We start from the raw sequence: 57671 nt of genomic DNA, 5'->3' as shown, positions 1-57671 counted from the left end.
AGATAAGTTTCCCTGACTATGTATACGTTCTGTTGCTACCGGACGCACCCCGGTACCTATCTGTAAACCAGAAGGTAAGCGGGTTTGTTCCGATGTCATCGCTCCTGGTTGACGAATGGTCTGGTAAAGCAGATCTTCAAAAACGGCACGCTGGCGTTTAAAACCATTGGTGCTGACGTTTGCCAGATTATTGGCAATCACATCCATATTGGTTTGCTGGGCATCCAACCCTGTTTTAGCAATCCATAATGATCGGATCATCGATTTTATCCTCTGTATCTAAATCAACTCATTGATAACAGTTGATTAGCACGTTGTGCATTTTCATCTGAGCTATGAATGACTTTCATCTGCATTTCAAAACGACGGGCGTTGGCAATCATACTCATCATACTTTCCATCGGGTTGACGTTACTTCCTTCAAGAGTACCGGGCATTAATTTCACCTCATCGCTGGCAGGTAAGACATCACCCTGTAACGCTTGTGCCTGTTCAGTCATATGGAAGAGACCATCATCACCACGGACAAGTTGATTGCTCTCTGGTTTTACCATTTTCAATCGACCAAGTTGCCCTAATAGTGTTGGCGGATCACCGGGAACCAGTGCAGATAGCGAACCATCAGCTGCCAGGGTTAATTCAGCGTGCGGAGGAACCTCTATCGGGCCATTATCACTCATCAACAAGTTACCTTGGACAGTTAACTGACCTTCCGCTGAAATCTGAATGCTGCCGTTACGCGTATAAGCCTCAGAACCATCTTCAAGCTGAACCGCCAGATATCCTCCTTGCCCAATCGCCACATCCAGCGGACGCGCGGTATAGCTCATCGGCCCCTGACGATGGTCAACGCCCGGTGTTGAAGCCACAACCAAAGTGCGGGTGTTATAGGCAGCCCCTTCAACAGGAACCGCTCGCAATGCAGCCAGTTGTGCCTTAAAACCCGGCGTTGATGCATTTGCCAGGTTATTTGCCGTCACCGCCTGATGTTCCAGAGTCTGACGAGCACCGCCCATTGCGGTATAGATGACATGATCCATAATGCTATCCTGAAACTATCAACGCAAACTGACCAGAGTTTGCAGGATCTGATCCTGAGTTTTAATGGTCTGGGCATTGGATTGATAGTTGCGCTGTGTCACGATCATATTGACCAGTTCCTGACTCATATCAACGTTGGATGATTCCAATGTATTACTGAGCAATTTACCAAAATTGCCTGAACCCGCAGTACCCACCACCGGGCTGCCAGAAGCGCCGGTTTCTGACCACACGTTGTCACCCTGTGCTGCCAGTCCTTCCGGGTTAGCAAAGTTAGTCATTACAATCTGCCCAAGCAATTGGGATTGCTGATTGGAATAGGTACCGACGACGCTACCATCGTTCTCAATACGGTAGCCACTAAACTGACCAGCAGCATAACCGTTCTGAGTAGGTTTGGTTACGCTGTCAGCATCAATTTTTTGTTGCCGGCTGTTATTAAAATTAATCGTAATATCCGAAGCCAAAGAACCATTCAGTGAAGGAACGTTAAACGTGAACTGGTTATCATTACCAATGACTTTACCGTTACCATCAAATTTCAGGGTTCCGAGTGAAGCTTCTTTAGCACCGGCAACATCCCCATCCCGCGCATAAACTTGCCATTCGTTATCATTTGTTTTTACAAAGAAAACACTAATACCATGCGGGTTGCCCAAACTGTCGAAAACGGTGATCGTGTTAGGGTAGTTATAAGAGTCCGGCTTATCTGGCGAGAAAGCCTCCGTTGGTACTTTATGCATCGAATTAAGGTTCGCTTGCATCGTCACCTCAGTTGTCGCTTTAGCCAGCAACATATCCTGAGATACCGTAATCGCTACCGGGTTAGCACCCTTCTGAACCTGCGGTACCCCCCCATTGATACTCACTGCCGGATAACCTGTCAGCTTCATGCCTTGCATGTTGATAATGTTACGGTTCTCGTCCATTTTGAACTGGCCGTTACGGGAATAGTAGATCCCACCATTACTGTCTTGCAGACGGAAAAAACCACTTTGCGTGATCGCCAGGTCGAGAGGACGATTGGTGGTAGTTGGCGTACCATCTTTAAAGTTCTGGTTAATACCCGACATTTTTACCCCCAGACCCACCTGAGAGCCAGCAAAGATGTCAGCAAAAGCAGCAGTACTGGATTTAAAGCCATATGTCGCTGCGTTAGCGATATTATTACCTATAACATCCAGATTAGCTGACGCTGCATTCAAGCCACTCACTGCTTGTGAAAAAGCCATATTACTCTCCGTTAAAATGCTTGTTTGTTAAAGAATCTGACGTACCTGATCCATAGTGACGGTACCAAACCGCCCTAAATCTAACTTAGCGCCGTCCGCATCACGGGTAACGCCTTTCACAACAGCGAACATCAGTGGCTGATACACTCTCTGCTCGCCTTTATAGCTGGCTGCGATGGTGATTTTATAAGCGCCATTCGCAACCGTAGTGCCAGTGCCATCTCCTTTTATGCCATCCCAGCCGAAGCTATGGGCCCCCGCTTCCAGCGCACCGAGATCAATTTGGCTTACAACAGCCCCTTGTTTATCCGTAATGGTCACGTTCACACTATCCGCCGGCCTTTCCAGCTCAATACCAAATGGCGTAATACTGGCCCCCCCGTCTTCGCTGGGACCAACCAGAATCGTATCGCCGGGGATCATAACGCCGCGCCCAATCAAAGCTGATGCCTGTAAAGACTGGCTATTATTAATCTGACCAACAATAGACCCCAGCGTGGTATTCAGCCTCTCGATCCCTTCTAGCGTGTTAATCTGCGCTAAATGGGAGGTCAACTCATTGTTCTTCATCGGGTTAGTTGGATCTTGGTTTTTAATCTGTGCAATCAGCAGTTGCATAAAGTTGCTGTTCAGCTCTTTGCTGTTCTTCTTTGTATCGCTAGACGATGCCATCTCCCCAATGATGGTGTTATCCATTGGTTCGTTCATTGCACTGGCAATTCCCATGAGTCGCTCCTGTTACTGACCTAACGTTAATGTTTTCAGCATTATCGACTTGGTTGTATTCAGTACCTCAACGTTGGCCTGATAGCTACGGGAAGCCGAAATGGTATTAATCATTTCCCCAACCACATCAACGTTTGGCATTCGTACATAACCCTTCTCATCGGCCAGCGGGTGCCCTGGCTGATACTCAAGGCGGAAAGGTGTTGGATCATCAACAATTTCACTGACCCGAACACCGCCTGTTTCTTGTCCTGCCGGTGCGGCGACACGGAAAACCACCTGTTTCGCCCGGTATGGCTGGCCATCAGGCCCTGAAACGCTATCGGCATTCGCCATATTGCTGGCACTGACATTTAATCGTTGGGATTGAGCTGATAATGCCGAACCGGCAATATCAAAAACACTGAGTAAAGACATGGCCTTTATCCTTGCTGTAAGACTGACATCATGCTTTTAACCTGGGAGCTGGTCGCCGTCAGTTCAGCCTGATATTTCAGGCTGTTATCCATAAAATTGCCGCGCTCCATATCCATATCCACCGTGTTGCCATCCATCGCCGCCTGATAAGGCACCCGATACAGCAAGTCCATCTCCATTCTCTTCTGAGGCTGAATTGGAATATGCCGAGCCGATGTCAGCGTCAGCCCGATCCCGTTTCCGGTGACCCGACCGTGCGCAATGGTTTTTTTCAGTTGTGTGGCGAAATCAATATCCCGCGCCTGATACCCTGGAGTATCCGCATTGGCGATATTCGCGGACAATATTTCCTGTCGCCGTGATCGCAATGACAAAGCTTCCTGCTGAAAATGAAAGGCTGCATCTAATTTATCGAGCATATTCCTCCCTCTTATGTGACTTACCTGTGTTATGAACCTTAATAGCGCAATTCGCGATCGCGAAATTCGCAGTAGACAGAATAAACGCAGAAAGAAAAGCCTATCGGATGAATAGACGCTAATTGAATTGCTATTTATCCCATTGACCGATATTCAATGCAGGTACACTGTGCGCCACCCAACAGCCGCGTTTATCTACTTTATTGACAGAATAATGAGAGCGAGAAAATGCAAGCTATAAAGATTATCGGGCTATTCACGTTTTTCTTTATGACTCCGATGGCATGGGGAAATAATCTGCCTCAGGCCATAACGCACTATTTTCAGCAGATACACAGGGATAATCATCAAAAAGTTTCTGTTGAAATCAGAACACCGGAACAGCAATGGCCTCAGTGTGAATCACCGGAAATTCACCCTCCTATTAGTAATCAAAACTGGGGAAATATCTCTTTACCTATCGTTTGTCATCAAAAACGCAAATTTATTCAGGTCGCTGTCAGCGTTACAGGACATTATTGGGTTACCCGCCGCGCCCTCTCCCGTAATGATGTTTTATCGGAGAAAGATTTTCAGGTCAGAAGCGGATTGCTGGAAAAATTACCGAACGATCTGATTATTAACAAAAATGAAATAAAAAACAGTGTTGCTATACGCAGCATTCCGGCAGGACAGGCAATCACCCGCAATATGTTACGCCGCCCGTGGGCTGTACGGGCAGGTCAAAATGTGGGGGTGATTGTACAAGGAAAGGGTTTTCAGATACGTAATGAAGGGAAAGCTATTAATAACGCTGTAACTTCTGATAAAGTCAGGGTTCGAATGAATTCAGGGCACGTTATAACCGGCCAAGCACTAGAAAACGGCAGTGTAAAAATCATGTTATAAGTTGCTAAAGTTTTCTTTTACTGTGCCGATATAACCAGCAGAGCATGATTTGCAGGTATGCAAATGGCATGTAACCTGCTCCGATCCATAGGTGAACCTATGCCTGGCCATAAAGGATAATGATTATGAGTATCGAACGCACTCAACCCTTATTAGCTATCGCTGCTGTTCAACAGCGACCAACTAATGAAAGCGCCCAGGGCACCCGAAAAACCTCCGGCGTTACGTTAAAAAGCACTGATGCACAAGTAAAACTGAGCGAAACACAAACAAAACTGGTTCAGCCGAGCAGCGAGGATATCAACATCCAAAAAGTGCAAAAACTGAAAGACGCTATCGCTCAGGGAACCTTAAAAATGAACAGCGGTAAAATCGCAGACGCTCTGTTCAGAGAAGCCGCCGAAAATTTTCCGTATTATAAAAAGTAATTAAACCCGTTATGGAAGAACTTCAACAATTACTCGAACAGCAAGTTACCTATTTAACCTCGCTGACCCAAACAATGGCGGAAGAACAGCGTATTCTGTGCGAGGGTTTTATTGAAGCACGAGATTTGCACCGGGTAACAGAACGAAAAAATTTTCTGTTATCCGCGTTTGGCCATTTAGAACAGCAACGTCTTAATTTAAGCAAAGAATTAAAGGCCATTGCCCCTTATGATAAACAGCCTATGCTTGCCAGATTGTGGCAACAGATCGACAAAGCAACTATCCAGGTTCGTGATTTAAACACCCATAATGGTTTGTTGTTAGCCCAGCATCTTGAGTTAAATAGTAAAGCTATCGCTTTTCTAAAAAGCCACCATAGCCCCTCTCTTTATGGTTCAGACGGTCAGGCTACTCGTCACTCCATGCTTTCCGGCCATAAAGTCCAGGTTTGATTCAGCGCATTACCGCCCGTCGCGGTAGTGCCGTTTTTTATTGATTAGCAAAAATCACCGTTTGTAAGCCAACGTAACAATTGCACAACGATAATGTTTTGCGTATTACGAAAATATATTGCAGAATAAGAATAAACGACAACGGGTATTGACAACATAATTTTTAACCTTCAACCGTGGTTGATGATTATCAAAAGTCAGGCTGGCTGATTAACAGCGAGAATATTCTTTTCCCATTGATCTATACTGGAAATAACATACTGATGCACAAGCAACTAAAAAAAAGAAAATCGAGCGGACAGCAGATACCAAAAACGCCTCAGCAACAATTCAAAGCTTACTGGAAGTCCATCGAAAAATACCAATTGAAGATCGCCAAGCTGCAACAGCAACAAGACGAATTTTTCATGCGCTTTCAACAGGAAGTTTTACCGGTAGAGCATCAATATATACAATCCAGATATGATAAAGTAGCACGGTTGCTTTCATTTGCCGATAAAAAATCGCTGGGGAAAAACCAACGGAGAGAATTATTTTTCTGGATAGAAGAAGAACTTGCTGAGTTATGTACTTACCCCTTTAACGAAAACCTTGATCTCAATAAGTTGACCGATCACTTTTCCAATCTTCATGCGTTGAAAGAAGAGGAAACTCCAACACCAGAACAGATGGCTGATATCCGGCAGACTCTGGATGAATATTTTGATTTTAATGAAGAAATATCTGATGAAGAATTACTTGATATGATGAAAAATCCTGAAAAAATGCGTGCCACCATAGAACAGCATTTTCAACGGGAATCAGAACATTTCTACGATGAATATGATGCAGAAGATACCGATGATTTCGATCCTGCGGAAGAAGACCAGAGAAAACTGGATGATTTATTTAAATCGCAGGAAGTGAGCCAAATGTATAGAAAAATAGCCAAGGTATTACATCCGGATCGTGAACAGGATTTGGATGAGAAAAAGAAAAAAAACCAGCTGATGATGCAGTTATCAAAAGCCAAGAAAGATAATGATGTCTGGACGATAATAAACATGTACTACAAGTACATTGATTCAACTTTCAGTTTTAACAGTCGGGATATATCCGACATCAATAAGTTGCTAAAAACACGTATAGATATACTAGCCAATGAGTTTAATCAGTTAAAAAAATCTGATTCGTTACCGGGCATGATTTGGCGCACACTGGGAGGTGAAACATCAAAGGTAATAGAAAATAACCTCCGCGAACACTGCAAAAAATTGCGGCAAAGTATAGAAAATGAAACCCAACTGCGAGAAAGCTTGCGTTCACTTACTGTACTAAAAAGCCACCTTGCGGAACGACGTGATTCCTTTGAATTTGAACAGGATATTATCGACTATCTTTTCAAACAATATTGAATCTACTGAGTTTGACAGAAATTTCAGCGGCTTACTTATATAGTTTACCGACCATTAGCCGCACACTGCGTCAGTACATTACCACCCATTGTGGTAGTCCCATTTCCTTGTAATATATACAAAAAATGGGGCTATCCTAGATTAGACCATCATTTGACATTCTCAAAAACATAGACTGCACCAGCTCTGGGCTTAGAATCGACACTCTCTACCATTGCACCAACAGCAAAACTCGTCCCCGCCTTATTCAGGCAGACAGCCTTACCAAAACCATTGAAATAGTCTGGAGGGCCTGAAGGGTCCAAAATCTCGCTAGGTGTTTCCATATTCCATTTATTATTCAGACAGGTATACACATACACCTTGGAAGCCGCCCACACTACCAGACGGTTTCCCACACCATTCAGCTTGATAGCGCAGCCAAAATACGCTCCACCCCTTTCAGGGGCCGAAAACTTAATGGGATTTTCTCTATCCCAGATCCCATTCGTGCGTGTATACAGATAAACCTTCAAATAATCATTCGCCCCCACCGCCAGACAATCTCCCTCTGTATTTAGGCTAAAAACCCTGCCAAAACTGGATGAGCTATCTTCAGGGACCTTGAACTTAACGGGGTTTTCTCTATCCCAAATTCCATTCGTGCGTGTATACACATAAATCGTGTTTGTGTAACCATCTTCACCAAACACCGCCAGACAGTTTCCCGCAGCACTCAGGAGAGCAACCCAACCAAACTCAGAAAGATTCCGAGGGACCGGAAACTCAATGGGATTTTCTCTATCCCAGATCCCGTTCGTGCGTGTAAACATATGGAACGTCGAGTAGTATTTGCCCCCAGCCACCAGACAGTCTCCTGCTGCACTCAAGCTGACATTCATACCAAATTCTTCACTGCGGGCCGGAGCCGGAAACCAAACGGGATTTCTTGCATCCCAGACGCCATTCGTGCGCGTATATACACCAACCATCATTCGAGCATCAGCGGGCGCTCTATTTCCCAACGCCAGGCAATCTCCCGCCGCATCCAGACTGACATTCCATACAGATCCAAGATAGTCATTTTGAAAAGGCTCAAGCACAATAGGCGTGCTTGTATTCCACTCACCACTCTTCCGACGCGTATATACACAAACTTTATTAATCATCCCAACCGCTAAACAGTTTCCCGCCGCGTTCAGGCTAACAGAGCTGCCAAAGTAATCACCTTTTTTGGGAGAGTGAGAAACAATTCGCGTCATCATAGTGCGTTTCAAACCCAATAACTGAGTGATCCCCATCCGCTCCCGCCGCGATAAACTGAAAAAATCCGCAAACTGAACCTGCCGACCAGCATCCAATTTCAGATACCCTCCCCCATCAAAAGAGAGTCCACCTTCTGGCTTCAATGATAACGCCAATGCCCCCTGATTAGGATTTAACCCGCCAGAATGGTGAGTGTTGAGGGCCAGTTTGCCTTTGCCATCTCGTTTCAGCCCTGTAGTTAGGCCATCACCCTGAGCGCCATCAATGATTTCATATACCTTATATGCCTCATCAATCAAATGGGAAAAGGCTTCAGGCATGAGCTGAACACCAGACTTAAAACTCGCTTTCAATGAGTCAACAGTATTAATTTCTTTATCAGTCATAATATGTCCTCAAAAGCCGTATTAGACAGTCACCGTCACCTGTTCTCTGTCTTCATTTGACATTATCAAAGATACAAACTGCACCAGCTTCAGGCGCAGAACCGACCTTGGTTAAAACCGCACCAACCGCCAAACTCGTTCCTAACTTATTCAAACTGACAGCCTTACCAAAGCCATTTACATTGTCTAAATTGCCTGAAGGGTCCAAAATCTCGATAGGTGTTTTCATATTCCACTTACCATTCAGATAGGTATACACATACACCCTGGAAGCCGCCCCCACTGCCAGACGATTTCCCGCATCATTCAGTTTGATAGCGCAGCCAAAATATGTTACGCCACTTGCAGGAGCCGAAAATTTAATGGGATTTTGTGTATCCCAGATCCCATTCGTGCGCGTATACAGATAAACCTTCCCATTAATAATGGGTGAATCATCATCCGCCCCCACCGCCAGACGATCTCCCTCTGCATTCAGGCTAAAAACCTTGCCAAAACCGGGTGAGCTATCTTCAGGGGGATTGAACCTAATGTAGCTTTCATCCCAGGTCCCATTCGTGCGTGTATATACATAAACCATGTTTATTGCGGGAGAAGAAGGATAATTAACTTCGGTACCATGCACCGCCAGACAGTTTCCCGAGGCACTCAGACAAATCATGGCAACCCCGTGACCAGAACTCGAAAAATAAAGCCGAATGGGGCTTTCTCTGTCCCAGATCCCATTCGTGCGTGTATACACATAGAACGTATAGACGCCCCCCCACACCACCAGACAGTCTCCTGCGGCGCTCAAACTGGCATACACACCACCAGCGTGTCTATATTCATCTTCCAACGGAAACACAATAGGACTTTTTGTATCCCAGACGCCATTTGTGCGCGTATACACACAAACCTCCATTTTTCGAAAATCAGTTAAGTATCCCACTGCCAAGTTATCTCCCTCCGCATCCAGACTGACATTCCATGAAGCACTGCGATATTTATCTCCATCAGCCTCAAACACAATGGGCGTGCTTGTATTCCACCACTCACCCCTCCGGCACATATACAAATAGAGCACTTTCCCCATCCCAACCACTAAACAATCTCCCGCCGCGTTCAGGCTAACAGAAGTGCCAAAGCGTTCATTCTCTTTAGGGGAAGGAGCAACAATACGCGTCATCGTGGTGCTGATACTGCGTTTCAAACCCAACAACTGTGCGATCTCCATCCGCTCCCGCCGCGATAAACTGAAAAAATCGGCAAACTGAACTTGCCGATTGGCATCCAATTTCAGACGCCTTCCTCCATCAAAAGAAAACCCACCGTCTGGCTTCAGTGACAGCGCCAAAGCCCTCTGTTCAAGGTTTAACCCGCCAGAATGGTGAGTGTTGAGGGCCAGTTTTCCTTTGTCATCTCGTTCCAAGCCTGCGGTCGGGCCATCACCCTTATCACCATCAATGATTTCATATGCCTTATATGCCTCATCAATCAAGAGGGAAAATGCTTCAGGCGTAGGCGGAACACCAGACTTAAAACTCGCTTTCAATGAGTCAACAGTACTAATTTCTTTATCAGTCATAATATTTCCTCAAAAGCCGTATTAGACAGTCACCGTCATCTGTTTTCTGTTCGCTGTTTTCTGCCTTCTGTCTCAGCATTCAATAACAACTTGGCAATTTGTTCCCTCGTCTCCTCAGGAAGCAATTTAAAAGCTTGTGCTGAAACCGCTACAGTACCATCCACTGACAACGCCCCAGATTTATCCAACATCAATCCCCCATTGGGCTGTAGCCTTAACGCAAGCCCCTTCGGTTCCAACGCAATGCCATCACCAGTCTTAACTGCCAAACGGTTGTCGATAACCTGCAACCCAATTCCCGGATGATAAGCTTGATCACCATCCTGCCAACCAAAAAGCTGTCGCCACAACGTGGCCCAATCAATCAGTGAATAAAATGCCGCCTCAGTCGGGATCTTTCCAGGGGCGAAGTGGGTACTAAGCTGGCTAACCGTTTCATCTGTTATCTCTTTCGCCATCGTTTTTTCCTCATTTAGCTAGTCGTAAAGGTAAACTTTCCCTTCTCCACTCTTCCAGCCACTGGCACCAATCGCCAACGTATTGCCATCACCACTGAGACAAACGCCGGCACCAAATTTATGGTTTAATTCCCCATCCAGCTCCAGTAATTTGCCCTGCATAATCCATTGTTCATCCTGATAGCTAAACCACCATACCGCACCGGTTTGCACACCTGTGTCATTTTTACCAACAGGTGTTGACACCACCAGTATCTGGCCGTCACTACTCAGAGACAACTCGCTGCCAAACCTTTCCCCGGCAGTCACCGCTTCTCTCAGTATCCCTATAACTTGCCATCCATTACGATGACGCTGGTACAAATAGACCGCACCAACATTGTTCTTCTCTCCCGGGCATCCCACCGCCAGAATATCGCCGCTATCGCTTAAGCTGAGACTGGCACCAAAGCCGTCATTGCTGTCGAGTGAAGGAGAAGTCAGCGAATTGAGTGGCGGTTGCGGCTGCCAGTATTCCCCGTGACGATGAAATATCGTCACTTCACCATTACCATTACGCCCCGTTGCCGCCACTGCCAAGGTTGAACCATCCGCACTCAAGCTCAGTTTGCCGCCAAACATATCGCCCTGTGCCGGAGAAGCTAAGGTCAGACGCTCACCAAGCTGTGACCATTTCTTCCCGTCATACTGATAAAGATACACTGCGCCGCAGTTAGTCAATAAACCCGATCTCCAGCCATAAGAGCCTACCGCTAATAGTGAGCCATCCGCGCTCAGGCTCACAGAACAACCGAAATGCTGCTGAACGTTCGCCTCACTAAGCCAAAGTTTGGCCGATTTTTCCCACGTGCCATTTGCCAATCTGTGATAAACGAACACTGAACCATGCCCACCATCACTGTTTCGGTTATCAATACCCACCGCGAGAACATTACCATTTCGATTCAAACTTAGCGCTCTGCCGCCATAACCACTAACGTAATCAGCGAATTGCTGCCGCCAACCGTTATCGGTATAAGAAAATAGATATACAGGTTCCTTAGCCTCTGCCCCACTAAGCGCGATAGTTTTCCCATCGCCGCTGACACTGACAACAGCGCCAAGGTTTTTATTGTTAGCGTTGGCCGGCAAGTCAAACGCGGGCAACTGCACCTTACTCGCTGCCATCTCCCCAGCATGAATCAGCCAACGGTAAAGTTCTCTTTGTTGTTCCTGCGTAAAACTCTCAAACAATTCCAGCGACAATTTAAAGTCGGGGCGTAATCCCAATTCGCCATTAATGAACTGTAAACCGCTGCTCTTATCAATATTGACAGCAATTTCACGGTCTTCTCCGATATGCACCCCTTCACCGGGATTCACTAAGAGTAAATTCACCTCATCCAGATCCCGATTCAATCCTGCTCCTGGATTATTATCGGGCTGAGCAGGATCCAGCCCGGCTAAACGCCGACCTTCTGCCGCTATTTGCACCAATTGAGTATAATTTTCACTTTTCGGCAGGGAATATAATTTAAACCAGGATTTAACCTCCTCTTTATTCAACAGATTATTCTCGCTGGATGTAGATGTCTTGTTGTGAGCCATTTAATACCTCCAATGCAGAATGGCAGATAAGTTAACGTTGTCACACTCTGTTTTATTCTTTTACTTTCGGGATAAACAATATTCCGGCTTTATCCCTCTCTTAATGTTTCTCTTTATTCCAATTAGCCGCTTTATCGGTAAACTTTGCCGAATCATCCGGCGTGGCAATACGTTTAACCCCCGAACCGGGCATTTCCTCTCTTGGTACAAACAGCACCTCTGCGGCTTTTAGCTGCTCGTAGTCTTTCTTACTCCAGAAGAGTTCTTCATCGGCAAACTTCGCCAAATCATCGGGTGTGGCAACATGTTTAATCCCTACACCGCGTATTTTTTCCGCTGGTATAAACAACACCTTTACAGCTTCCATCTGTTCGTAGGTTTTCCCATTCCAGTAGTATTCTTCATCGACAAACTTCGCCAAATCATCGGGTGTAGCGACATGTTTAATCCCCAGACCAGGTGGCGTTTCTCCTGCTGGCGTAAACAGTACCTCTGCAATTTTCATCTGCTCATAGGTTTCTTTATTCCAGAAGAGGGCTTGATCGGCAAATTTCACCAAATCATCGGGCGTAGCAACATGTATCACGACAATACCTTCCTGATATAGCGGTGGTTCAATGGACATAATGTTTTCCTCATCAGAAACCCGTTCTTAGTTACCCTGCGGATTTGAAACGATTTAACTTTTCTTATTGCCTCAGGTACGCTACCGCCATCGAAAAATATGTTCCCGATAACACTTATTTAATATTTAACTTGACTATGTCACTGGTTTTTTGTGAGGCACGACCTGATATAATTAAGCATTGCGGAAAAGTGAATTTTTGCCAGTTATTTAATAAAAAATTAACAGCTTTTTTTTATAAAATATCACTTAAATAATATCCTCCTCACCACGATTATCGCAATAGCCATAAATTTAATTAGATTTAAATCAATTCATTAAAAAATTTATTGAAAAAACACAAAATAACCGATAACACACTAAAATAACATTATTTACACATAATCATTTGATTTTTAAAAAATAAAAACACGCCATTTAAATCATTAAGGAAAATTGCGAATATATTTAAATAATATCAAAATCATAATTATCCACATTAAATAATTCAGAATCTGAAAGTGATAAAACAGCAGTTAAAAAAACCGTTTTTTGTCTGTCAGCGTGGTTTTAAAACCTGGAAAAATGGACAAACGCATTATGAAAAAACAGGTAAAAACTTTAATCAATAAAGATAAAAAGAAGTGTTTAAAGCTTTTATATAAAAGGTGGATTTAACTCAATAAATACTCTTTTTAAAGGACAGCATCACACTCAAGTGCTTTCTCCCGATTATTTTACACAGAAAACCATAGAAATAACGCAATAAAGAAGGGATAAGTGAGATCCCGCCCAACCCTCCATCAAGGTCAATAAGACCTTTATTGCCTTAAAAAACTGTAAATGAGTCAAATAAAATTAACATTCGCCTCATTTAGTGAGTAGAATAGAGGTCTTATTTAACTCATAGGTGAAATCAATGTGGATATGGAAACAACAGAATTGGCCTGAATTCCATTGGAATGCCGACGTTATTGCGCCATTACTACGAGACGTGCAGTTCAACCAAGGATTGTTATTAGGCAAATCTGAGTATGAAGACGCCAAGCAAGCAACGCTAGATAGCCTGCTATCCAACATAATCTATTCCAGCGAAATTGAAGGCGAGCGATTAAACGCAGCTTCTGTACGCTCGTCATTAGCGAACAGGTTGGGTATCACAGAAGAGAAACCTTATCCAACAACAGAAAGAACTGACGGCATTACCGAGGTCGCCCTTGATGTGATAGAAAACAGTGACTCCGAGCTGACCCTTGAGCGTATCCTCAGGTGGCATCAGTTGATGTTCCCCGCAGGATATATCCTGTTCAATCCGATACAGGGAGGTCAGTTACGCGAAGGGGTGATAGAAGTAGTATCCGGTCGTCTGGATAAGCCGACTGTTCACCTTGAAGCGCCACCACCGGAAAGAGTCGTCGCCGAAGTACTTCAATTCATAAAATGGTTCAATAAATCCCGAACAGATGCCAGCCTCGATCCCATCATTAGGGCGGCAATTGCTCATTTATGGTTTGTGACAATCCACCCCTTAGAAGACGGAAACGGGCGCGTGACCCGATTTTTGACAGACCTTGCACTCGCCCAAGCCGAAAACCGTTCAATCCGTTTCTACGCAATGTCAGTCAGTATTTGTGAGCATCGTAAGATGTATTACGAAATCCTTGAAAGCACTCAGAGAGGCAGCTTGGATATTACCGCCTGGATAGTTTGGTTTCTGAAAATACTGAATGAAACCTTAATAAACAAACTGAAAGAAATTAATCGAATTGTGTTAAAAGCTAAATTTTGGCGGCGGATAGATCAGACCCAATTGACTAAAGAGCAGGCAAAGGTATTAAATCGTATGCTGGACGGTGATTTTGAGCAGGGTATTAACAGCAGCCAATATCAAAAAGTGGCAAAAGTAAGTCGCCCCACGGCAACAAGGCATTTGGCACATTTGGTTAAGCTAGGCTGTTTAGAAAACACCGGAGCTGGCGGTCGTAGCACCCGTTACATTCTCAATTATATTTGAATTTATCCGGGATGATATAACCGCAATTAAACATAAAGAATATTAATCAAGTGCCGCTCACCACGATGAAGCATGAGAGTTACCTCACATTTTGTTTAAGATTTCAACATCTATATCAAAACCGGTAACTCTCAATCTTTCAAGGTCCTGTGTCAGATCAAGTCACGCCTAATACACATTAAACTAACTTAATCAATTATTTTCCAAATATCCTGGTCTTGGCTGGTATTCCATTTGAGAATCTTGTACTACTCCAGTCTATCTGATTAGGTGGTATACCGAATTTTTTCCATGTCAAATTAACGGGTACTCCAAGTATGCATGCAGCAATAAATCGATGCTGACCATCCAATATGTGGGTAAGCCCTGTCTGGTTATTACGCCAGACAACAATTGATATTGGATTTCCCTTTGTTTTAAAGCTTTCTATTTTTTCGTCGACAACTTTTTGAAAAACTTCTGCCTGAGCGGGTAGTGGTGCTGAATTTCCAATATCATTTCGTCCTACAGGGCTGCCTTTTAATATTGATGTATCATATGTGTTCTCATTTCCTTTTAATTGAGGTCCGTTTTCTGTTTTTCTTGATGTTACGGATTTTAACATATTTTTATACATATTTAACTCTCATCCTTTTGAATTGTTTAGAGCGGTAAATATTACTGAATTTTATTTTTTCGTCACCAAATTTGGTGTGTTATTTTTTATCTTTCCTTTATCATTATCATTCTTTAATTCAACATTCGACTCTTTAGTTTGTTGTGTATTATTCTTGCTCAGTATGATTTACTCTATTTTCGATCTGTTTCGAAAGTTTTTTATATTTAGATAATATTAAAATCAAAACTAACAACATTAAAAAATTAATTATCACTCTCTTTACCAACCTATTTCCAAGCTCATTAATGATGATTATTTAATAATGAAAAAACCGAAGTGAATAGAAATTTCTCCGGCAGTAAATGTAAATGTAAATGTAAATGTAAATGTAAATATGATAAAAGAAAAATCCCACTTTTATCCAAAACGGGCAATTTTCTTAAAAAAGAATATTAAAGGCCATTTACGAATAAAATGGCCCATTATTTTATTGATACAACTATCCATTACCACCAATGGTTGCTGTCATACGGATTTGACGGTTATCACTGATTTCAAGGTTAGATAAGACAACCAATTGAGGTAAAGTCCTTCGCAAAAAACGCGATAACAGCGGACGCAATGCATGATTAACCAACAGTACCGGAGGAGCACCCAGCATTTCCTGACGTTGCAGTGCTTCCGTTGCCTGCCGTTGCAGGTTATCCGCCAATCCTGGCTCCAGACCACCACCATTTTGCAACGCCTGAATTAACAAACGCTCAAGACCGGCATCCAGTCCGATGACCTGGATTTCCTGCGCTCCCGGGAACCACTGTTGAGCAATTGCCCGGCCAAGCGCGATTCTGACCACAGATGTCAGCTCATAAGGATCAGTTTGCCCCGGAGCATGTTCAGCCAGTGTCTCAATAATTGTCCGCATATCCCGAATTGGCACCTGTTCGGACAACAGGTTTTGCAAAACCTTATGCAGTGTTGTCAGACTAACGATATCGGGAATAAAGTCTTCCGTCAGTTTAGGCATCTCCTGACTGACACGCTCAAACAGCTGTTGAGCTTCCTGACGGCCAAACAGCTCATTGGCATATTGCGTCAACAGATGATTCATATGGGTAGCCACAACCGTACTGGCTGCAACGACTGTGTAACCCTGAACCTGCGCCTGTTCTCTGAGGCTGTCATCAATCCAAACCGCAGAGAGTCCAAAAGCCGGATCTTTGGTGATATCACCTTGCAATTCCCCTACTGCACCACCAGGGTTAATTGCCAGCCAGCGCCCCGGATGGGCTTCACCACGACCAATTTCTACCCCTTTCATTAGAATACGGTAGCCAGCCGGAGCCAGTTCAAGGTTGTCACGGATATGAACCACCGGTGGTAAATATCCCATCTCCTGAGCAAATTTCTTCCGAATGCCACTGATCCGCCCCAGTAATTCGCCATTCTGACGAAAATCAACCATCGGGATCAGGCGATATCCCACTTCCATCCCCAGCGGATCTTCAAGCTGAACATCAGACCATGAAGCTTCTGATGCCTGCTGTTGTTCTTCTACTTTTGGTTTTTCCGTATTCATCACCGGGCCATCAGCACGGCGATAGAGATACCAGCCAAGACCTGCCAATGCCGCAGTAAATAGCAGGAAAACAAAATTGGGCATTCCCGGAACCATGCCCAACAATCCGAGAACCCCCGCACTCAACATCAACACCCGTGGATTATTGAACAGTTGAGTCACCATCTGCTGACCAACATCCTGATCAGTCGCCACGCGGGTAACAATCACACCGGCCGCAGTCGAAATAATCAGGGCAGGTAACTGCGCCACCAGACCATCACCAATGGTTAACAGGGTATAAACTTCCCCCGCATCCCCCAGACTCATGCCATGCTGAGCCACACCAACAATTAAGCCACCGACGACGTTGATAACCAGGATCATTAATCCAGCAATCGCATCGCCACGCACAAACTTACTGGCACCATCCATCGAACCATAGAAATCCGATTCCTGGGTGACTTCCGCCCGGCGTTTCTTCGCTTCTTCTTCACCGATCAATCCGGCATTCAGGTCAGCGTCAATCGCCATCTGTTTACCTGGCATACCATCCAGCACAAAACGGGCGCCAACTTCAGCAATACGCCCTGCACCTTTGGTAATCACCATAAAGTTAATCAATATCAGGATAATAAAAACCACGATACCGATGGCGAAATTACCGCCAACCAGAAAGTGACCAAATGCTTCTACAACGTGGCCCGCCGCCGCAGAGCCAGTATGCCCTTCCAATAAAATAATACGGGTTGAAGCCACATTAAGCGACAAACGCAGTAAAGTGGAAAACAGCAATATTGTCGGAAATGCGGCAAAATCCAGAGTACGCCGGGTAAACATCGCCACCAGCAACACCATAATGGATAGCGCGATGTTAAACGTAAACAGCAAATCCAGCATAAATGGCGGCAACGGCAGGACCATCATCGACAAAATCATGAGGATCAATACCGGCCCGGCAAGAATTTGCCATTGCGAACCTTTCATATTGCTCGGTAAACGAAGTATAGAGGCCAGATTAGCCATGACGATTATTTTCTCCAGCGAAATCCAGTGCTGGCGGCACTGGCAGATTTTCAGGTTTCTTCGGCTTCAAGCCGCCTTCCCGTTTCCAACGTTTCAATTGGTAGACCCAGGCAAGCACTTCCGCTACCGCCGCGTAAAGTGTCGCGGGGATATGTCCCCCAACTTCACTATGGCGATAAAGCGCCCTGGCAAGTGGTGGTGCCTCAAGTAATGGAATGCGGTTTTCTGTACCCATTTCTTTAATCCGCAATGCAATAATCCCCGCCCCTTTCGCCAATACCCTTGGCGCACTCATCGCTTTTTCATCATATTTCAGGGCGACAGCATAGTGAGTTGGGTTGGTGACAATCACATCCGCTTTCGGTACATCCGCCATCATACGCTGACGGGCAGCCGCCCGTTGTTGTTGACGGATACGCGCTTTAACATGTGGATCCCCCTCTTGTTCTTTAAATTCATCCTTTATTTCCTGTCGGGTCATTCTCAGTTTTTTCAGATGGCTGTATATCTGGTAAACAACATCGAAAGCCACCATCGGTATCAACATGAAAACCACCACATAACCGGCAAATATCAGCATTTGCATTGCATCATCCAATGCCAACAGCGGTGGTTGCGCGATCAGCCGTAACATGGCAGGCCAGTTCATCCAAAGAAATAAAGCCGCGCCAATTCCGACAAACCCTGCTTTAAGCAACGCTTTGAATAATTCAGCTAACGCATTCATTGAAAAAATACGTTTCAGACCAGAAATAGGATTCAATTTTTTCGCATCAAATTTGATGGATTTTGTACTGAATACTAATCCACCCAATAGCGCCGGAGCGCTTAACGCAACGAACACTAATCCAGCAAAAACCGGTAATAAAGCCCAAACAGCTTGCCGGAGCAACCTGCCAATCTGCTGAACCATCTGTTTATCATTGCTGACCATGCTGTGATCGAAGTTAAAACCTTCAAACACCATCAGCGACAATTCATGAGTAATTGATTGACCGCTTATCCAGAGCAAACTCAGGCCACTGGTCAGCATCAATATAGAACTCAGCTCTCTGGAGCGGGCTATCTGCCCCTCTTTCCGGGCTTTTTCCCGTTTATGGGGCGTGGGTTCTTCTGTTTTCTCAAGATCGCTATCTTCGGCCACGGCTTTCCTTGTCAGCGTCTAAAACGTTGTCGGTCAGAAAATATGGAATTAAATAACTGCTAGCATGACAAAAGAGAAAAAATTCGATGGCTGGAACAATGAGAAATTTGACGGGGTATTTGTGGGATCAAGACGGATAACAAGACTGGTTCAAAGCAATGAAGCCATGACAGCTTGACATGACACTCCACGACGGCAGGCATGGCTTCACTGAAACTAAACTCAGGAAAGCCAGTTTCCTGAGCTGATTGTGAAGGCTCTGATAGACAATGAAATCACGCTTGCTTAATTGCAATCACAATCAGCTTATTGGGCGTAGTTTTATCCCTAACGTCAGTAGTTATTCCTTTGCTTTCTTAAGCAATGGCAATGATAAAGCGCTGGCAGTCGCCTTTATGGTGAAATTCTTATTAAACGGCAAAGAAGCGGTCAGTAAAGTGGATTATAAACGCCGGGGCCCCCTTATCTAACACGGGGTGGAAAAAACACCAAATGAATTATTTAAGGGAATACGAACATGTTTATTTACAGATTAACAATATTGCACCTATTATGTGAATCTACCGATCATAAAAATCGGTATAAAAAGTTTGATTTAAACCACCCCTCTTTTTCATACCTTTAATGTAATTTCATACCAAAATCAATTTCGTTATTTTTCCAGGCTATTTTCTCTCTCTATTAACGCTTAAATACCAGTTTAATCGTTATAACCTTTCTGGTTAATTAATCCGTCAGACTTTTTATCATCGTTAATACAATTAAAACGTTATTAAGCATGAGAGAAAGCCAATCAACCGACAATACGCTATTTAAAATTTTCAATGAAGAGAAAACATTCCCCATTCTTTAAATGGGTTGTTTAATAGACCTGATAAATTCCCCGTTTTACAACAGGGAATTTATACGGAAAAGAGAGGCCCCCAACTACGGTTTTTCAACCACAGTTTCATTGTGAGGTAACCAGTAACGCCGATGTTCAAAAGCATATTTGGGCAGTCGAATACGTAACGGTTTCTGCCCGGAAGGCCAGCAGGTACGCCAATCTATATCCTGACCTTGTAACCATAAGAATCGAGAATCGTCCTCTGCCATATGAAGCCATTGATCTTCTTTGGTTGCAGCAGATGAAGCAAAATCATGGAGTTGGTTCAGGAGATCCTGCCGTGATGTTGCAACAAACAATGCCCGATGAGATAGCGCCGCCCTGCCAAACTGCAATGTCCAGCTAACCGCTTGTAGATCGATGTTTTCATCGTTCTCAATAAAATCTCCCAGCATAACCACCATTTTTTGCAACGATGCCTGGCTATTGGCCGCGATGGGATAATAATATCTCTCCGAACTGGCTTTAATCTGTTGCTGAACTTTGGTCGGTGCCTCCTCCAAAATAACATGTGCGTTACTGCCACCCAATCCGAAAGAGCTGAGCCCAGCAAAACGTTTTTGCCCGGCATCCACCTGCCAGGCGCTTTCCTCTGTAGCCAGTTGTAAGCGCGTGTCAGCGCTATCAATTTCAGGGTTCAAACGCTGAAATGCCGCGCAAGGCACAATGGATTTATGCTGCAACATCAATAAAACTTTAACAATACCCGCTAACCCCGCCGCCCCTTCTAAATGCCCAATATTGGCTTTTACTGAGCCAATATAGCAAGGTTGCCGGATTTTTCCTGACTGATCATGGTTAAAGACTTCGTTAAGCGCGTTAAATTCTATGGGATCGCCCAGCGAAGTTCCCGTACCGTGTGCCTCCAGGTAACTGATTTGCTCCGCAGCAACGCCAGCCTGTTGCAAGCAATCATTGACTAATGCAATCTGCTGCTCAGGGTTAGGTGAAGTCAGTGAGTTAGCACGCCCACCATGATTTACCGCCGATGCCCGAACGTATCCATAAATAGGATCCTGATCCTCCAATGCCTGTTTTTGCGTTTTCAAAAACAGACACACAGCGCCTTCACCACGGACAAAGCCATTCGCGTCCGCGTCAAAAACTCGGCAACAACCATCCTTAGATAACATTCCTGCCCGGTAATATGCGGCCATGTTAAATGTGTTGCTCAACAAATTAATACTGCCAACTATCGCCTGATGACATTCCCCAGAACGCAATGAATTTACCGCCTGAGTCAGCGCCGTTAATCCGCTTGAACACGCGGTATCAATTTGCAAGCTGGGACCAACAAAGTTGTAATAAAATGATAACCTGTTTGCCAACAGGCAATTCAGTGTTCCCGTCGTTGCATAAGCATTCGCCATTGCCATATCAGCCGCGACAAGTTCACGATAATCATTACTGCACGAGCCAATAAAAACACCGGTTTTTGACCCTGAATAACTCAGCGGATTAGTACCGCTATCTTCTATCGCTTGCCAAGTCAGCTCCAACAACATTCTCTGCTGCGGATCCATCATGGCGGCCACTCGCGGAGAAATACCAAAGAATGGTGCATCAAAACCATCAATATTATTCAGTAACCCAGCTTTTAATGCTTTTTTAGGCAGCGGAATAATGTAAGGTTTTCCAGACGCAAGCCGCTGCTCTGGGATCTCTTCTATTACACTACGTCCGGATCTTATGATCTCCCACATTTGCTCTGGGGAATCTTCCGCGCCAGGTAGTCGGAAGGCCATGCCCACAATAGCAATAGGCATCTGTTTCGTATCACCTGAACTGCTTACTGATGGAGCCATAGAGCTTAGATGTTCCAGTAAGGCGGATTTAGCTATCCGCTGTTCCTCCAGGCTGAGTGAATGATATATGTGATGCAGATTATCCATGCTTACCTCCCTCTATGAGGCGCTGCAATCCTAATGCTGCTTCACCATCAAGACAACGCACCGCATTAATAAAGTCATCTAAGGAATGTTTCTTCTCGGCCACTTCAGTTCTGGAAACGTCAAGATACTCAATCAACCGATGCGGTGAGCTATAACGCCAGAACAGCGTGGGCGATAATTTCCGGCGAAAACGCACTGACATCAGCTCCGCAAGTTTTACCGCTTTTAGCGAATCAATGCCCAAATCAGCCCAGGTACGTTGCATCATTGATTCAGTAAAATCCTCGTCCCAATTCAGGAAGTCAGCCAGGAGCGTGCGTAACTGCCCAGCAACCGGTTTACCGGATTGACCTTCCATCTGATGTGCGACAGATTGCGGCCCGGACAGAACGCGAACTTCAGCAGCAATCTCGGTAAGAAATTCAGCCGCTTCTACCCCATTCAGCAAATAGTGATTGAATGCCAAAACGAGGTTCATTTCTTTGTTGTGCGGAGCACCGATGAACAATGTTGACTGAGATGGCGGCACGATAAGCGGTACAGCCGAGGTAGCACCATCGCTGCCGGTATACGAGATCATCATGGGAACATCTATATCGACGGGCATTCTTTCAGCATCGGGATCAAGTACACTATTCAGATGCTGCCTGAACTCGAAAAAGCCCATGGTCTGTGTGCCAGGCACTTTTAATGAACTCAAATCACCTTTTTCATCCAGAAAAGCAATACCCAGATTGATATCCGTATAAGTATGATAACGCTCTTGATCCAGCAGCCTTGAACGCAACATTGGGAATTTTTTCAGCGCCTGAGAAACTGCGTAAGTGATTACCTGAAACGGTGTTATCCACTCTTGCTGCCCGGAGTTCTCGGTTAGATGACGAATGGCGTTATCAACCAGCTCAATCGACAGGGGTTTGCCTGCCCAACAAGGTTGTACCGTACCGCTATTCAGCCGTAACGCGCGATTAAAGCGCTGCTGATCTTTTGACAGAAAACCAATATTGTCATCTTTGGAATGGCCATTTTCTGGCAATTTAGTTTCGCTGTGCTTAAGGTAGTCATCAATATGGCTGGGCAATAATGTCCCGTATTTTTCCGCCAGTTGATTAAGAATGTGGGGCTTAATTTGGTGTTCTTGTGCATACTGACGGGTTTTGGGCGGAATACGTGCAGGAGGAGCAGATACCTCAGGAACAGCCTCCACTTTCTCCACGCTAACCGGCGGAGGCGTCAACTCTTCACTGACAGGGGAAGGTTCTGCCAACTCACCGACGGCTCTGATGACCGCAATAGGCGACCCAACAGGGATAATATCATTTTCCGCAGCCAGCCATTTTTCCAGGATCCCCTCAACATCAGATTCAATGGTAAAAGCGGCCTTATCCGTCTCCATTTCATAAACAGGTTCATCACGCTTGACATGATCTCCTACCTGCTTAAGTAGCTGGGTGATAACGACTTCAGTGGTTCCTTCTCCCATCGGGGGAATAAGCAACTGTGCCATAAGTTCTCCTTAGCTCATTACCGCATATACGGAGGCCAAAATGTCATCCGTGCCGGGCAAAACAGCTTTCTCTAAACAAGGATTAAAAGGAATATGAATATCTTCACGCGTCACCAGGCGCGGAGGTGCCAGTAAGGAGAAGAAATTGTCATTCTCATCCAAAAGATCAGCAATAATGGATGCGCCAACACTGGCTGTCCGGGTATCTTCTTGTACAACGATAAGCCGCCCGGTTTTGCGTAAAGATTCCGCAATCCGTTGTTTATCCCAAGGTACCAGACTACGTAATTCAATCACTTCAATGTCAATATTGTCTTTTTCCGCCTGAAGAGCAGCCATAGTCGCAAGTTGAACAGTATTTCCCCAGGAAACCAGCGTAATATCCTTTCCTGCCCTGACGATATTCGCCTGGCCGAGAGGCACCGGACTCACCTGCCGACGCTCATGACGCTCTCGCATAAGGTGTTTAGGGATCAGGATCAGGCTCGGCATGTCCAGACTTAATGCTGTACGGAATAATCCAATAGTGTCGGCAGGTGTCGTTGGAACAAGAACATTAATACCGGGAATATGCGCTAAGATACCGTCCGAGCTCTGGCTATGCCATATACCGCCTCCTGGGAGATAAGCGCCATAAGGAGCATATATCACCACCGGACAGCGCCATTTCCCCACCGTTCTCCAGCTTAAAGTGCCAAGTTGTGACTGTAACTGATTAAGGCCCAGCCCAACAAAGTCGATAAATTGCAGTTCAACAATCGGACGCCAGCCACAAGCGGACAACCCAACAGATGAGCCAATAATCGTGGCTTCAGAAAGAGGAGCATTAATAACGCGATCAGGATAGCGGGTGGACAAGCCACGGGTGAAACCAAAAACCCCCCCTTTAGGATCCTCAATATCCTCACCAAATAACAGCACATTCGGATGCTGACTTAACGCCTCATTCAAAACCTGATTGACCGCTTTAACCTGTGTCTCTTCGGCTTCCATCTCAGCATGTACGACAGGAGCCCCCTGACGATTGCACAAATAGGTACTTACACTTTCAGGATCAGGCTCTTCCTCGTGATAAACACGCTCAAATATTTCCGCTACATCAGATTTGATGCTCTCTTTTTGTTCAGCCAAATCCTGATCATTAAGCGCCCCTTTTTCCTTTAAATAGGCAACATAATTCTCAATAGGATCCTGTAACGCTTCCAGTTCATCCTGAGAACGGTACAACTTGTGAGAATCCGAATTGGAATGAGAATCTAACCGATCCATACGACAAACCAAGATGCAGGGAGTTCGCTCAAATCGCGCCTTATTGAACACCTCCTGTGCAACAGGAAACACGGTTTCCGGCCTGCGGGCATCAGCATGGCGGATTAAACACTCGTTAAAGATTCCCAATCGATACGGCGCCATTGCCTCCGTTGACGTACTAATACCCAACTTATTATCGGAAACCACAAAAACTACGGGCAAACGCCTTTCAACCGCAAAGCTGACCGCTTCATAAAATTCTCCCTGCCGGGTTGCTGCATCGCCGACACCACACACGACAAGCCCATTTTTATTGTCCAACACACTTGCCCAGGCAGCTCCGGCTGCGGGAATACATTGGGTTCCGGTCAGGCTGACTACCGAGAAGATATTGTTCTCTTTGTCGCAAAAATGATTCGACATGGTCCGGCCGGCTGAGTGAGAAGTGGCCTTTCCCATCAGTTCCCTTGCCATTTCAACAGTAGACATACCACGCGCTAAAACTAATGCCCGATCACGATAGTAAGGAACCAGCACATCATTCTTTTTCATAAGCTGCGGCAACACTGCCAGCCCTTCATGTCCAGCAGCCGACACATGGAACCAGGCACGGCCTTGTCGCGTGACTAGCGCACTACGATTATCAATTTCCCGTGACAGCAGCATGTCATAAAGTAACTTTTGCTCATCCAGACAATTATCCATTGAAGGGCTGTGTTCCTTAAGAGGTACTTCATTGATCTGTACGTCTATCACTCTCTTTTTCCTCACAAATAGTTAACGTGGTAGTTGTCGTTATTGCGCCTAATGCCTGATAAAGAAGCAAACTCGGGGTAGCCCCTGCCGTAACTGCCTGAGAGACTATCAATCCCGATAAAGAAGTAAACACGGGTAATCCCGCCACACGGATTACATAAAGATGGCGATATGCGGTCACATTTCTTAATAACGTTTATACGCCTGACGTGGTAGGCAAAAGTATCTCCATGACCATGAATAGCTTTGATTGTCGCGGTGTTTCCCGAATTTTGAGCATTGTCCTGAACACAATGTGACGCCATTTAAAAAACTCCAACCGTTGAACAATAGCCATTCGCTAAGAACGGAGCCAATAAACACCGGCATTTCCATGATTACGTTACGATTAAAAAACAGGTTTTTACCTATGTCTTTGAATCCTGCAATGATTAAGATACTCGAATTATTCATTACTTTGCTAAATTATTTTAGTGATCAGATTTTCCCGACAAACGATTCATTAGGTATTCTTATATTTAACCAAGGCATGGCTCCAAAATAATAACACCCATTATATCAATCGAACTTAAGACTTTATGCTCACATCAAAACTCATTCTATTCTGTGATGAATGTCAATAATGACCTCGCTGTATCGAATAATACATTAAATTGAATTGATAAAATTACACAGTATTAATAGTGATATTTTACAAAAATTTAGCTTATTATCTCTTATGTTTTATCATAAAAGAATCTGTCTTAATGAGGGAGTGATCACAAAAAGGTGCCGATATATCCAACCACATGATTAAATTAGATTTATTATATCCTACCCAACTGATATCATAGTTCAATGAATGGCATATCAACATATAAAAACATATTTCGCAACTATTTGAATATACTATCAATCATTTAAATATTAAATTAAAAAAATAATAAGATAAAATATAATTTCCATGAGGTTTATTTAAATAAATTTATATCTATGACAGCTATAGGTTATTGCTATAATAATAGAACCAAATACATCCTACTTTACCCCTCTTCTTTCTATAAAAAATAGAACCACAACGTGATTAATTCATGCGGTTATTTCCACTTCAGATATGTATCTTAACACGCCCCAAATACACTTGATTAATCTCTTAAAGCCCTTTAGGATTTTCGCCTTATCTCTCCGCCCGCACTGGGCGAGGGTTTAAGGCGATTTTTGCTAATGAGTCATTGATTGGCACCCGCTAACTTAACTCAATTATCTTTTAGCCTGAAAACCCGTTTGACGATGTAATAAAGCATAATAACTAATATCCCAAAGGGTAGAGTACTATGAAAAACCTTCGCTATCTTATTGTCACACCAGGATTAATCCTTTCAGCCTCCGTCCTTGCCTCGCCCGCCACCAGCATCGAAGCGCGCCTTGATGCACTGGAGCAACGGTTACAACAGGCAGAACAACACGCCGCCCAGGCCGAAGCACGTGCCATAACCGCCGAGCAACGCGCACAACGTTTGGAACAACACACTACCGAAACCACACAGCAGACCGTAAAGGTGGCACAACCCATGACTTCGCTGGAAAATAACGCTTCACCAGCCAGCAAGTTGAAGCTGAATAACTTTGGCGATCTAAAACTGTACGGTGATGTAGAATTCAATCTCGACAGCGCCAGCCGAAGCGGTCAGCTTACTTCACTGAAAACCAATGAAAACAAAAACTGGAAGCCCGGCGACAAAGAACGTTGGAATATTAATGGCCGCATCTTGATTGGGCTGGACGGCTACCGTCGCAATCAGAACGGCGACTTCGCCGGTTTCAGTGTGCAACCACTAGCAGACGTGACCGGCAAAATGAATCTCGACGATGCAGCTTTCTTCTTCGGCAACGAGAAAAATTGGCAGGCCAAAATCGGGCGTTTTGAAGCCTACGATATGTTCCCTCTCAATCAGGACACCTTTATTCAGTATTCTGGCAATACCGCCAACGATTTGTATGCTGATGGTTTCGGTTATATCTACATGATGAAAGAAGGACGGGGCCGCAGTAACAGCGGCGGTAACCTGATGCTGAGCAAATACTCAGGCAATTGGTATTTCGAACTCAATACACTGTTTAAGGATGGCACTTCGCTATTCCAAGATAAGACCTACCACGGTCATACACTGAATAATAATAAAAATGTTGCTTATCTACGCCCAGTAGCAGCCTGGAAAAAAGACCAGTTCAGTGCAGCAATAGCGATGGAGAGTAATGTGGTCAACAACGCTTACGGCTACCAAAATGCCCAAGGGCAATGGATTGATCAATCCAAACGCAATGGCTACGGCATGACGCTAAGTTGGAACGGTCTGGTGACCAATCCAGATAATGGCATTGTCGCCAACCTGAACACCGCCTATCTGGATGCCTCAGGCGAGCAGAACTTCACTGCCGGAATCAATGTTACGTGGCATCGCTTTGAACTGGGCTATATCTATGCCCACAACAATATCAAAGAGTTCAACACTGACAATATCACCGCATATATTAACCATCCTTTCAATGAGCCAGGCAAATACGACATCCGTACCATCCATATGTCATATCTGATCCCTGACATCATGGATATGCAGAATTTTAATCTCTATCTTGGTGCCTATGTCTCTATGCTGGAGGCAGATGCTAACAATAAAATCGCCAACAGTGATAACGACCAGCGCTACGGTGCACGCGCCAGATTCAAATATCTTTTCTGATGCAAGTTAATTGATTTCTGCCGGAAATCACCCGCAGCAATATTTTTGCCTATCAGGGACTTTTCGTGAAACCATTAATCCTGAGTGGCAGGCTGATCCTGCCACTTTTATTTCAGAAACCTAAGCTATCCAGTAGATCATCAACCTGGGCCTGATTAGCGATAACACCCACGCCATTTTGATTCACCTGCGGACCATTTAGCAGACTGTCAGTCTCTTTTTTCGATTTCGCGACCTGGTCAGCCGGCATGTTTTCCATCAATACCATTACTAACTGTTTTTCTATTTCCTGAATAACATCCATCATCCGCTTGATAACCTGACCGGTAAGATCCTGAAAGTCTTGTGCCATCATGATCTCCAGCAATTGAGCGTTAGTGAAAGCAGTATGCTCAGGTACAGTATTGAGGTAATTCCGGGTATCGGTAACCAATGAGCGTGCCACAGGCAATTCAACCGGATTGTCAAACCACTCATCCCAACGTTTAGTCAGTAAAATTGCCGATGATTCCAACTCATTCTGACGAGGTTGCGCCGCCTCAACACAGTTAAGCGCCCTTTCAGCGGCCTGCGCTGTCATCTGCACGACATAGTCCAAACGTTCTCTCGCATCGGGTATTGCCTCAGCGGCCTGCGCGATCGTTTGATCCAATCCCAGCTCACGTAAACTATCACGCAACATACGGGTAAGCTGGCCGATACGGCTGATAATTTCACTGGCACTAATGGTCTCATCCCTTGGCATGATTGGATTTACACGCATTATGTCTCCTTAGAGGCCCAGTTTTTCAAATATTTTATTGAGCTTTTCTTCCAGAGTAGCAGCGGTAAAAGGTTTAACAACATAACCACTTGCCCCGGCCTGCGCAGCAGCAATGATATTTTCTTTCTTCGCTTCCGCTGTCACCATCAAAACGGGTATCTTAGCCAATTGCGCATCTTCACGAATGACTTTTAACAACTCCAAACCATCCATATTAGGCATATTCCAGTCAGAGATAATAAAGTCAAATTGAGATGAGCGAATCTTAGTCAGGGCTTCCGTCCCATCCTGAGCTTCTTCTACATTATTAAAGCCCAACTCTTTCAAAAGGTTACGAACAATGCGACGCATGGTTGAGAAATCATCAACCACCAAAAATTTAAGATCCTTATTCGCCATAAAAACTCCTTGAAATTATTTACCAGTCAGCACAGAGCCGCTTAAAAAAATTAAATTTATCCGGCAGCCGTTAAATACGGACAGCCTGCCCCGAGCTTATTTTTGCCAGCATTCTCTTGCTCATTTTGAGGATATCCATGACTTCATCCACAGCTCCCATTTGTATTGCAGCTCTTGGCATACCAAACACCACGCAACTCGCTTCATCTTGTGCCAATGTGTATGCTCCGGCTTGCTTCATCTCCAGCAAACCCGCCGCGCCGTCACTTCCCATTCCTGTCAGTAATACACCAACAGCATTTCTTCCAGCAGATTTAGCCACTGACCGAAACAACACATCCACAGACGGACGATGGCGATTAACCGCCGGTGCATCAGTTATCAGAACCTGATAATCAGCACCATTACGGCACAGTTCCATATGGCGATCACCTGGGGCAATATATGCGTGCCCTGGCAAAATCCGTTCACCATTTTCAGCCTCTTTTACTGTAATTTGGCTAAGTTTATTCAGTCGTTCAGCAAAAGAACGGGTAAAACCCGGGGGCATATGTTGCGTAATCAGTAGTGCCGGACTGGTTACCGGCAACGGTTGCAACAAATTCTTTATCGCTTCCGTTCCGCCAGTCGAAGCACCTACTGCAATCAGTTTTTCGCTGGATAACAGCGGCTTAAAACTTAAAGGCGCAGAGTTTGCCGGTGTGGTTATTGGCACAGATAATTTAGCCTGTGCTGCTGTCCGCACTTTCTCCGCAATAAGCTCGCTGTAAGCCAGCATTCCTTCACGAATACCTAATTGAGGTTTGGTGACAAAATCAACAGCACCAAGTTCCAATGCCCTTAATGTGATTTCAGAACCTTTGGCTGTCAGAGAAGAAATCATCACCACAGGCATTGGCCGCAGGCGCATTAATTTTTCCAAAAAATCAATGCCATCCATACGTGGCATTTCAACATCCAGCGTGAGTACTTGTGGATTATGTTTTTTAATCAGATCTCGTGCCACCAGTGGATCGGGTGCGCAAGCCACTACCTCCATATCCGGGTGGCTATTGATGATCTCCCGCATGATTTGGCGCATAAGCGCTGAATCATCGACACAAAGGACAGTTATCTTATTCATGACCTCTCCTTGCCCGGCCTACACCGTAAACAGTCTGTCCTTGCAAGTAGAATTCCCGGCTTATTTGAGTGACATTTTCGGAATGCCCGGCAAAAAGCAATCCATCAGGTTTTAACAAAGCAACAAAATGGCGCAGTATCCGTTCCTGCGTCTTTTTATCAAAATAAATCATTACATTACGGCAAAAGATGGCATCAAATTTACCTTCAAGCGGCCAATTGGGGTCTAACAGGTTTAAATGCTGAAATGTCACCATATCAGCAAGTTGGGGCCGAACACGCGCGTAACCTTCATAAGATCCAACACCTTTAAAAAAGTAACGTTTTCTCTGCTGATCTGTCAGTTGGCGCAACTCATCCAGCCGATAAACACCTTTACGTGCTTTTTCCAGTACATTGGTATCGATATCACTGGCAATAATTTTTACCCGCTGAAAACGATGCTCCAATACATCACTCAACGTCATAGCAATTGAATACGGCTCTTCCCCTGTGGATGCTGCCGCACTCCACACCCGGTACGAACCATTCTTCTTACTTGCATGTTTAGCTAACAAAGGGAAATGATGCGCTTCCCTGAAAAAAGCCGTCAGGTTAGTCGTCAACGCATTGATAAATTCCTGCCACTCCTCACTGTTAGTATCATTCTCAAGAATGAACAGGTATTGCCCAAAATCACGCATTCCAAGCGCTCGTAAACGCCGAATTAAACGGTTATAGACCATCTCCCGTTTATGGGCGGCAAGCACAATACCAGCACGTTGATATATAAACTGGCAGATGCGCTCAAAATGCGCATCTGATAGGGTATAACGCTGAATCATGTGGTTCAGTGGCAAAGACGACAAACTTGTCGCTGAAGCAATTAAATTTGATTTCATCTGGCCTCAGCGAGTCTGACTGACCGCCCCTTCGCTGTCCGCAGATCTCAGCGTAAGTGAAAGTTCATTCTCAAGTTTATTCTCTGAATTATCCGGTAATTCAAACTGTGCGACTGTTTTCACCAGAATATCGGCCTGATCTTCAAGTGCCGCAGCGGCCGCAGCTGACTGCTCAACCAATGCAGCGTTCTGCTGAGTAACCTGATCCATCTGCGTAACTGCCTGTGCCACCTGATGAATACCGCGACTTTGTTCATCAGATGCCGCAGCAATTTCGGCCATCAGATCCGTGACCCGGTTTACCGAAGCGACCAATTCATTCATGGTCTTCCCTGCATCACTGACCAATTCAGAACCTTGACTCACCCGCTGAACGGATTCACTAATTAATGTTTTAATCTCTTTTGCCGCTTCGGCACTTCGTTGAGCGAGATCCCTGACTTCACCAGCAACAACAGAGAAACCGCGGCCTTGCTCACCTGCCCGTGCAGCTTCTACTGCCGCATTAAGCGCCAGAATGTTAGTCTGAAATGCAATGCCATCAATAACGCTGATAATTGCACTGATTTTCTGTGAGCTATTGGCAATTGCATCCATCGTTTCCACAACGCTGGTTGTCAGCTCGCCGCCTTTAGAGGCTGTTTTTGAGGCAGATACTGCCAATTCACTGGCCTGACGGGCATTTTCCGCATTCTGTTTTACCGTTGCCGTCAATTGCTCCATACTTGCGGCTGTTTCTTCCAGTGATGCCGCCTGCTCTTCAGTGCGGGAAGAGAGATCAGTGTTACCCTGAGTAATTTCCTGAATACCGCTATACATCAGATTAGTATTCTCTTTCACCGAAGTAATGGAACTCACCAGTGAACGCTGCATTTCACGCAATTTGGAAAAAACTTCACCGATTTCATCATGAGTGAAAACAGAAACTTCTTTATTCAATTTTCCTTCTGCAACATTCTGGAAGTGATTGCGCATATTAGCGAATGGTTTGAGCAGATTTCTTTTTAACCACCAATGGGCTGCCCAAGCAACGACCAGTACCATCAGGATCGCTCCGGCAAACATGGCAGTTGCAATTTGATAATAAAAGCGACCATCTTGAACAGCAGTCTTAATTTCCTCTCCGATATACTGCATATATTGGTTGAAATCAGATTCCAGTTGCTGCTGATACTTTTCTGTTGGCTGGTTTAAAAATGCATCATAATTCCCCTGCTCCAAGAAAGCAGAGAGTTCCCTGAGTGCATTAATATATTCCTTGTAGCTGGTTTCTACGGATGCCAGTAATACGCTGCTGCCATCCTCTTCATTTAATTTAGGCAGCGCGATAAACTCCGCAAAATACATTTCAGCCTTATCCAGCGTCTCCTTAACATTAGCAACCATGCTGTCAATATGGGATTCAGATTGTTGCAGCGTTTTTCCTACAGCGATTCTATTCAGTGTATTACGCGATTGCAGCAAAGCCGCCCAACTTAATCCTAAAGTGTCTCTCTTCTGTGTGCCCAGATCAATCCGCTCAATATAAGTCTGGTCTGTGTGAATAATCCCAAGTGATAAACCACTTGAGATTATCTGCATTACACAAAACATCATCAATAACAGATATAAACTGGTTGATATACGAAGCCTGCCTAACATGTAATCACCTCGGTTAACGGCTGCATATGCAGCCGTGGTTATCACTTAGTGTCTTAAAATGTTTCCCAATTAGATTGTTCTTCCACATTGCTGACTTTCTTCAGCACGGGTAGATTCGATTTAGTAGGAAGAGTCTTAACCGCAGGTAAATGCTCAGTTTTTGTTTCTGGTTGAGACTTATCGTCAAGACTCGGTAACTGGAACAGAGAAACAAGTTTCTTCAATCCAGCCGCTTGATCTTCCAGTGCAGCCGCAGCCGCGGCTGATTGTTCAACTAAAGAAGCATTTTGCTGTGTTACACGATCCATTTCAGAGATAGCCAGGCCAACCTGAGTTATCCCTCTGCTTTGTTCATCAGATGCGGATGCAATTTCACCCATAATGTCAGTGACACGGGTGACTGAACTCACGATGTCGTTCATTGTTTCACCGGCGCTTTCAACCAGGACAGAACCGGTATCCGCGCGGCTGACTGAATCTTCTATTAATGCTTTGATCTCTTTTGCTGCCTCAGCACTACGCTGTGCAAGATTACGGACTTCTCCTGCCACAACAGCAAAACCACGCCCATGTTCACCGGCACGTGCGGCTTCTACCGCGGCATTAAGCGCCAGAATGTTAGTTTGGAACGCAATAGCATCAATAACACTGGTAATATCGGAAATCTTCTGAGAACTGCCGGCAATTTCATGCATTGTCTGCACAACATTCGCCACGACTTTCCCACCCTGGCGGGCAATTTCAGAGGCGCTGTCAGCCAGGTGACTTGCCTGACGGGCATTTTCCGCATTCTGTTTTACCGTTGCCGTCAGTTGTTCCATACTTGCGGCTGTTTCTTCCAAAGAGGCAACCTGTTCTTCAGTGCGTGAAGAAAGATCATTATTCCCGGCAGCAATTTCACTGGTTCCGTTATAAATATTTTCACTACTGTGACGGACACTACTAACAGTATTGATAAATTCTTTCTGCATATGTTTCAGGCCGACAGCTACCATACTCATCTCATTTCTGCCTGAAACAGTAATTCTCTGTGTCAAATCACCCGTAGAAAACGCCTTAATATTCTCCAATAATTTATTTAATGGATTCAGCAAACTATGCTTGATGCTAACCCAGCTGAAAATCATGGCTGAAACCAGAATTAGCATGACAATAACCAGCATAATCACTGCATTTCTGTAGGATATGCCCGCATCAAATACAACATCGGAGTAAAGATGATCGTTTTGAGTCAGATAGAAGTTATATTCTTCCTCAAAAGCACTCTGATATTTGCCGGTTGGCTGATTAAAGAATTCCACGGCCCGATCATGTTCAATCAGGACGATAAGTTCATGGAGTGCTGCAATATAAACATCATAGGATTTTTTAAGGCGATTGAGGCTTTCTGATTCATGAATAGGCAATTTCGCCGTTTGTTCATATTGTTCAAAGCGCTGCTCTGCTATAGACAAGTTACTTCTGGCATCAGTCAGCAGCTGTTCCATCGTGTAATAATTGTCAACGCCTTCATCCTTCATCATGTACCGAATGCCAGCACGGTTTAGATTGTTACGAGCCTGTAGCAAATTAACCCAGGTGTCATTCAAAAATGTCTGCTGCTCACGCATCTTATCCAGTATTTCCAGGTTTTCTTTGTTACCTTTCAACTCATGGAAGAAAAGTCCCCCGGATATAAATTGCAGAGCACCAAATAATATGATGACCGCCATCAGCCCGGTCACTATTTTCATTCGGTTAAACATGTTTTCCCTTTTTTACAATAGATCAGCATGGCTCTGTTATCGGCATAGCTAAAAGAAACTTTACTGGTTAAATAAAAGAAATTTGAATATTTTTTTCTGGTTGGGATCAGCAAGTAATGGACAAAAAAATAGCTGCCATCTATTAATCATGGCAGCTATTTTCGATGACTATTCTTTATAACTAGTTTTTAGCCACTGAATCTACCAGAGCCATCTCTTCACTATTAAGTAACTTCTCAATATCCACCAAAATCAGCATACGATCATCAAGTGAACCCAAGCCCGTCAGATATTCAGTAGACAATGTCACTGCAAATTCCGGAGCCGGACAGATTTGTTCAGCTTTGAGCGATAAAACATCTGAAACACCATCAACAACGATACCAACCACCCGGTTCAACAGATTCAGAACAATAACCACGGTATTATCATTATAAGTGACAGTTTCCTGAGCGAACTTAATTCTCAGGTCAATAATAGGAACAATGACACCACGTAGATTGGTTATCCCTTTAATGAACACAGGAGTATTTGCAATACGGGTGACCTGATCATAGCCACGTATCTCCTGTACTTTAAGTATTTCGATACCATATTCTTCATCACCCAGGGTAAAAACCAGATATCCTTCCCCGGCAGTTTCCCCTGACAATTTATTAAAAGCTTCTATGGCCGACATAATCTTACCTTTTGCTGTGAAATTGACGATTTTCTATGGGGATAACCCCCATTCAATGTTTATTTTTTTCTAATAACTCAGCTTTGCTGAGTGCCAATTGGTCATGATTGAGTTGCTGCAACGCAGAGATATCAATAATCAGTGCCACACTGCCATCGCCCATAATGGTGGCAGCGGATATTCCCGGCACTTTGCGGTAGTTACTTTCGATATTTTTCACAACCACCTGATGCTGCCCAACTAATTGATCAACCAGCAAGGCATAACGACGACCAGCACTCTGTACAATCACAACAATTCCTTTAGTCGGATCGGTTTTCGCCTCAGGAATATCAAAAACCCGATATAACTTAATCAGTGGCAAATATTCGCCTCTGACATGCAGTAATTTTTCATCGCCGGCCAATGGATAAATATCTTCTTCCTGCGGCTGAAGGGAACTAACTACCGCACTCAATGGCAAAATAAACACTTCGTCATTCACTTTCACTGACATACCATCGAGGATTGCCAGCGTCAGAGGTAACAAAATCCGGGTAACTGTGCCTTTACCTGCCTGGAAGTTAATCTGGATTTGCCCTCCCATTTCCTGAATATTTCGCTTAACCACATCCATGCCAACACCGCGGCCAGATACATCTGTCACCACTTCCGCCGTGGAAAAACCAGGGGCGAAAATCAACATAGCAACCTCTTCGTTACTCATGTTTTCACTGACTGATAACCCTTGTGATATCGCTTTGGCCAGAATTTTTTCACGATTCAGCCCAGCACCATCATCGACAACTTCAATGCAGATATTCCCACCCTGATGTTCAGCAGAAAGTGTCAGGTTACCCGTTTCAGGCTTACCCGAAGCGAGTCGAACTTCCGGTTCTTCAATACCATGATCAAGGCTGTTACGGACCAGATGAGTCAACGGATCAATAATGCGCTCAATTAAACTCTTATCCAGTTCAGTGGAGCTGCCAACCAAGGTCAGATCCACCTTTTTATTCAGTTTACCGGCAAGATCCCTGACTAAACGTGGATAACGGCTGAACACATATTCCATTGGCATCATACGAATAGACATCACAGACTCTTGCAAGTCTCTGGAATTTCGTTGTAACTGAACCATGCAATTCAGTAAATCGCCATGTGAATTAGGTTCAAGATCGTTACAATGCTGTGCCAGCATAGACTGTGTAATGACCAATTCACCCACCAGGTTTATCAGTTGATCAACCTTCTCAACTGCAACCCGAATGCTGGAAGATTCTGCACGCTGACGTGGCGATCCAGCCGGTGGCACAGGTGCGGGACGCCCGGCAGGCGGTATGGCACTTTTTTCCGGCACCGTCGCTTTGACGGCTTTATCTGTATCCCGGTTTTTAACTTCATCTTTTGGTTCGGCTACCGGCAAAAAAGTGATCTGTTCCGGTTCAATCACAAAACAGAGTACAGCGGTAATGTCATCCTCTGTGGCTGATGTTACCAATGAGGCTTCCACACTATCCCGGGTCTGTTCAGCATCATAAACCTCCCCCAGATTAGCCAGTTCATCCAGCATCAAAGAAACTTCACGCTCTTTCAGACCTGAAAGATGAACCCGAACTCTGCCTTGTTGGTTTTTAGTCGCAACAGGTGCTGATTTTAATTCTGGTTCTGATTCAGGCAATTCTGGTGCTATCTCAGCGATGACAGATTCAACCTCACCTTCATTTTCTTCCTGTACTTCCAATGCAAGCTGGCGCAAAGTCTCACAGATGTAGGTAAACGTACTTTCATCCGGCTCCTGAGAACTTTTATAGGCATCCAACTGTTGCTGCATAATATCTTTCGCTTCTAAAAACAGGTTGATAATGTCAGTCGTCAGACTCATTTCATCTCGTCTGGCGCTGTCGAGCAAATTTTCCAGAACATGCGTCGTTTGCTGTAGTTTGATAAAACCAAAAGTCGCAGCCCCCCCTTTTATTGAGTGAGCACTGCGAAAAATAGCATTCAACTGTTCCTGATCTGGCGCATCGGGATCGAGCTGCAATAGATGCTGCTCCATATCCTCCAGCAATTCGTCTGCTTCATCAAAAAAAGTCTGATAAAACGCGGTAATATCCATTGTTACTTTGTCACCTTAGTCGGTACCACGATTAAGCTCAATACTCAGTGATGTTGATTGAGCCGATACTGTGATTTCATTGGATTGTTGTGTTGGCCTGCTTCCAGCCGAATCCTTTCCAATCACCTCGTGAATTTCCTTACTATCGTTAATAATCAAAGAATCGCTGCCGGTGTTTTGCTGTTCAATCCGCTCTTCCGCTTGCTTATTGAGCACTAAGATACTGATGCGACGATTAACCGGTGAATTGGCATCTTCCTGTTTCAGGCGGACCGTTGAAGCCATCCCGACAACCCGCAATATCTTTCCTTCATCCAACCCGCCTATCAGCAGCTCTCTCCTTGATGCATTCGCCCGATCTGCGGATAACTCCCAGTTACTGTAACCACGATCACCATTGGCATATTTCAAATCATCAGTATGACCAGACAAGCTGATTTTATTTGGAATATCATTCAGAATTGGCGCAATAGCTCGCAAAATATCACTCATGTAGCTTTCGACTTTTGCACTGCCAACCATAAACATTGGCCTATTTTCCCGATCAATAATCTGGATACGCAATCCTTCATCCATCATGTCAATCAACAGATGTGGACGTAATGCTTTAAGGCGGGGATCAGTAATGATCAACTGATCGAGTTGCTCACGTAGCCTGTTTAACCTACGGGATTCATCATTATCTTCAACGACTTCAACCTGACGCAGAATATCACCTTCCTGATAAAGCACATCCTGCCCTCCCCCTGGGATAGGATTAGAGCTATCACTGCTGCGTTCCCCTTTATTTATCGCGACTTGTAGCGGAGTACGGAAATATTCTGCAATTCGGGTCAATTCCTGCGGACTGGAAATTGCCAGCAGCCACATAACCAGGAAAAATGCCATCATCGCGGTCATAAAGTCAGCATAAGCAATTTTCCATGAACCTCCATGATGTCTGATGTCATTTCTTTTACGTCTTTTTACTCTAATGACAGAGACGTTACTCGTCTTCATACTTGTTCTTCAGTTTCTTGCTGAACAGGCGCTTTCACCCGGCGAACATGTTCTTCCAACTCAGTGAAAGAAGGACGATCCGTGAGGTACAATGTCTTACGGCCAAACTCAACAGCAATTTGCGGGGCATAACCATTCAGACTAGATAACAATGTCACTCTAATGCATTGCATCATTTTAATATGTTCGCCACTGCGCTGACGCAGCAAAGTCGCCAGTGGCGAGATAAAACCATAAGCAAGTAAAATACCGAGAAATGTCCCAACCATAGCATGAGCAATCAGTACACCAAGCTCTCCTGCCGGACGATCTGCCGAACCCAAAGCATTAACAACCCCCATGACAGCTGCAACAATACCAAAAGCAGGAAGTGAATCCCCAACCATCATAAGGCTGGTCGCCGGTATCTCGCTTTCCTGCTCATAGGTTTCAATTTCTTCATCCATCAAAGCCTCAATTTCATGAGGATTCATATTGCCACTCACAATCAACCGCATGTAGTCGGTGATAAAATCCATCAAATGCTTATCCTTAAGCAAACGTGGATATTGGGTGAAAATATCACTCTGCTGCGGATTTTCAATATCCCGCTCTAATGCCAAAACACCATGCATACGGGATTTTGCTAACAACCGGAAAAGCAGAGCCATCAGATCCATATACATCGCTTTGTTATATTTAGATCTGCGCATTACCTTTGGCAAAACACGCAATGTTGCCTTAATCGCTTTTCCGTTGTTGCCAACAATAAAAGCACCGATACCAGCACCAGTGATAATTAAAAATTCAGCGGGTTGATAAAGTGCGCCCAAATGACCACCTACCATCAGGTAACCACCGATTACCGCACCAAAAACTACGATATATCCTAAAAGTACTAACACGCGATATCCTTTAGCTAAGTTGGTGAGCGGATGGGAAGTTGAACAGTCTGAATCCAGAATGGTTGCAGTTTCAACACAGGTTACAGGAAAAAAAGTGCAAATCCGTAACCTGTAGGAATGATTTTCCCATTTAAATTCACATTGCGCGCTGAGCAAGTCCATCCAGCAATTGTGAATTAGTATCGGCAGACTGAGAGGAAAGTTTACGTTTTTTTACGGCGCGTGATGGTGGTTGGCAAAGGCTACAAACAAAGCTATTCACAGGTTGATGGGCATGAGTAATAAAAGTTCCGCCACAGGTACGACATTGTGAAGGTTGCAACATGCCACTGTCCACAAAACGTACCAAAGTCCAGGCACGAGTCAGCGCCAGAACAGGTGCGTCTCCTTCAGCAGGAGGGCATTGTTCAAGATAGAGCCGATAAGCCTTAACAACAGCCTCTACGCCGTCACAATAACCACTCTTGAGTAAGAAACGATAGGCATTATAAAACATTGATGAATGAATATTCTGTTCCCAAGTCATAAACCAATCTGTTGAAAAAGGCAGCATCCCTTTAGGCGGAGGGCTTCCCCTCAATTCCTTATAAAGCTTAATTAGCCGTCCCCTGCTTAATTGCGTTTCACTTTCAAGCATTTGTAACCGTGCGCCTAAAGTGATGAGTTCCATCGCAAGATGTATGTCCTTAGCTTCTTGAACTATACTTTTCTCGGCCATCTCTTATGCTCTTTTTTTCACTGAAGTATCATCTTTCGAAGATAACTGCTGAAACAGATGAGTCGATAACAAAATGCCTGTGTGTATTTGTTGTAAATCATCCACTCGAGATTCCCTGGTAAGCTGCTGAATAGTTTCACTGTCTTCGAACCGGAAATTACAGACTAATTGATTAGTCTCGGCGAGCTTTACCAACTGAGGTAATGTCAATTCAGACAACGTATCAGCCATAGAATCGCTAATACCTAAACGGAACATCGCTGATGCTTTTTCATGGTTAATTAACCGCTGAGCTAAAAGCAGATACGATAAATTTATGTCATAAATATGTTTGAGCAATTCAACCGTACTCATTTTTCTATCCCGTCCGATTACATTAAAAAATCAGTTAAGTGTTCGAAAAACCACTCGTGACAAAATTCCTAAAATAGCTTAGGGATTAATAATCTCTTACATAACTAAAATATACAGGCTTAGTCAGAGCAGTAACCATCCTTTGTATTACTTTTGATTCGTCCAACGTCAAAAATATTACGGTAGTGGGCTGCAAAAGTATTATTACGTTACCTGATATAACATTTCTACTATCGATTAAGAATATTCTTAATACAGAACAACTTTACTCCTGAATCATCAACTTATACAACGGAAAGAGAACGCAATTTTAAATACTATGTGACATAACTCACAAAAATAAAGGCTTTTAATATGCATTTAATCGATAAATTGATCATTAATTATTCAAACAATTAAATAAAATCCGAATTCCCAATTTTAATAAGTTAAATTATCTAAATAAAAATATTAGGTATATTTTTTGATTTTATACGATCTATTAAACTTATAAACTTAAAATAACAACAAAAAACACGTCCTTTAGTAAAATTTTAACTATAAAATCACAATTATCCCTGAGTAACAAGTATAAACAATAATCTTATTCTAAGAACTGGTACCTCCATTTGTACGATAAAACAGATTAATTTTATGTAAAATTTAGTTGCAAAAAAGATATTGGTATGATCACTTTTAGTTTAGATTTGTACTTTTTTTGGCCTCAAGGTTTAACTAAAAACACACACCAACATGCACAGATAACACTAACCATACAAAAATAGCATAAAATACAGTAAGATAATGAATAAAAAAACAACTACAACAGCATTGCATTGCCGGAATAACAGCCAATATCTAGCCTAGAGACAATCCCAAAAATCAGTCCATTTTGGCTCCTGACAACCCAATAAACAGCAAAAATCATTAAAAAAACTTATTAAAAGTCATGCGTCATAATATAATAACACGCAAAATCCCCCCATTGATGACTTTATCTTTTTTACCTTTAGTTTTCATGTCTAAAATTACTCATTAATTAAATTTACACATGATCAATATATATATTCTAAAAACATTAGGACTTTTAAATAAATTATAGATCATTTATTAACCAAAAAACTTGTTTTAAAGGATTATAAAACACATAATTCCAGAAATAAAATTTCCAACCCACATTAATAGATAACATTATTGAATAAAAATCATAAAAAAATCACCACTCTTTATATAATTCAATAAAAACATAATTGACACATTAATATTTAGATAAATAATATGCACTACCTAAAAGTTCATATCCTTATAATACAAATTAAATAAAACATTAAAAGACCTTTTTCCCATCATTCATTATTTCATATAATATTTACAATCTTCATCCCAAAAATATCATTTTCACATGCAAAAAATAAAAATATAATTATCATTAGTGTATATTAATGACCCCATTTTTTAAAATGATAATCATAAATAAAACAATTAATTCCACAAGAAAAAAATAATTGATTAAGATTTATTGTAAAAATAACAGATATCAATATGGCAGTAAAATAAAAATCAAGGCCATTTCTATCATGAATAGCATTAATAACTATTCATGATAGAAATGCCATAATATTTTCATATCAAAGATGAAAAAGATATTACTTTGATGAACAATTTATTTCCTCATATAAATAGTAGTTATAATTTTCCAAGCAATCATAACCACTTGCCAAACATGGAAAATAATGCAGCAACTGATTACAGTCTCATCTAACCACAGAAAATATTCTTAGGATAAAAACGCTAAACCCATTGGCTCATTAAATGAGAAAAGAGGAAAATAGATATCGAGAATCATTATCAGTTATGCAATCAATAATAGTGAAAATACCGTTGTGTTTTGGATAAAATACACTCTCCAGGCGAGCAAAATACGAACAAAATTCATCTGCCATTTAATACACCAACCTGGCTGGAATAAAATCCCAGATACAAAATTTTTTACTAAAATAATATATTATATCAATATATATGTCTGCATTCTTAAAAAAGAACAAAACAACTCTACTAATACAATAAAACACCCAATATTTTACTACCTAATTCATAAGGTTTTTTTCAGGAATTCTTTATCCATTCTATCTCAATGTAAAGCAAGCTATGAAATATCACACATTAGATCTTGTACTAGTCAATGAATATTCCCTATCAGAAAACATGGAATAAAGGTACTGGTAATCAACATTGAAAACACATTACCAAGGTCTGAACTGACCGTTATATTCAATCACTTGATGATATTACTTCTCGTCTATCGCCCTTAACTATCCGTTGTCTAACACCCACAAATTTTTCTCAAATCAGGTAATATCTAGTGCTTTTTGTATATCTATATCTGTGTCAACAGAAATTGCAGCATCAGCATATCTCAATACAACGGCATCATTAACGTCATCGCCAAGTAAACCCATTGTATACCGGTTCTTTTATAACATGGGATTTTTACAACTCTCAGTTTACTAAATACCGATCTTATTCCATTTCTCAGGATCCCCACACCTATCGGATCAGTCTGTTGAGTTGTTAAAATAACTTCGGAATCTAATCCTACATCATGACAAATCATGACAGTAATAACAGAATTATCCTCGGTAAGAACTTTTGCTCTCCCACCATCCTCTCTTAATATAGAAATAGCAGAGGTAGCCCTCTTCTCTACAGGATCAAAAACGGTTAGTTATTCTTGTAATATCACCGCTCCTTTATCATCAAACAATGGCTAGTGTTTTTACTTTCTCACTGGACAAATATCGAGCTGCCAAATTAATACACTGAAATCTTGCCTGATGGTAACCATCAGCTACTACCATTATTTTTTCACGGCATGCTTGATCAAGCAGAATTATTATCTATTTTACTCTTATATAAGAACAAAGTTAGATCATTTCTTCTACTCCACTTTTGCAAGTTAATTGATATTTCCACTGAAAGTTCTGAACAGTAATAGGTAACCGATGCCGAATAAAATTAAATGTTAACTCATCAATTTTTCTGTATCCGCGCATGACACCTATATCAGCTTTACCTCTACTAGATTTGATATGAGAATGACAATCATCAGCAACACTTCAATGGTTAACCAAACGATAATTACATAAGTAAAAATACCACATGGAACTATCACCCCAATGAAGCTATTAACAAATAATTACCCTAAAAAACTATGCGTTGCCTAACGGAGAAAACATGCCATAGGCAACGCGCTCTGTTTTTTTTACATGATGAAAAATCAGTCTTGACTGTTTATCAAACAAAATTATTGTTGCTTTATACAAATAATTTTCAGGCTTACAGTTCAGAAGCAATTTTCCAGTTTATTGAACTAACGCTTTTTTCCAAACTCATACGACAAACAATCGCTTCTATCTCTTTTTGCTCAGTGAGTGTTGCTAATACTTCCGCACACACTTCAAGTTTTCCAGATTGGATCATCTCAGTGAAACTCAGTGATTGTAGCCTCACTGCTACTCCATTGAGAGCCTGTAACACTAAAGTTCTCACCAGAATTCCGTCATTACTGTCACACACTACGTGAATTTTATAACACTGTACCTGATCAATGGCCTGCTGCCTGGGTTGTAAATTAATACGTTGGGCAGCTTCACGTAACAATATGTTTGCACAAAGAATAATCGCTGTCGCTATCGCCGCCAGCCAATATTGTCCAAGACCACACAACACACCAATTCCAGCAGAACACCACAAGGTTGCTGCGGTATTTAATCCACGAATATTCATGCCTTCTCGCATAATGACACCGGCACCAAGGAAACCAATACCTGAAACAACCTGCGCAGCAATACGGCCTGCACTATCTGGTGAAGTTGTTATTGAACTGAGTATAAAAACAGCGGCACCAGTCGCAACTAATGCATTAGTTCTCAAACCTGCCATACGTTGACGCCATTGACGTTCCGCACCGATTAACGCACCAAAGCACATAGCTGATAATAAATGAAAGACAAAAGGAGTTACTAACATGACATTCTCCATACAACTAAATGGATAAATAATCATGTGCATTTATTTTGCACACAGAAATTTGTGCCGAATGTTTAATTCAGCATTATTTTCTGTACATACCTGGAGGTAACAAAATGTAAATATATAACAGCATAATAGAAAACCCGATATACCATTCCCAGCAACTCTACTGAGTACCGGATAATACCGTTTTTTGAGTAAGTACAGCTCAGATATTTTGAGTGGTACCGCCCGCCTTGTTCAGCAAGCAGCAAATCGAAAGGAAATGAACAGCTTGCCGTTTTATTTTTTATCTAACCAAAAACCTTGACTGTCCAATGACTCTAGTCTCCTCAATAAAATTTGCACGAAGTATAATCAGGAGTAATTAATAAGTAAAGAAGGATATTACTTTAATAAAGAAAAAGTCCGCCACTATATAAGACAATGACGGACTTAAAAATCATTCAGGCAATCAGATAGCAGTTACGTTTGCTGCTGCTGGGCCTTTAGCACCATTTTCAATGGTGAATTCTACGTTCTGGCCTTCTGCCAAAGTCTTGAAACCGTTACCCTGAATGGCAGAGAAGTGAACGAATACGTCTTTACTACCGTCAGCTGGGGTGATGAAACCAAAGCCTTTAGACTCGTTGAACCACTTCACTTGACCTTTCATTTTGTCAGACATTGTGACTTTCCTATATATCAAAAAAAATTTGCCAACATGGGCATGTACTGGCCAGTTATCAGCTATTACTTATGGAGGCACTAAGAAGGAAACGCGTCAACAAAGGCTATCTGAGGATAACACTTACACATAACTCATTAACTCAAGATGTCGTACATAAAGTAGGTCTGTTTATCAGGCCGGCAGCATTAACTCATGATAGAAAAAGAATAGCAACCTTTTTATGTGTTCGTGTTTTAAAAAAAACGTTTACGCTCATTATTAGAGCAATGATATAAAAAATAAAGTCATTAGTTATAAATTTTTTTGATTTATTCAATCTTTATCTTAATGAAAGTATTAAGATTAATCTCAATCAATAACAGTTGTCAGATTAAAATAAAATAACTGATCTACGTTAACTCGTCTTTCTCATGCTAGCCTTAAGGACCGATAACTATGAAAATATTTCACTTTCTCTTCATTTAATCAGGTCAACATATGAATATCATTAAGCAGATACTGATTCAGGATCTTGAACGAATCAACATTGAAGAACAGCGTGATGGCAAACTTCGTTTTAACAGCCAGTTTATCAGCAACCATCCTTACCTTTGCCTGGCTATGCTCGTATCTTATCTGACTCTCGCTGCGCTTATCTGGTACGCCCCATACTTTGGTTTACTTTCATTGCTAGCCTTCACCGTACTTTTCATTATTATGGCGGCTGTTTTATTATTCGAAATTAAGCCCGTATATCGGTTTGATGATATCGGTGTGCTTGATCTACGGGTATGTTACAACGGCGAATGGTTTGTCAGCGAAAAAATCTCAGACCAAGCAATCAAAGAGCTTCATCTCCACCCTCATGTTCCATTGGCAATAAAGGATGAAATCAAGCGCATCATAAAAATGAAAGGTGAAATACATTTTTATGATGTTTATATCATGACATTCCCTGAGCAATCGCACACAGCAACATCATTGCCGATAATGAATAAAAACACTCAGCTTCAGTAAAATAGCACAGTTATAATACAATGCGTTCATATAGCGAACAAACAACAAAACAGTAAGATTTTTTGCGTTGACAGCGTTTCGGTTCATCGCTAGTATTCGCCCCGTTCCCAAGAACGATTCCTCCATAGTTCAGTCGGTAGAACGGCGGACTGTTAATCCGTATGTCACTGGTTCAAGTCCAGTTGGAGGAGCCAAATTCAAGTCTGGAGATACTGCAAAGGATTTCCAGCACTATCAGATGAAAAAGCCCAATGAAAATTGGGCTTTTTTTATGTATGAAACAGTGCATTTAGGAATACCAACCTGATTAATCCAGAACGACTTTATAAACTCTTTCTTTAGATTTATGCAGTATGTTTGCTTCACCAACAAATGATATTTCGTAATGAATTCTTACCCGACCATTACCTATATAATTGAAGAAATCGATACCACCCGGCTGACCATCAGCATTTTCTTTAGGATTAATTACAGCTAAACGGAAAATATTATTTTCATTACCACTTAAAGGCTCTATCTTTAATACTATTTCTCCTGCATCCTGATTATCAGCAGAATACCCTTTAATGTGAACTGTACCTTTCTTCAATACCTTATCTTTAAGTTTAACATCACTGACCATAATATTGATATCATAATCAATAATACTCTCACCAATTGGCCGGCCTCTGCTCTCATCATATTCATCAATATAAGGCACTTCAAGATCACGACGAATCTGAACTGTTCCAGGATCTTCATCAAGCTCTACAAGTACACGTTGAACAGTAGAGAATTTAGCACTGCCACTTTCACTAATAGTATAATAAACACTATCGTGTTTACCCGCAGTAAGAAGAGAATTCTTTACAGATAAGCTACGGATATCATTACTATCTTGTATACTCGGAACAACTTCAACATTATCATCAAAAATAAATTTCAATTCATGCTTATTTAAAATATTCGAATCAGCAAAAAGTACTTTAACGCCTGCTCTTATATCACCACTGTCAATAACATTATCATAATTTGCCGGATATATAGGTGCTGCCAATCCTGCTGATTTTAGCTTGAATCGATCGAGAACAGCTTCTGCGACTACACTGCCACTAGCATCTGTTACTTCAGCAACAAATTTGACTGTAGAATTAACCTGTTGATCTGTTTTGACTTTTACCAATATTTCAGATGCTCTACTGATAGGATCGAATAAGTTATTGTTATTTACAATTTCATATTCGCCCTCATTCAAGCCATGTACCACAATTTTACTTTTATAATTATCTAATGATGTCGAACCATCATCATCCTTTGTAACTACAAACAATCGTAATGGAACGTTAAACCAATCTTTATGTGAAACCCAGTTAGTTACATCAGTATTAATTAAAAACTTCATGACTTTTCCTCATTTGTTTTATAGAAATAACCAGAAAATTAGCCACTCTTTTCGGAAGAAATATTATCTACTGACTTTATATTTAGAATTATCTTCACCTCCTTAATAATAACTTAACTTTAAAACACTCAATTTTTATTTATTCAATTTTGTAATGTTTTTTCCTGAAATATCTTTTACTTTTTTTATTGCACTTTGTATATTAATGAAAGTCTATTATTAAATTGAAAATATCTTAGCATGTTATCGGTGAATAAAACTTCGTTATCAACGGCGAGCTCTTTTACATCTGTTTCAATCTCAACAAATACCATGTTTAATAAATTGAAGGTCAGAGAAAAATTACTTTTTCAATTAAGAATTATAGACAAGTAAATTCACTAATAAATATCAAAAGACAATAAGTGATCTATTAAAATAAATAAAATAGGAAAATTATCATTAAATATAAAAATCCTATAAATAACATTGAAATAAAGTTACTAAAGATATATTTACTTATATTTTTAATACTCATAATCAATTATTTTATAAATAAAAAACAGATAATATTCCCACTATCTAACTATCATAGATAGATATTAGTTAATTCTTGTATTTCCTGAACAGGAAATAAAATTCAATTGATTAAAAAATAGTAAAAGACACAGTTTTGAGCACCAGTTAATCAATCAAACTCAATTTCCACTTTTCCCCTTTGACAAGCCCTAAATACCCAGCTATTATTCGCCTCGTTCCCAAGAACGATTCCTCCATAGTTCAGTCGGTAGAACGGCGGACTGTTAATCCGTATGTCACTGGTTCGAGTCCAGTTGGAGGAGCCAATTAGAAAAGCCCGCTTAGTGCGGGCTTTTTGCCTTTCTGATTCCACTCTCCACTTACAACGTAACATTTGTAACCCTAATCAACCGACTTCCATAGCATACAGTTCCAGCAAACAACCTTCATTCAGCATAAATACAGAACAATAAGTTCAGTTTACCAGCAAACAAACCTTATTTGTTGTTTTCTGCTTTGACAAAGCAAAAGTGTACCGCTAGTATGCACCCCGTTGTGAAGCAATTCCTCCATAGTTCAGTCGGTAGAACGGCGGACTGTTAATCCGTATGTCACTGGTTCAAGTCCAGTTGGAGGAGCCAAATTAAGAAAAACCCGCTTAATGCGGGTTTTTTACTTTTCTGATTTCGCTGGTTACCTGACATCATCACACAAACACAATAACGCTATCCAACCCATTTTTATAGCATATAATTCCATCAAATAACCATTTACTAGCATAAAAATAAACCAACGAGTGCAGTTTGCCAGCAAACAATCACTATTTGTTATTTTCTGCTTTGACAAAGCAAAAATGTACCGCTAATATGCGCCCCGTTGTGAAGGAGTTCCTCCATAGTTCAGTCGGTAGAACGGCGGACTGTTAATCCGTATGTCACTGGTTCGAGTCCAGTTGGAGGAGCCAACTTCATTTCTTGTTTTACCCTCATATTTCATTTGTTCCTTATTGATAAGAAAATCCACCTCTGATTACCCTAAACTTATTGATTTAGCTAAATTTTTTACTAAAGATTACATTCATTAATAGCTATTTAACTGTTTTAGCTTTATTATCCATTCCCGGCTTGAATATGCTGAACTCAGCATATTTCCTTCCTATCATATATACTGGAGCCGGTTTCATGACCACTAAATCATATACAATAAAAATCCGCCGCCCTGATGACTGGCACATTCATTTCCGTGATGATGAAATGCTAAAAACTGTCGTTCCTTATACCAGTCACTATTTCGGGCGGGCTATCATCATGCCTAATCTGCTTCCGCCGATTACAGAAGTGGCTGGCGCCAAAGCTTATCGAGACAGAATACTGGCAGCCATCCCCGAAGGAGATAATTTCCAGCCTCTTATGACTTGTTATCTTACTGATTCTACTGATAGTTCTCAGATAGAAATTGGTTATAAAGAAGGCATTTTTACCGCTTGTAAGCTCTACCCTGCCAATGCCACAACCAATTCAAGTCACGGTGTCTCTGATATAAAGAATATTTATCCATTATTAGGAATGATGGAAAAACTGGGGATGCCTCTGCTCGTACACGGTGAAGTTACTGCTTCCCATATTGATATTTTTGATCGAGAAGCCCGTTTTATTGAACAGGTAATGGAACCATTGCGTAATCAGTTCCCAGCACTGAAAGTTGTGTTTGAACACATAACAACCAAAGAAGCCGCACAATATGTACTGGAAGGTGGCAATAATCTAGGAGCAACATTGACTCCGCAGCATCTCATGTTCAACCGCAACCATATGCTGGTCGGTGGGATACGCCCACACCTGTACTGTCTGCCTATTCTGAAACGCAATATTCACCAGGAGGCTTTGCAAGCCGCCGTCGCCAGTGGCTGTGATCGCTTTTTCTTAGGTACAGACTCTGCGCCGCACGCGCTACACAAAAAAGAGTCACCCTGTGGTTGTGCTGGCGTATTTAACGCGCCATCTGCGTTACCTGCTTACGCAACCGTGTTTGAAGAGATGAATGCATTACAACATTTTGAAGCTTTCTGTTCACTTAATGGCCCTAAATTTTATGGACTGCCCGTCAACGAAGGCTTTGTCGAATTGACTCGCAAATCTTCCACGGTCATCGAGCACATTGATTGCAATAATGAAAAACTTATTCCATTTCTGGCTGGCGAAGATGCCCGCTGGGAAGTAAAAGTAGCAGACTGACATACACATGGGGATAGTCATCGTCCCCATTAATTTACATGGCCTATCAACCCACCAACGAATGGGACAATAATTCCTAACAAAAAACCTTCTTACTTTCACTAAAAAGCATATACTAATAATGACTCATTCAAGAATGAGGTAGTTTGCTCTTAGTCAATGATATTAATAAATAATGCAGTGATCTGATTAGGAGGTTTTATGGGCAGTAAAGATGAAGTTATTCAAACGCATCCTGTTGTAGGTTGGGATGTCAGTACCGTTGATACGTATGATGCTGTGATGCTACGCCTTCACTATTTGTCCTCCCAAGATCAAACACCAGAACATGTCATGGTAGATCGAACCTTATGGTTGACAACTGACATTGCAAAGCAATTGATATACATCCTCCAGGCAGGAATTGAAAAGATCGAATCCTCAGAATACAGCGATCTGAACCATACTAAGCATTAATAATCTCAAGCCCGGACACCCAAATAACTGGGTGTCCGGCCTGGAGGAACATTGATTCACTCCAACGATTTTATCTGTAATACCATATCATTAGATAATAATTTCGGATTAAGCTGACTTAACTATCGCAATTGCCGAGTTGACTATCAATAGATAAGGCGTTTATTGTGAGTTCGGCCAAACAAGAACAGGGACGTACAATAATGAAAATCTTAGTCGTTGAAGAGTGCTATTACACCCGTTCAGGTATCATTGAATTTTTAAAGAAAAATGACAATATTGAAGATATTGAAGTTGTTGACTCACCTTCAATTAACGACTCTATAGATATTGTAGCTCGTTTTTCTCCTGATATTGTTTTAGCTAATTTGACTCATTATTGTCACCATTCCAGTTATTGTTCTAATTTACAGAAATTTATTACTCTTATAGATAATACGCGTATCTATATATATCTTAATAGTGCTTATCCTTACTGTGAAAATTATATTACACTGAAAAACAATGCTTTTATTTTAGCAAAGAAAAGCCTTCCCTATTTGCTTAATAAATTGAGTAAAATAACATTACAAGAAATTCAGAAACATCAGATGACAATTGATGAGCATTGTTCTATTTTTAGTCCACAAGAGCATAAAATCATCGATTACTGGATGAAAGAAATTCCCAATTACCAGATATCTCAAAAACTAAACATCAGTAATAGCACAGTATATTCTCATAAAAGGCATATTACTGAAAAAATAAAAGTTCATAATAGAATTGAACTCTGTTTTATTTACAATGTATTTAAATATCTTTACTGAAAAAGCTATTATCTTAAAATAAATAAACTGGCACAACAATCTCTGTGCCAGCTATTAATAATATTATTTAGTCAACTGTAATGAGGTAATATTCAATCCATCCTGTAAACGATGCCGGGATTTATTAAATATTTTTGCTCCATTTTCTCGGCCAGCCCGACGAACACGCTGTTCCGTTTCTGGTAACCTGACTTCTTCCCCGCATGCTTCACTGCAACAACCGTCAAATTTAGCGGCACATTCCGGGCACTGAATAAACAACAGGTGGCAACCGTTATTCTTACAATTAGTATGGCTATCACAAGACGTACCACATTGATGGCAATGAGCAATTACATCATCTGAAATACGTTCTCCCATCCGCTCATCAAATACAAAGTTTTTACCCATAAAACGCACTGGTAATCCCTGCTCCTTGGCTTTACGGGCATATTCGATAACACCGCCTTCTACGTGATATACGTTTTTAAAACCATTGTGCAACATATAAGCACTGGCTTTTTCACAACGAATACCACCAGTGCAATACATCACAATGTTTTTATCCTTATTATCCTGCAACATTTCCACTGCCATTGGCAATTGTTCGCGGAAGGTATCAGAAGGAATTTCAATTGCATTTTCAAAATGCCCGACTTCATATTCATAATGATTACGCATATCGACAAATAGCGTCTCAGGATTATCTAACATCTGGTTGACCTGCTCTGCTTTAAGATATTCACCGGTTTTTGATGAATCAAAAGTTTCATCTTCAATACCGTCAGCCACTACGCGGTCACGCACTTTCATACGCAAAACCCAGAAAGACTTTCCATCATCATCAAGTGCGATATTCAACCTCAGATTATCCAACGCAGGATCAACGCCATACAATAAAGCTTTGAATGCTTCCAGATGATGAGTTGGTAAACTTATCTGCGCATTGATCCCTTCTTTGGCAATATAAACCCGGCCAAATACTGAAAACTCAGTAAATTGTTGATACAGGCTGTCACGGAAAGCCTGAGGATCTAAGATATTAAAATATTTATAAAAAGAGATAGTAGTACGAGGCTGGGTCTGCGCCAGCATGCGTGCTTTCAACTCTTTATTAGAAATGCGGTTATGTAACACTGGCATGGTGTACTTTCCTGAATTTCAAGTCATAAGATTAGATGTAATAAGTGATGGCCTCCGCCATCAAGCGGGTATGATAACGAAAATGATTTTCAACGAGTAGTAATTTATAACGCGGTAACAGGAAATCAATAATAAAATGGGAGGTTTAACTGACTGTAGTTTAACTTAACCCTCATTCAAGGCTGGAACCAATCATCAGCAATTTATTAGACATCATTCTTTACGGATAGCAAAACTGGATGACAGACGAACACGCTACTATACTAGCGAAAGAAAGCGGCAGGCAGTTTAGTAGAACCGGCAAAAATATGACTCACAATCGATATCCTAAACATTTCATGTCTGAAAACTTCGATATCCCGTCAAAAAGTGTCACAATAGACGAATTGTTTTGTCCATCTTATTTGGAACCATAAATAACCTGAGAATCCATGATACACGCACCTTCTTTTCAACGCTCACTGCTTCATCCCCGTTATTGGCTTACCTGGTTTGGTATCAGTCTGCTTTACTTGCTGGTTCTGCTCCCCTACCCCATTATTTATTGGATAGGTACTCGCCTGGGCAGATTCTCCATGCGCTTTCTGAAAAAACGCGCCAAGATTGCTGAAAGAAATCTTGAGCTATGTTTTCCCGATATGCCCCAAGAGAAGCGCAATGAGCTGCTAATAAAAAACTTCGAATCCGTCGGAATGGGGGTATTTGAAACGGGTATAGCCTGGTTTTGGCCTGACTGGCGGGTAAAATGCTGGTTTAAAGTTACCGGGCGGGAAAATATCCAGAAAATCCAAGCCCGCGAACAAGGAATTATCGTTATCGGTATTCATTTCCTGACGCTGGAACTGGGTGCCCGAATTCTCGGTTTACTCAATCCGGGGATTGGTGTTTATCGCCCAAATGATAATCCGGTTATGGATTGGTTACAAACATGGGGACGACTGCGCTCCAACAAATATATGCTGGATAGGAAAGATGTCAAAGGCATGATCCGCTGCCTGAAAAATGGTGAAATCGTCTGGTACGCACCCGATCATGATTACGGACCACGAAACAGCGTATTCGCGCCACTATTTGCAGTAGAACATGCCGCAACAACCACAGGCACCTCTATACTTGCGCGTCTCGCTGATCCGGCAATGATCCCATTTACCCCCCGCCGTCTACCTGACGGAAAAGGTTATGAATTAATTATTCAACCCGCAGTAGATGGATTCCCTAAAGACGATGAAGTGAAAGCAGCAGCTTTTATGAACAAAGTGGTGGAACAGGAGATCTTACAGGCTCCTGACCAATATATGTGGCTACATCGTCGCTTTAAAACCCGGCCTAATGGTCAGCCTTCTCTGTACGGGCAGGCTGACAAAGTCCATTAAATATCATTAACGGCTGTTTCTTCATCTAAGAAACGGCCATAATGACTGTCACATACAGCCTAATAATCCATTATTTCATTCTAATATTGATGTTGTATCTTTTAATTTGATTTATTGCCGATTTTTATATAAAAATAGAAACTAAAGTAGCTAAATAAACACAAAGCTAACAATCAAACGACTGTACTTTTTTACCTTTCATTATCACTCTCAATATCTGGCTTCTGAAAAGATTATTTATATTTCATAGCTATTACTTAATTTATTACTCTAAAATCTTTTTATTTACAAAAACATGAAAAACATAAATAAGTCAATAGTCCTCATCATCACTTTAATCAACCAGTGATAAGAAATGGGATTTCTGTCGAACTTTGCTATGAAAAATGGAATATAAAGTAAGAGATATCTGGTTTGTTAATAAAATTAGCCGAAAAGTATGTTAAAAATACATTAATAAGACAGGACGTCATTTAATAAAAAAACGTGGCTTTTTTGTTTGCTCTAAACCTAAATCAGAAAAAGCTTTATTTGTTGCACACATGACACTCCTGGAGTGCAGTATTATAGGAAAACTTAGATGCAATCCTCCATTAACAACACAAAAAACCGAACCTTCTTCGGGCATCCTTATCCATTAAGTTCGCTGTTCTTCACAGAAATGTGGGAACGTTTCTCTTACTACGGCATTCGCCCACTCCTGATCTTGTTTATGGCAGCATCCATCTACGATGGTGGTATGGGTATTCCTCGTGAACAAGCAGCTGCTATTGTCGGTATTTTTGCCGGTAGTGTTTATTTGACTGCCCTGCCTGGCGGATGGCTGGCAGATAACTGGTTAGGTCAACGTCAAGCCGTCTGGTATGGTTCGATCATTATTGCGTTAGGGCATCTGTCTATCGCACTTTCCGCTTTTTTAAGTCATCACTTGTTCTTCATTGGTTTATTACTGATCGTATTAGGTACAGGACTGTTTAAAACCTGTGTCACCGTCATGGTCGGAACTCTGTATAAAAAAGATGATCCACGTCGTGATGGTGGTTTTTCCCTATTTTATATGGGGATTAACATCGGTTCCTTTATTGCTCCTCTGGCTACTGGCTTGCTGGTTCGTGACTATGGCTGGCACTGGGGTTTTGGTATCGGCGGGTTGGGAATGCTGGTTGCCCTATTAATATTCCGCTTTTACACGATCCCTTTGATGCGCCAATATGATAAAGAGGGTGGTGTGGATTCAAGCTGGGACCACCCTACAGTGGAGCGTAAAAACGTTGGCAAATGGGTTTTTACTACTGCTATCGCTATTATTGCCATTATTGCTCTGCTAATCCTTGGTGTCATTCCATTCAATCCGGTAGCCGTAGCCAGCGCAATGGTTTATGTGATCTCATCCTGTGTAACTCTTTACTTTGCCTATCTGTTCCTGTTTGCTGGCTTAAGCAGTAGTGACCGTTCGCGCCTGCTGGTCTGTTTTATCCTACTGGTATCTGCTGCATTCTTCTGGTCTGCATACGAGCAAACGCCAACTTCATTCAACCTGTTTGCCAATGATTATACTAACCGTATAGTAATGGGATTTGAGATCCCGACAGTATGGTTCCAGTCGATTAATGCACTGTTTATTATCCTGCTGGCCCCAGTATTCAGTTGGTTCTGGCCCAGATTGGCAAAAAACAATATCAACCCGAGCAGTATCAGTAAATTTATTATTGGTATTCTGTTCGCTGCCGGTGGTTTTGGCGTGATGATCCTGGCGGCGCAAAATGTGCTGGCAACAGGTGAAACCGTTTCTCCTTTCTGGCTGGTATCAAGTTCTCTGTTTCTGACACTCGGTGAACTGTGCCTTAGCCCGATTGGCCTTGCCACTGTGACGCTGCTGGCACCATCCCGAATGCGTGGTCAGGTAATGGGTTTGTGGTTCTGTGCAAATGCACTGGGTAATCTGGCTGCTGGCCTGATTGGTGGACATGTTCGTGCTGATCAACTGGACAGCCTACCTGATCTGTTCTCCCGCGTATCTCTGGCTCTGATCATTTGCGCCGCCGTGTTGATGGTGTTAATTATCCCCATTCGCCGCTTGCTTAATAATGCCGACAAATCAGAAGCGAAAGCGCAATAATAATATTTATAACCAACATAAAGCCATCTGAATCATAAGATGGCTTTATGCCCCTAAAAACAAATCCATCAGTGTACTGCCGTTATGATTGATGGCTTAATTATCTGTTTTACATTCAGTGATTCCATCTGATATGCATGATTACGCACATCCCACAGTTCAACAGCATGTTGAATATTAAGCCAAAACTCTGCTGTATTCCCCAAGGCCGCAGCCAATTTAATCGCCATAGGAACAGTCAACGCGCCTTTATCGTGCACAACTCTGCTTAGCGTATTGCGATGAACACCCATAGCTTCAGCCAATACATTAATTTCAATATGAAGAGGCTCCAGAAACTCACTCACCAATATTTCACCCACAGTTGCAGGGCGACGTTTTGTATTTCTCATTATTTATTTCCCTCAGTTTAATAGTTATGAGGATCCAGATATGTATCAACTGCAATACCATCAATCCATTGAAAAATAAGCCTGTATTGCCTGTTTACTCTTATTGAGCACCACCCCCTTAAATAACCATTCAAATGTTCAAAATGGTTTCCCGGCGGAATTCTTAAGTCGGCTTCTTTAACTGAAGCATCCAGAATTTGCAGTTTTCTGTATAAAGCGCTCTGTAGAAAAACGGGTATACATTTGTGTGGTAAATCTTGTTCATAAAATCTTTCTAACCACCTATCCCTGAATTCAACCGCCATAACATCCTCGTTATCTGTATATTACGCACAATATCATTGTGCATCAAGTCATAAAATTCTGAAAATATCATTTTGTCTTACGTAATCTGGCTGGTGTACAGCCAAAATGCTGATTAAATGCAAAGGTAAAAGCTGACTGGGAGGCATAGCCGGACAGAAAAGCAATATCAGCCAAAGGCTTATAACTGTTAACCAATAAATTATAGGCAAGCTTCATCCGACACGTTTTCAAATAAGCCATTGGGCTCATGCCAGTTGCAATAAAAAGTTTGCGGTGCAAAGTGCTGGCAGATACCGCGCAAATATCAGCCATATCCACCACCGTCATTTTTTCATGCAAACGCCCGGCAAGCCCCTGATGCAGTTTTGCTACCAGGGCGGAAGGCGAACTCATTTGTGGTAACTGAGCCAGTAGTAAACGGGCCACATCGGCATGGCTGGCGGGTGGCTGTGGGTAATCGTGCAGCCATTTAATAAGCGCAAGAGCAGATGCAGGTAATGGTTGCCAGAAAGAATCACGATATAATTGCCCAAACAGGGCTGAAGGTAATTCCAACACTAATTGCTGATTTTCACCCTTAGCGGAAAAACTATGCTTCGCATCCGGTGGGATCATGGCAACATTTCCGAAATTAACAACACTTTGCTGCCCTTCTACATTTAATTCCAACTGCCCGTCATAGCCAAAAACGAACTGCCATAACCCCTGATGGCTATGGCTAATAGTTTCAGCTGAATACCGGCGTAAATGTAATGAAGGTAATTGATGAGACATATTTATTGTCGCTGATTTTTCCTCGGTCGTCTGGTTCTTATTGTTTGCAATTTTCCA

50 protein-coding genes and 4 tRNA genes (1 of these 54 cut by a window edge) are annotated in these 57671 nt (G+C 42.4%); 17 read left to right on the top strand and 37 right to left on the bottom strand.

The window, feature by feature from the left end:
* The 6 genes in view from flgG to flgB are tightly spaced (at most 27 nt apart) and all read right to left on the bottom strand, a layout consistent with a single transcriptional unit that may run on beyond the window.
* Window positions 1-261, bottom strand: partial view of a flagellar basal-body rod protein FlgG gene (flgG, locus tag PTE_RS16810; protein ID WP_036849017.1) — the 5' end (the start) only. The gene continues 522 nt to the left of window position 1, outside the view; the window shows 261 of its 783 coding nt (coding positions 1-261); the start codon lies at window positions 259-261; the stop codon falls past the left edge of the window.
* Window positions 262-284: 23 nt separating this feature from the next.
* The gene (locus PTE_RS16805) at window positions 285-1040 is read right to left on the bottom strand and encodes a flagellar basal body rod protein FlgF (protein ID WP_036849015.1); all 756 of its coding nucleotides are present in this window, start codon (window positions 1038-1040) and stop codon (window positions 285-287) included.
* Window positions 1041-1058: 18 nt separating this feature from the next.
* The gene (gene flgE / locus PTE_RS16800) at window positions 1059-2273 is read right to left on the bottom strand and encodes a flagellar hook protein FlgE (protein ID WP_036849014.1); all 1215 of its coding nucleotides are present in this window, start codon (window positions 2271-2273) and stop codon (window positions 1059-1061) included.
* Window positions 2274-2300: 27 nt separating this feature from the next.
* Window positions 2301-2999 (bottom strand): flagellar hook assembly protein FlgD, encoded by a 699-nt coding sequence (gene flgD, locus PTE_RS16795; RefSeq protein WP_036849012.1) that lies wholly within the window; start codon window positions 2997-2999, stop codon window positions 2301-2303.
* A 12-nt stretch (window positions 3000-3011) separates the two neighbouring features.
* Entirely contained in the window at window positions 3012-3416 is a 405-nt protein-coding gene (flgC, locus tag PTE_RS16790; RefSeq protein ID WP_036849009.1) for a flagellar basal body rod protein FlgC, read from the bottom strand.
* A gap of 5 nt (window positions 3417-3421) precedes the next feature.
* Window positions 3422-3835 (bottom strand): flagellar basal body rod protein FlgB, encoded by a 414-nt coding sequence (gene flgB, locus PTE_RS16785; RefSeq protein ID WP_036849007.1) that lies wholly within the window; start codon window positions 3833-3835, stop codon window positions 3422-3424.
* Window positions 3836-4063: 228 nt separating this feature from the next.
* On the opposite strand from flgB, the gene flgA reads away from it, so the two are divergent.
* The 4 genes from flgA to PTE_RS16765 all read left to right on the top strand — a co-directional run bounded on the left by flgA (window position 4064) and on the right by PTE_RS16765 (window position 6997).
* The gene (gene flgA, locus PTE_RS16780) at window positions 4064-4723 is read left to right on the top strand and encodes a flagellar basal body P-ring formation chaperone FlgA (RefSeq protein WP_036849005.1); all 660 of its coding nucleotides are present in this window, start codon (window positions 4064-4066) and stop codon (window positions 4721-4723) included.
* A 125-nt stretch (window positions 4724-4848) separates the two neighbouring features.
* Entirely contained in the window at window positions 4849-5151 is a 303-nt protein-coding gene (flgM, locus tag PTE_RS16775) for a flagellar biosynthesis anti-sigma factor FlgM (RefSeq protein ID WP_036849003.1), read from the top strand.
* A gap of 11 nt (window positions 5152-5162) precedes the next feature.
* Window positions 5163-5603, top strand: coding sequence for a flagella synthesis protein FlgN (locus PTE_RS16770; RefSeq protein ID WP_036849001.1), 441 nt, complete (start codon window positions 5163-5165; stop codon window positions 5601-5603).
* Between the two features lie 263 nt (window positions 5604-5866).
* Window positions 5867-6997 (top strand): hypothetical protein, encoded by a 1131-nt coding sequence (locus PTE_RS16765; protein ID WP_131601534.1) that lies wholly within the window; start codon window positions 5867-5869, stop codon window positions 6995-6997.
* A 149-nt stretch (window positions 6998-7146) separates the two neighbouring features.
* Here the strand turns inward: PTE_RS16765 and PTE_RS16760 are convergent, their stop codons facing one another.
* The 5 genes from PTE_RS16760 to PTE_RS16740 form a co-directional block, all read right to left on the bottom strand.
* Window positions 7147-8631 (bottom strand): hypothetical protein, encoded by a 1485-nt coding sequence (locus PTE_RS16760; protein ID WP_036848997.1) that lies wholly within the window; start codon window positions 8629-8631, stop codon window positions 7147-7149.
* Between the two features lie 49 nt (window positions 8632-8680).
* Window positions 8681-10195, bottom strand: a complete 1515-nt coding sequence (locus PTE_RS16755; protein ID WP_081738257.1) for a hypothetical protein — start codon at window positions 10193-10195, stop codon at window positions 8681-8683.
* A gap of 35 nt (window positions 10196-10230) precedes the next feature.
* A complete protein-coding gene (locus tag PTE_RS16750) occupies window positions 10231-10653 on the bottom strand; it encodes a hypothetical protein (protein WP_036848994.1) in 423 nt (140 codons plus the stop codon).
* An 18-nt stretch (window positions 10654-10671) separates the two neighbouring features.
* Window positions 10672-12240, bottom strand: a complete 1569-nt coding sequence (locus PTE_RS16745; RefSeq protein ID WP_036848993.1) for a Kelch repeat-containing protein — start codon at window positions 12238-12240, stop codon at window positions 10672-10674.
* Between the two features lie 100 nt (window positions 12241-12340).
* Window positions 12341-12865 carry a hypothetical protein gene (locus tag PTE_RS16740; protein ID WP_036848992.1) on the bottom strand — a complete coding sequence of 175 codons (525 nt, stop codon included), beginning with the start codon at window positions 12863-12865 and terminating at the stop codon, window positions 12341-12343.
* 898 nt (window positions 12866-13763) lie between these two features.
* Here PTE_RS16740 and PTE_RS16735 point away from each other — a divergent pair.
* Window positions 13764-14858, top strand: a complete 1095-nt coding sequence (locus PTE_RS16735; RefSeq protein ID WP_036848991.1) for a Fic family protein — start codon at window positions 13764-13766, stop codon at window positions 14856-14858.
* A gap of 196 nt (window positions 14859-15054) precedes the next feature.
* Here the strand turns inward: PTE_RS16735 and PTE_RS16730 are convergent, their stop codons facing one another.
* From PTE_RS16730 to flhB, 3 genes are all read right to left on the bottom strand, one after another.
* Entirely contained in the window at window positions 15055-15474 is a 420-nt protein-coding gene (locus tag PTE_RS16730; protein WP_036848989.1) for a hypothetical protein, read from the bottom strand.
* Window positions 15475-15955: 481 nt separating this feature from the next.
* A complete protein-coding gene (gene flhA, locus PTE_RS16725) occupies window positions 15956-18037 on the bottom strand; it encodes a flagellar biosynthesis protein FlhA (RefSeq protein ID WP_036848987.1) in 2082 nt (693 codons plus the stop codon).
* Complete coding sequence (gene flhB / locus PTE_RS16720; RefSeq protein WP_036848985.1) at window positions 18030-19181, bottom strand: flagellar biosynthesis protein FlhB; 1152 nt, start codon at window positions 19179-19181, stop codon at window positions 18030-18032. The genes flhA and flhB overlap by 8 nt, the downstream gene beginning before the upstream one ends.
* A 269-nt stretch (window positions 19182-19450) precedes the next feature.
* Here flhB and PTE_RS16715 point away from each other — a divergent pair, with 269 nt between their 5' ends.
* Complete coding sequence (locus PTE_RS16715; RefSeq protein ID WP_036848983.1) at window positions 19451-19651, top strand: hypothetical protein; 201 nt, start codon at window positions 19451-19453, stop codon at window positions 19649-19651.
* A gap of 457 nt (window positions 19652-20108) precedes the next feature.
* On the opposite strand, the gene PTE_RS16710 is transcribed toward PTE_RS16715, so the two are convergent.
* Genes PTE_RS16710 through PTE_RS25480 form a run of 4 tightly spaced genes read right to left on the bottom strand, consistent with a single transcriptional unit; the run spans window position 20109 to window position 25778 of the window.
* A complete protein-coding gene (locus tag PTE_RS16710; RefSeq protein WP_036848982.1) occupies window positions 20109-21959 on the bottom strand; it encodes a type I polyketide synthase in 1851 nt (616 codons plus the stop codon).
* Window positions 21952-23466 carry a biotin/lipoyl-containing protein gene (locus PTE_RS16705; RefSeq protein WP_036848981.1) on the bottom strand — a complete coding sequence of 505 codons (1515 nt, stop codon included), beginning with the start codon at window positions 23464-23466 and terminating at the stop codon, window positions 21952-21954. The genes PTE_RS16710 and PTE_RS16705 overlap by 8 nt, the downstream gene beginning before the upstream one ends.
* A 9-nt stretch (window positions 23467-23475) precedes the next feature.
* On the bottom strand, window positions 23476-25473 hold the full coding sequence (locus tag PTE_RS16700; RefSeq protein WP_051477437.1) for a dehydrogenase E1 component subunit alpha/beta: 1998 nt from the start codon (window positions 25471-25473) through the stop codon (window positions 23476-23478).
* An 11-nt stretch (window positions 25474-25484) separates the two neighbouring features.
* Window positions 25485-25778 carry a hypothetical protein gene (locus PTE_RS25480; RefSeq protein ID WP_131601531.1) on the bottom strand — a complete coding sequence of 98 codons (294 nt, stop codon included), beginning with the start codon at window positions 25776-25778 and terminating at the stop codon, window positions 25485-25487.
* Between the two features lie 1008 nt (window positions 25779-26786).
* On the opposite strand from PTE_RS25480, the gene PTE_RS16695 reads away from it, so the two are divergent.
* Window positions 26787-28193 carry a carbohydrate porin gene (locus PTE_RS16695; RefSeq protein WP_036848979.1) on the top strand — a complete coding sequence of 469 codons (1407 nt, stop codon included), beginning with the start codon at window positions 26787-26789 and terminating at the stop codon, window positions 28191-28193.
* 112 nt (window positions 28194-28305) lie between these two features.
* Here the strand turns inward: PTE_RS16695 and cheZ are convergent, their stop codons facing one another.
* From cheZ to cspE, 14 genes are all read right to left on the bottom strand, one after another.
* Window positions 28306-28956 carry a protein phosphatase CheZ gene (cheZ, locus tag PTE_RS16690; RefSeq protein WP_036848978.1) on the bottom strand — a complete coding sequence of 217 codons (651 nt, stop codon included), beginning with the start codon at window positions 28954-28956 and terminating at the stop codon, window positions 28306-28308.
* Between the two features lie 9 nt (window positions 28957-28965).
* Window positions 28966-29355: a chemotaxis response regulator CheY gene (cheY, locus tag PTE_RS16685; protein WP_036848977.1), complete on the bottom strand. Its 390-nt coding sequence runs from the start codon at window positions 29353-29355 to the stop codon at window positions 28966-28968.
* 70 nt (window positions 29356-29425) lie between these two features.
* A complete protein-coding gene (locus PTE_RS16680; protein ID WP_036848976.1) occupies window positions 29426-30478 on the bottom strand; it encodes a protein-glutamate methylesterase/protein-glutamine glutaminase in 1053 nt (350 codons plus the stop codon).
* Complete coding sequence (gene cheR / locus PTE_RS16675; RefSeq protein WP_036848975.1) at window positions 30471-31358, bottom strand: protein-glutamate O-methyltransferase CheR; 888 nt, start codon at window positions 31356-31358, stop codon at window positions 30471-30473. The genes PTE_RS16680 and cheR overlap by 8 nt, the downstream gene beginning before the upstream one ends.
* A 6-nt stretch (window positions 31359-31364) precedes the next feature.
* A complete protein-coding gene (locus tag PTE_RS16670; protein WP_036848973.1) occupies window positions 31365-32999 on the bottom strand; it encodes a methyl-accepting chemotaxis protein in 1635 nt (544 codons plus the stop codon).
* Window positions 33000-33052: 53 nt separating this feature from the next.
* Window positions 33053-34744, bottom strand: coding sequence for a methyl-accepting chemotaxis protein (locus PTE_RS16665; RefSeq protein ID WP_036848971.1), 1692 nt, complete (start codon window positions 34742-34744; stop codon window positions 33053-33055).
* A gap of 181 nt (window positions 34745-34925) precedes the next feature.
* The gene (cheW, locus tag PTE_RS16660; RefSeq protein ID WP_036848970.1) at window positions 34926-35423 is read right to left on the bottom strand and encodes a chemotaxis protein CheW; all 498 of its coding nucleotides are present in this window, start codon (window positions 35421-35423) and stop codon (window positions 34926-34928) included.
* A 52-nt stretch (window positions 35424-35475) separates the two neighbouring features.
* Window positions 35476-37521: a chemotaxis protein CheA gene (gene cheA / locus PTE_RS16655; RefSeq protein WP_036848969.1), complete on the bottom strand. Its 2046-nt coding sequence runs from the start codon at window positions 37519-37521 to the stop codon at window positions 35476-35478.
* Window positions 37522-37536: 15 nt separating this feature from the next.
* A complete protein-coding gene (motB, locus tag PTE_RS16650) occupies window positions 37537-38520 on the bottom strand; it encodes a flagellar motor protein MotB (RefSeq protein ID WP_036848965.1) in 984 nt (327 codons plus the stop codon).
* The gene (gene motA / locus PTE_RS16645; RefSeq protein ID WP_036848963.1) at window positions 38517-39404 is read right to left on the bottom strand and encodes a flagellar motor stator protein MotA; all 888 of its coding nucleotides are present in this window, start codon (window positions 39402-39404) and stop codon (window positions 38517-38519) included. The genes motB and motA overlap by 4 nt, the downstream gene beginning before the upstream one ends.
* Before the next feature lie 136 nt (window positions 39405-39540).
* A complete protein-coding gene (gene flhC, locus PTE_RS16640) occupies window positions 39541-40122 on the bottom strand; it encodes a flagellar transcriptional regulator FlhC (protein WP_036848962.1) in 582 nt (193 codons plus the stop codon).
* Window positions 40123-40125: 3 nt separating this feature from the next.
* The gene (gene flhD, locus PTE_RS16635) at window positions 40126-40476 is read right to left on the bottom strand and encodes a flagellar transcriptional regulator FlhD (protein ID WP_021326104.1); all 351 of its coding nucleotides are present in this window, start codon (window positions 40474-40476) and stop codon (window positions 40126-40128) included.
* A gap of 3315 nt (window positions 40477-43791) precedes the next feature.
* Window positions 43792-44484, bottom strand: a complete 693-nt coding sequence (locus tag PTE_RS16630) for an MgtC family protein (protein WP_036848961.1) — start codon at window positions 44482-44484, stop codon at window positions 43792-43794.
* Window positions 44485-44941: 457 nt separating this feature from the next.
* On the bottom strand, window positions 44942-45154 hold the full coding sequence (gene cspE, locus PTE_RS16625) for a transcription antiterminator/RNA stability regulator CspE (protein WP_010847246.1): 213 nt from the start codon (window positions 45152-45154) through the stop codon (window positions 44942-44944).
* Window positions 45155-45634: 480 nt separating this feature from the next.
* Between cspE and PTE_RS16620 the strand changes: the two genes are divergently transcribed.
* Window positions 45635-46153, top strand: a complete 519-nt coding sequence (locus tag PTE_RS16620; protein ID WP_036848960.1) for a YlaC family protein — start codon at window positions 45635-45637, stop codon at window positions 46151-46153.
* A gap of 118 nt (window positions 46154-46271) precedes the next feature.
* A tRNA-Asn gene (locus PTE_RS16615) sits at window positions 46272-46347 on the top strand.
* Between the two features lie 113 nt (window positions 46348-46460).
* On the opposite strand, the gene PTE_RS16610 is transcribed toward PTE_RS16615, so the two are convergent.
* Entirely contained in the window at window positions 46461-47534 is a 1074-nt protein-coding gene (locus PTE_RS16610) for a hypothetical protein (RefSeq protein ID WP_036848956.1), read from the bottom strand.
* 748 nt (window positions 47535-48282) lie between these two features.
* Between PTE_RS16610 and PTE_RS16605 the strand changes: the two genes are divergently transcribed.
* From PTE_RS16605 to PTE_RS16580, 6 genes are all read left to right on the top strand, one after another.
* Window positions 48283-48358 (top strand) — tRNA-Asn (locus PTE_RS16605).
* Between the two features lie 239 nt (window positions 48359-48597).
* A tRNA-Asn gene (locus PTE_RS16600) sits at window positions 48598-48673 on the top strand.
* Window positions 48674-48920: 247 nt separating this feature from the next.
* Window positions 48921-48996 (top strand) — tRNA-Asn (locus tag PTE_RS16595).
* Between the two features lie 217 nt (window positions 48997-49213).
* Window positions 49214-50266, top strand: a complete 1053-nt coding sequence (gene pyrC / locus PTE_RS16590; protein ID WP_036848954.1) for a dihydroorotase — start codon at window positions 49214-49216, stop codon at window positions 50264-50266.
* A gap of 201 nt (window positions 50267-50467) precedes the next feature.
* Window positions 50468-50722 (top strand): biofilm formation regulator BssS, encoded by a 255-nt coding sequence (gene bssS, locus PTE_RS16585; RefSeq protein WP_011146095.1) that lies wholly within the window; start codon window positions 50468-50470, stop codon window positions 50720-50722.
* A 203-nt stretch (window positions 50723-50925) separates the two neighbouring features.
* Window positions 50926-51528 (top strand): LuxR C-terminal-related transcriptional regulator, encoded by a 603-nt coding sequence (locus tag PTE_RS16580; protein WP_036848953.1) that lies wholly within the window; start codon window positions 50926-50928, stop codon window positions 51526-51528.
* A gap of 63 nt (window positions 51529-51591) precedes the next feature.
* Here the strand turns inward: PTE_RS16580 and trhO are convergent, their stop codons facing one another.
* Window positions 51592-52650 (bottom strand): oxygen-dependent tRNA uridine(34) hydroxylase TrhO, encoded by a 1059-nt coding sequence (gene trhO, locus PTE_RS16575; protein WP_036848952.1) that lies wholly within the window; start codon window positions 52648-52650, stop codon window positions 51592-51594.
* Window positions 52651-53081: 431 nt separating this feature from the next.
* On the opposite strand from trhO, the gene PTE_RS16570 reads away from it, so the two are divergent.
* Both PTE_RS16570 and PTE_RS16565 read left to right on the top strand, forming a co-directional pair.
* The gene (locus PTE_RS16570) at window positions 53082-54023 is read left to right on the top strand and encodes a Kdo(2)-lipid IV(A) acyltransferase (RefSeq protein WP_036848951.1); all 942 of its coding nucleotides are present in this window, start codon (window positions 53082-53084) and stop codon (window positions 54021-54023) included.
* 580 nt (window positions 54024-54603) lie between these two features.
* Window positions 54604-56142, top strand: coding sequence for a peptide MFS transporter (locus tag PTE_RS16565; protein WP_036848950.1), 1539 nt, complete (start codon window positions 54604-54606; stop codon window positions 56140-56142).
* Between the two features lie 68 nt (window positions 56143-56210).
* Here PTE_RS16565 and PTE_RS16560 read toward each other — a convergent pair whose 3' ends face one another.
* From PTE_RS16560 to PTE_RS16550, 3 genes are all read right to left on the bottom strand, one after another.
* Entirely contained in the window at window positions 56211-56534 is a 324-nt protein-coding gene (locus PTE_RS16560) for a HigA family addiction module antitoxin (protein ID WP_036848945.1), read from the bottom strand.
* A 17-nt stretch (window positions 56535-56551) separates the two neighbouring features.
* A complete protein-coding gene (locus PTE_RS16555) occupies window positions 56552-56839 on the bottom strand; it encodes a type II toxin-antitoxin system RelE/ParE family toxin (RefSeq protein ID WP_036848944.1) in 288 nt (95 codons plus the stop codon).
* A 67-nt stretch (window positions 56840-56906) separates the two neighbouring features.
* The coding region (locus PTE_RS16550; protein ID WP_245219063.1) for a helix-turn-helix domain-containing protein at window positions 56907-57671 on the bottom strand (765 nt) is incomplete at its 5' end.

The sequence above is a fragment of the Photorhabdus khanii NC19 genome, from assembly GCF_000517265.1.
GTDB classification, from domain to species: Bacteria; Pseudomonadota; Gammaproteobacteria; order Enterobacterales; family Enterobacteriaceae; genus Photorhabdus; species Photorhabdus khanii.
The sequence above is the reverse complement of the archived record's forward strand: the minus strand, read 5'-3'. Positions and strand labels throughout refer to the sequence as shown.

What these genes read in the sequence shown, in the direction of transcription:
- PTE_RS16665 (WP_036848971.1), bottom strand. Translation starts at nt 34,744, where the DNA reads ATGTTTAACCGAATGAAAATAGTGACCGGGCTGATGGCGGTCATCATA.
- PTE_RS16695 (WP_036848979.1), top strand. Translation starts at nt 26,787, where the DNA reads ATGAAAAACCTTCGCTATCTTATTGTCACACCAGGATTAATCCTTTCA.
- PTE_RS16805 (WP_036849015.1), bottom strand. Translation starts at nt 1,040, where the DNA reads ATGGATCATGTCATCTATACCGCAATGGGCGGTGCTCGTCAGACTCTG.
- flgM (WP_036849003.1), top strand. Translation starts at nt 4,849, where the DNA reads ATGAGTATCGAACGCACTCAACCCTTATTAGCTATCGCTGCTGTTCAA.
- flgD (WP_036849012.1), bottom strand. Translation starts at nt 2,999, where the DNA reads ATGGGAATTGCCAGTGCAATGAACGAACCAATGGATAACACCATCATT.
- PTE_RS16620 (WP_036848960.1), top strand. Translation starts at nt 45,635, where the DNA reads ATGAATATCATTAAGCAGATACTGATTCAGGATCTTGAACGAATCAAC.
- flgC (WP_036849009.1), bottom strand. Translation starts at nt 3,416, where the DNA reads ATGTCTTTACTCAGTGTTTTTGATATTGCCGGTTCGGCATTATCAGCT.
- flgB (WP_036849007.1), bottom strand. Translation starts at nt 3,835, where the DNA reads ATGCTCGATAAATTAGATGCAGCCTTTCATTTTCAGCAGGAAGCTTTG.
- PTE_RS16735 (WP_036848991.1), top strand. Translation starts at nt 13,764, where the DNA reads ATGTGGATATGGAAACAACAGAATTGGCCTGAATTCCATTGGAATGCC.
- flhA (WP_036848987.1), bottom strand. Translation starts at nt 18,037, where the DNA reads ATGGCTAATCTGGCCTCTATACTTCGTTTACCGAGCAATATGAAAGGT.
- PTE_RS16680 (WP_036848976.1), bottom strand. Translation starts at nt 30,478, where the DNA reads ATGAATAAGATAACTGTCCTTTGTGTCGATGATTCAGCGCTTATGCGC.
- PTE_RS16745 (WP_036848993.1), bottom strand. Translation starts at nt 12,240, where the DNA reads ATGGCTCACAACAAGACATCTACATCCAGCGAGAATAATCTGTTGAAT.
- motB (WP_036848965.1), bottom strand. Translation starts at nt 38,520, where the DNA reads ATGAAGACGAGTAACGTCTCTGTCATTAGAGTAAAAAGACGTAAAAGA.
- flgE (WP_036849014.1), bottom strand. Translation starts at nt 2,273, where the DNA reads ATGGCTTTTTCACAAGCAGTGAGTGGCTTGAATGCAGCGTCAGCTAAT.
- pyrC (WP_036848954.1), top strand. Translation starts at nt 49,214, where the DNA reads ATGACCACTAAATCATATACAATAAAAATCCGCCGCCCTGATGACTGG.
- bssS (WP_011146095.1), top strand. Translation starts at nt 50,468, where the DNA reads ATGGGCAGTAAAGATGAAGTTATTCAAACGCATCCTGTTGTAGGTTGG.
- PTE_RS16770 (WP_036849001.1), top strand. Translation starts at nt 5,163, where the DNA reads ATGGAAGAACTTCAACAATTACTCGAACAGCAAGTTACCTATTTAACC.
- PTE_RS16580 (WP_036848953.1), top strand. Translation starts at nt 50,926, where the DNA reads ATGAAAATCTTAGTCGTTGAAGAGTGCTATTACACCCGTTCAGGTATC.
- flhC (WP_036848962.1), bottom strand. Translation starts at nt 40,122, where the DNA reads ATGGCCGAGAAAAGTATAGTTCAAGAAGCTAAGGACATACATCTTGCG.
- cheA (WP_036848969.1), bottom strand. Translation starts at nt 37,521, where the DNA reads ATGGATATTACCGCGTTTTATCAGACTTTTTTTGATGAAGCAGACGAA.
- cheW (WP_036848970.1), bottom strand. Translation starts at nt 35,423, where the DNA reads ATGTCGGCCATAGAAGCTTTTAATAAATTGTCAGGGGAAACTGCCGGG.
- PTE_RS16670 (WP_036848973.1), bottom strand. Translation starts at nt 32,999, where the DNA reads ATGTTAGGCAGGCTTCGTATATCAACCAGTTTATATCTGTTATTGATG.
- PTE_RS16630 (WP_036848961.1), bottom strand. Translation starts at nt 44,484, where the DNA reads ATGTTAGTAACTCCTTTTGTCTTTCATTTATTATCAGCTATGTGCTTT.
- PTE_RS16730 (WP_036848989.1), bottom strand. Translation starts at nt 15,474, where the DNA reads ATGTATAAAAATATGTTAAAATCCGTAACATCAAGAAAAACAGAAAAC.
- PTE_RS16715 (WP_036848983.1), top strand. Translation starts at nt 19,451, where the DNA reads ATGAAATCACGCTTGCTTAATTGCAATCACAATCAGCTTATTGGGCGT.
- cheY (WP_036848977.1), bottom strand. Translation starts at nt 29,355, where the DNA reads ATGGCGAATAAGGATCTTAAATTTTTGGTGGTTGATGATTTCTCAACC.
- PTE_RS16565 (WP_036848950.1), top strand. Translation starts at nt 54,604, where the DNA reads ATGCAATCCTCCATTAACAACACAAAAAACCGAACCTTCTTCGGGCAT.
- PTE_RS16555 (WP_036848944.1), bottom strand. Translation starts at nt 56,839, where the DNA reads ATGGCGGTTGAATTCAGGGATAGGTGGTTAGAAAGATTTTATGAACAA.
- PTE_RS16710 (WP_036848982.1), bottom strand. Translation starts at nt 21,959, where the DNA reads ATGGATAATCTGCATCACATATATCATTCACTCAGCCTGGAGGAACAG.
- cspE (WP_010847246.1), bottom strand. Translation starts at nt 45,154, where the DNA reads ATGTCTGACAAAATGAAAGGTCAAGTGAAGTGGTTCAACGAGTCTAAA.
- PTE_RS25480 (WP_131601531.1), bottom strand. Translation starts at nt 25,778, where the DNA reads ATGGCGTCACATTGTGTTCAGGACAATGCTCAAAATTCGGGAAACACC.
- flgA (WP_036849005.1), top strand. Translation starts at nt 4,064, where the DNA reads ATGCAAGCTATAAAGATTATCGGGCTATTCACGTTTTTCTTTATGACT.
- cheZ (WP_036848978.1), bottom strand. Translation starts at nt 28,956, where the DNA reads ATGCGTGTAAATCCAATCATGCCAAGGGATGAGACCATTAGTGCCAGT.
- PTE_RS16570 (WP_036848951.1), top strand. Translation starts at nt 53,082, where the DNA reads ATGATACACGCACCTTCTTTTCAACGCTCACTGCTTCATCCCCGTTAT.
- cheR (WP_036848975.1), bottom strand. Translation starts at nt 31,358, where the DNA reads ATGAAATCAAATTTAATTGCTTCAGCGACAAGTTTGTCGTCTTTGCCA.
- PTE_RS16560 (WP_036848945.1), bottom strand. Translation starts at nt 56,534, where the DNA reads ATGAGAAATACAAAACGTCGCCCTGCAACTGTGGGTGAAATATTGGTG.
- PTE_RS16750 (WP_036848994.1), bottom strand. Translation starts at nt 10,653, where the DNA reads ATGGCGAAAGAGATAACAGATGAAACGGTTAGCCAGCTTAGTACCCAC.
- PTE_RS16765 (WP_131601534.1), top strand. Translation starts at nt 5,867, where the DNA reads ATGCACAAGCAACTAAAAAAAAGAAAATCGAGCGGACAGCAGATACCA.
- trhO (WP_036848952.1), bottom strand. Translation starts at nt 52,650, where the DNA reads ATGCCAGTGTTACATAACCGCATTTCTAATAAAGAGTTGAAAGCACGC.
- PTE_RS16610 (WP_036848956.1), bottom strand. Translation starts at nt 47,534, where the DNA reads ATGAAGTTTTTAATTAATACTGATGTAACTAACTGGGTTTCACATAAA.
- flhD (WP_021326104.1), bottom strand. Translation starts at nt 40,476, where the DNA reads ATGAGTACGGTTGAATTGCTCAAACATATTTATGACATAAATTTATCG.
- PTE_RS16705 (WP_036848981.1), bottom strand. Translation starts at nt 23,466, where the DNA reads ATGGCACAGTTGCTTATTCCCCCGATGGGAGAAGGAACCACTGAAGTC.
- PTE_RS16755 (WP_081738257.1), bottom strand. Translation starts at nt 10,195, where the DNA reads ATGACTGATAAAGAAATTAGTACTGTTGACTCATTGAAAGCGAGTTTT.
- PTE_RS16740 (WP_036848992.1), bottom strand. Translation starts at nt 12,865, where the DNA reads ATGTCCATTGAACCACCGCTATATCAGGAAGGTATTGTCGTGATACAT.